Here is a 56,759-nt window from a genome sequence, read left to right as displayed (position 1 = left end):
TCCTGGCGGCCGGCGTGGCGTTGGTCACGACGGTTCCGGGGCGGGGCCGGCGGTGGTGACAGAATGTGGGCCATGGCTGATCCCCTGGTCCTCGGCATCGAGACGTCCTGCGACGAGACCGGTGTCGCCCTGGTGCGCGGAGACGATCTCCTGTTCGACGCCGTGGCGAGCTCCATGGACGAGCACGCCCGCTACGGCGGCATCATCCCGGAGGTGGCCAGCCGTGCCCACCTCGAGGCGATGACCCCCACGATCCGGCGGGCGCTCGGCGAGGCCGACGTCGACCTGTCGGAGATCGACGCCGTCGCGGTCACCGCCGGTCCGGGTCTGGTGGGCCCGCTGACGATCGGTGCCAGCGCGGCCAAGGCGCTCTCGATCGGTCTCGGCAAGCCGCTGTACGGCGTCAACCACGTCATCGGGCACGCGGCGGTGAACCAGCTCGTCGACGGGCCGTTCACCGAGCGGTCGATGGCGCTGGTCGTCTCCGGCGGCCACAGCTCGCTGCTGCTGGTCGACGACATCGCCACGGACGTCACCGAGCTCGGCTCCACCCTGGACGACGCGGCCGGGGAGGCCTTCGACAAGGTCGGGCGACTGCTCGGGCTGCCCTACCCGGGCGGTCCGCACATCGACCGGCTCGCGCGCGAGGGCGACCCGGAGGCGATCCGGTTCCCCCGCGGCCTGACGGCGCCGAAGGACCAGGCCAAGCACGCCTACGACTTCAGCTTCTCCGGCCTCAAGACGGCCGTCGCCCGCTGGGTCGAGGCCCGGCAGGACGCCGGCAAGGAGGTCCCCGTGGCCGACGTCGCGGCCTCCTTCGCCGCCGCCGTCGCGGACGTGCTCACCGCCAAGACCATCGCGGCCTGCCGTGCCCACGACGTCGGGACCCTCATCATCGGCGGCGGGTTCTCGGCCAACAGCCAGCTGCGCGACATGGCGGCCGAGCGCTGCGCCGCGGCCGGCATCGACCTGCGCATCCCGCCGATCCGCTACTGCACCGACAACGGGGCGATGATCGCCGCGCTGGGGTCCGCCGTGGTGCGGGCCGGGCTGCCGCCGTCGGACCTGGACATCGGGGTGGACTCCTCGATGCCGCTGACCACCATCACGGTCTAGCGGCGGGTCACCCCGCGGCGGACGGCGTCAGCGGGTGGCCGGCGTGCATCTCGGCCACGAGGGACCGCACGACGGCCTCCATCCCGGCCTGACCTCCGCCGTGGGCCGCTGCCACGGCGCGCTGGCGCTGGTAGGAGGCGCCGTGGCGGACGATGTCCCGGAGCCGGTCGAGCTCCGCGGCGCACCCGAGGCGTTCCGCCACGGGGGCGAGCTCCTCGAGCAGCCGGGGCAGCGCGTCGGTGAGGAGCTCCTCGTTCCCGTCGGCGTCCAGGATGATGATGGCGTCCATGCCGTAGCGGGCCGCCCGCCACTTGTTCTCGTGGACGTACCACCGGGGCATCGTCGGCAGCGGCCGGCCCTCGTCGAGCAGCGTCGAGAAGTGCTCGACCAGGCAGTGGACCAGGGCCGCGAGCGAGGCCAGCTCGGTCACGTTCGACGTGCCGTCGCAGACGCGGACCTCGACGGTGCCGAAGTGCGGGGCGGGCCGGATGTCCCACCGCACCTCGGTGAAGTCGTCGATGACGCCGGTCTTGAGCATGTCGGCCGTGTACCGCTCCAGCTCGCTCCACTCGGTGAACTGGTAGGGCAGCCCCGCCGTCGGCAGCTGCTGGAACAGCAGCGCACGCATCGAGGCGTAGCCGGTGTCGGCGGCGTCCCAGTACGGCGACGACGCCGACAGCGCCTGCAGGTGCGCGACGTGCACGAGCAGCGAGCGCAGGATCGGCAGCACCTTGGCCCGGTCCTCGACGCCGACGTGCATGTGCACGCCGTAGACCACCTGCTGGCGGCCCCACACCTGGGCACGGTCGACGACGGTGGCGTACCGCTCCTTGTCGGTCACCTGCTGCTGCGACCAGGGGGCGAAGGGGTGGGTGCCGGCGCCCATGAGCTCGGCCCGCATGGGGCGGATGACCTCCTGGACCCGGGTGAGCCCGTTCTCGAGGTCGGCGATCGCCCCGGGGACGGTGGCGCACACGTCCGAGACGATCTCCACGGTGTTGCGCAGGAACTCGGGCTTGACGTGCCGGGCTCGGGCGTCGGGGCCGAGCTCCGCCATCACGGCAGGGGCCACCTGGCGCAGGATGCCGGAGTCGGCGTCCACGAGCGCCAGCTCCCACTCGAGGCCGACGCTCGATCGCCGGGAGGGCTGGAACTCCAGGACCATGCCGCCATGCTTCCACGCGTGGTGGCGGTGCACCACGGGGCCGGGATCAGCCCCCCAGCGGTTCCACCACGAGGACGTGCTGACGCCCGGCGACGCGGGTCAGCACCAGCGTGGCCTCGGCGTCCCCCCGGAGGGAGAGCTGGGCCCGCAGCTGCTCGGGGGTCACGGCCGTGCCGCGCTTCTTCACGGTCAGCCGGCCGACGCCCCGTTCGCGCAGGTAGGCCTTGAGCCGTTTGAGGTTGAACGGCATGACGTCCAGCACCCGGTAGCCGGTGGCCAGCGGCGCGGTGCCCGGGGGAGGCGCCGCCGCCGGGGCGTCGGTGGTGACGTAGGCGATGGTCCGGTCCACCAGCCGGCCGTCGAGCTCGGCGGCGGCGTGCGCGACGAGCCCGGCGCGGACCACGGCCCCGTCCGGCTCGTACAGGTACGAGCCGACCGCCCCGACGTCGGGGGCGAGGTCGACGCCCTCGGCGCCGGGACGCACGAGCCGCGAGACGGTGCCGCCGTCCTCGGTGCGCAGGATCAGGGCGGAGCGTCCGGGTCCGTCGGGGGCGAGGGGCCCGAACCACAGGCCGGCCTCGACGACGTCGCCGTCCACGGAGACCCACTGGGTCTCGGCGTCCTCGGGCAGGCCCTGATGGCCGATGCCGGGGCCGACCTTGATGCCGACGGCGGGGACCTCGTCCCGCAGCCCCCACACGGCGTCCAGCGGCGGCGCCCAGGCCGACGGGTCGAAGACCCGCTTCCCGCCGCGCGTCCGGCGGGCCGGGTCGGCGTACACCCCGTCGACGCCCTCGGCGACCAGGTCCAGCGCCAGCCCGTCCCCGTGGCGGACCTCGGCCTCGGGAAAGGCCCGCAGGTTCACGGTCGCCAGCGCGGCGGTGACCTCGTCCACGTCGGTGGCCAGCACCTGCAGGCCCACGCCGGCGAAGGCCAGGGCGTCGGCGCCGAGACCGCAGGTCAGGTCGGCGACCTTGTGCACCTCCGCGGCCAGGTACCGGCGGGCGTGCACGGCGGCGACGGTCAGCCGGGTCGCCTGCTCCAGCCCGTCCGGCGTGAACAGCATCCCGTCGGCGAACGGGCCGAGCTTGGCGCGGGCGCGGGCGCGCAGCCGGGACTGCGTGAGGGCCGCGGCCGCGAGGTCCGGATCGACGCCCTCGGCGCGCATCCGCGTCGCCAGGGCCATGGCCTGCGACTCCTCGTACGGGGGGAGGTCGTTGAGCAGGGTCCAGCCCTCGGGGCTGAGAAGCTTGCTGAGCGAGGCCACGTCCATCCGTCCATGCTCTCAGGCCGTGCCGACGGGACCGCTTCTGGCACTCGACTTGTCAGAGTGCTAAGGGCTGCCTAGATTTGGTCCCAGCGCACGCGCTGTGCCGGCACCCGCGACGACGGACAGCGGCCGGGCGCGACCCAGTCAACGCTAGTCATCGCGAACAAGGAGGTCCGACGTGTCGGTCCCCATCAAGCCGCTCGAGGACCGGATCGTCGTCAAGGCCGTCGAGGCCGAGACCACGACCGCTTCCGGCCTGGTCATCCCGGACACCGCCAAGGAGAAGCCCCAGGAGGGCGAGGTCCTGGCCGTGGGCGACGGCCGCTTCAACGACAAGGGCGAGCGCGTCCCGGTCGACGTGAAGGTCGGCGACAAGGTCATCTACAGCAAGTTCGGCGGCACCGAGGTCAAGTACGCCGGGGAGGACTACCTGGTCCTGTCCTCGCGCGACATCCTCGCCGTCGTCGTCGGCTGACGCCGCGACGCCGGGCGGGAGCCCTGGCCTGACGGCCGGGTCCCCCTCCCCGCACGAGAGCCCCGCACCGATCCGGTGCGGGGCTCTCGTCGTCTGCTCGGACGGGGGCGCGGGCGAGGGGGTGCGACCGGCCGTCGACCGAGGTCGGCTCAGCTCGCCTTCTTGTGCTCGCGGTCGCGACCGCTGAGGATCGCCGACCGCTCGTCCTCGCTCAGGCCGCCCCACACGCCGTACGGCTCCCGGACCCGCAGCGACTGCTCGCGGCACTCCATCATCACCGGGCAGCTGCGGCAGATCGCCTTGGCGGCCTCCGCGCGTCGTCGGCGGGTGGATCCGCGCTCACCCTCGGGGTGGAAGAAGAGGGTGTCGTCCGCGTCACGGCACGACCCCTGGTACTGCCACTCCCACAACTCCATAACCGGTCCTGGCAACCGCGAGATCTCCGTCATGGCGAACAACCTACAAGTTGTGCAGAAGTTGTTCAAGTAGCAGGTCGACCCGATTGAAGTGGGGGTGGGTGAAAAGGGGTGACCAGGGCCTGAACCGCTTGCTATCGCTTCATGACCAGGTTCGATGATCGATTCGGACTCAAGGTGAGACGGGCCACCCGGCGCGGTGGCGGTCCCGGGAACCCCTGGGCAGAATCGACGCATGACCCGTTCGCGACCCGTCCAGGATGCCGGGGCTACGCGTCCGTCCGGCCCCGGGCTCGCGGTCGCGGCCGTCGCGCGGCGCCTCGGCGTGGCCCCCGCCACGCTGCGCACGTGGGACCGTCGTTACGGTCTCGGCCCCTCGGACCGCACGGCCGGCTCCCACCGCCGCTACACCCCCGAGGACGTCGCCCGGCTGCTCGTCATGCGACGGCTCACGCTCGAGGGCGTCGCCCCGGTCGACGCCGCCCAGGCCGCCCTCGAGGCGGACGTCGACGAGCTCGAGGAGGCCCGTCGGTCCGCTCCGCCGAGCCCACCCGAGGACGCGGGCGCCGACGAGGCCGAGGAGTCCGCGGACTCGGCAGACTCCGCCGCCCGAGCCGGGCGGGCCCACCTGCGGGCGTTGCCGGGTGGCGGCCAGGGGGGCCGCGGCGCCGGCGCGCAGCAGGGGCAGCAGGCGTCCGGCAGGGTCTCCGCCGTGGTGGACGCGGCGCTCGCCTACGACCAGGCGCGGTGCGACGACCTGGTGCGCATCCCGCCGCACGGCGACCCCGCCGCCTGGTGGGCGCAGCTGCTCGAACCGGCGTGGAGCCGCGTGGCCGAGCGGACCGTGCTCGCCGGGCCCGGCGCCGTCCCCGAGATCGTCCTCGCCACGGCCGCGCTGCAGGCGCTGCGGTCCTTCACCGACGCTTTCGAGCAGTCCGTGGTCCAGAACGGCGGGCCGCCGGCCAACCACCCCAGCCGCATGCGCAACATCGTGCTCATCTTCGCGGGTCCCGACGAGACGGTGCCGCTGTCCGCGCACGCCCTCGCCGCCGCGCTGACGGCCAAGGGCAAGACGGCGCGGATCGTCACCGGGCCGGCCAGTGCACGGCGGTCGCTGGAGCTGGTCACGATGGTGCGGCCCGCCGCGCTGGTCCTGGCCACCGGGCAGCGTCGACCGGACCTCGACGTCGTGCACGCCGTGCACGACGGGTTCCCCGAGCTGCCGATCTTCGTCGGGCTGCGACGGGACGACGCCGCCAGCGAGCTGCCGCTGGCCGCCCAGGTCCAGCGCGTGCGCTCCTTCACCGGCCTGCTGCACGAGGTCCTGGCGGTCATCGGGGCCTGACCGGGCCACCCGGCCGGGGCGTCGGCGGGAGGCGCCGCGGTGTGACGGAGACCGCGGCCGACCCCTCCGTGCGCGCCGTAGACTCGGGACATGACGGAGACGACCTCGCCCGCCCACGATCCGTTCGGCTTCCTGGGGCTGACCTATGACGACGTCCTCCTGCTGCCCGGCTACTCGGACCTGGCGCCCTCGGACATCGACACCACCTCGCGCCTGACGCGGGAGATCTCGCTACGGACCCCGCTCGTCTCCGCCGCGATGGACACGGTGACCGAGTCCCGGATGGCCATCGCGATGGCCCGGCAGGGCGGTCTGGGCGTGCTGCACCGCAACCTCTCGATCGAGGACCAGGCGTACCAGGTGGACCTGGTCAAGCGGACGCAGACGGGGATCATCTCGAACCCCGTGACGATCGGTCCGGACGCCACCCTGGAGCAGCTCGACCAGCGGGCGGGGGAGTACCGGGTCTCCGGGTTCCCCGTGCTGGACGAGGCCGGCCGTCTCGTCGGCATCGTCACGAACCGCGACCTGCGCTTCACCCCGGTGGCCGAGTGGGCGGAGACGACCGTCGCCGACGTCATGACCTGGCAGCCGTTGATCACCGGCGACGCCGGCATCTCCCGCGAGGACGCCACCGCCCTGCTGCGCAAGCACAAGCTCGAGCGGCTCCCGCTGGTCGACGACGACGGACGCCTCGCCGGCCTCATCACGGTCAAGGACTTCGTCAAGTCCGAGCAGTTCCCCAACGCCTCCAAGGACTCCCAGGGCCGGCTCCTCGTCGGTGCCGCCATCGGCTACTTCGGTGACGCGTGGCAGCGGGCCACGACGCTCATCGACGCCGGTGTCGACGTGCTCGTCGCCGACACGGCCCACGGCAACGTCCGCATGCTCATCGACATGGTGCGCGCGCTGAAGTCCGACCCGGCGACCCGCCACGTCCAGGTCATCGGCGGGAACGTGGCCACCCAGGACGGGGCCCAGGCGTTCGTCGACGCCGGCGCGGACGCCGTCAAGGTCGGCGTCGGCCCCGGGTCGATCTGCACCACCCGCGTGGTGACCGGCGTCGGCGTCCCGCAGATCACCGCGATCCACGAGGCGTCGCGGGCCGCGCGCCCGGCCGGGGTCCCGGTCATCGCCGACGGCGGCATGCGTCACTCGGGCGAGATCGGCAAGGCCCTCGTGGCCGGCGCCGAGACGGTCATGCTCGGGTCGATGCTCGCCGGCACGGAGGAGTCGCCCGGCGAGACCATCCTCATCAACGGCAAGCAGTTCAAGGCCTACCGGGGCATGGGCTCGATGGGCGCGATGTCCTCGCGCGGCAAGAAGTCCTACTCGAAGGACCGCTACTTCCAGGCGGAGGTCACGAGCGACGACATGATCGTGCCCGAGGGTGTCGAGGGCCAGGTGCCCTACAAGGGCACGCTCGGGACCGTGGCCCACCAGCTCGTCGGCGGGCTGCACCAGACGATGTTCTACGTCGGTGCGCGCACCGTGCCGGAGCTGCAGGAGAAGGGCAAGTTCGTGCGCATCACCTCGGCCTCGCTGGCGGAGTCCCACCCGCACGACATCAAGATGACCGTCGAGGCGCCGAACTACAAGGTCGGCTGACCTCGCCCGGCGGCGCGCCGCCGTCCGGTCAGCCGGCGGCGCGCGGTGTGGTGGGCCAGGACGTGGACGCGCCGGGTCCCGGCAGACCCTTGCGGTCGCGCCAGGCGTTGAAGCTCTCCGCCCACGTGCGGTGGGCGTCGCGCTGCGCCGCGTGCAGGGCGTCGAGCGCCACCGAACGCAGATCGGGGAACCGCAGCACCTGCGCGTCCAGCACGTCGAGGGTGGCCAGCACGTCCACGTCGGCGCTGTGCAGCTCGCCGTCGCCGACCACGCCGTAGAGCTCGCACAGGTCGCCCAGTCGACGCTTCCCCCGGCGGTACCGGTCCTGCCACCGGTCGATCACGAGCGGGTCCAGCACGGGGGCGACGGGCCGTCCGAGCCGCTCCGGCAGGGTCGGCAGGCCGTGGCGCGCCAGCTCGGCGTCGAGCAGCGTCAGGTCGAACGCGGCGTTGTAGGCCACGACCGGGACGTCCTCGCGCAGGTGCGTGGTGAGCAGCGCGGCGATCTCCTCGAGCGCCTCGGCCGGTGCGACGCCGTGCGCGCGGGCGTGCTCGGTCGTCACCCCGTGGATCGCCGCCGCCTCCTCGGGGATCCCGACCCCGGGGTCGATCAGCCACGTGCGGACCTCGGTCGTCAGCGGCGTGCGGAGCACGACGGCCGCCGTGACGACGCGGTCCTGGTGCACGTCGACGCCGGTCGTCTCGGTGTCGAACCCGAGCAGCGGCCCGACGGTCCAGCCGGCGTCGTCCATCTCGATCCCCTCTCGTGTCCTCACGTCGGTGACGATGCCACGGGCCACCGACACGGCGGCCGGTAGGCTGACCCGTGTGAGCAACGAGATCGAGATCGGACGTGGCAAGCGCGGGCGTCGCGCCTTCTCCTTCGACGACGTGGCGGTGGTCCCCTCGCGCCGGACGCGCGACCCGCGGGACGTCTCCACCGGGTGGCAGATCGACGCCTACCACTTCGACCTGCCGATCGTGGCGGCGCCGATGGACTCGGTGATGAGCCCGGCCACCGCGGTCGCGCTGGGCAACCTGGGCGGTCTGGGGGTGCTCGACCTCGAGGGCCTGTGGACCCGCTACGACGACCCGGCCCCGCTCCTGGCGGAGATCCGTGCGCTGCCCGCCGCGGAGGCGACGCGGCGCATGCAGGAGATCTACGCCGAGCCGATCAAGTCGGAGCTCATCACCCAGCGGCTCAAGGAGATCCGCGCCGCGGGGGTCACCGTGGCCGGGGCGCTGTCGCCGCAGCGGATCCAGGAGCACTACCAGACCGTGCTCGACGCCGGGGTGGACCTGTTCGTCATCCGGGGCACCACCGTCTCGGCCGAGCACGTCTCGACCAGCGCCGAGCCGCTCAACCTCAAGCGGTTCATCTACGAGCTCGACGTGCCCGTCGTGGTCGGTGGCGCGGCCAGCTACACCGCCGCCCTGCACCTGATGCGCACCGGGGCGGCCGGCGTGCTGGTCGGGTTCGGCGGCGGTGCCGCGCACACCACCCGCGTCGGCCTCGGCATCCACGCGCCCATGGCCACCGCGGTCTCGGACGTCGCAGCGGCCCGCCGCGACTACCTCGACGAGTCCGGCGGTCGGTACGTGCACGTGATCGCCGACGGCGGCGTGGGTCACTCGGGAGACATCGTCCGGGCCATCGCCTGCGGGGCCGACGCCGTGATGCTCGGTGCCGCGCTGGCACGCGCCTCCGAGGCGCCCGGCGAGGGGTGGCACTGGGGCCCCGAGGCCCACCACGCCCAGCTCCCGCGCGGCGAGCGGGTCGAGGTCGGCACCGCCGGGACGCTGGAGGAGATCCTCTTCGGCCCCGGGCACACCGCCGACGGCACGACGAACCTCGTCGGCGCGCTGCGCCGCGCGATGGCCACCACGGGCTACTCCGACCTCAAGGAGTTCCAGCGCGTCGAGGTCGTCGTCTCGCCGTACCAGCCGCGGTGAGCGGACCCGTGCCGGCCGGGCCACCGCCGTCGCGGGTGCGGGTCACGGAGATCGGTGACGACGACGTCGAGGGCGTCGTCGGCCTGTGGCGGGCCAGCGACCTGACCCGGCCCTGGAACGACCCGTACCGCGACATCGCCGACGCGCGGGCCCACCCCGCCGCGACGGTGCTCGTCGCGCGGGACGGGGACGTCGTCGTCGGCTCCGTGCTGGCCGGGTACGAGGGGCACCGCGGCTGGCTCTACGACGTGGCCGTGGATCCCGGCCGGCGGACCACGGGGCTCGGGTACGTCGACCAGGAGACGCGCGTGCTCGGGCGGACGCTCGACGACCCGCGCCGAGCGGGGTGAAGATCGCCGCCGACCTGCGGTGACACGGATGTCACCTGGTCCGCGTAGGCTGTCGCCCATGGCAACTGCGCACGAGGGCGACGGTGCTCTGGGGGACGTCATCGACCCGGAGCTGCCCGCCTCCACCTACGTCCTGGAGCCCGAGATCGTGGCCCCGCTGGTCCGGCGCGTCGTGACCTCCCACGGTGCGGGCACCCACCGCAGCGAGCTGCCGTTCACCGGTGCGCCGCTGGCGGCCGTCCCGCTGTCGAGCCCGCAGGACGTCGTCGGAGCGACCCGGGCGGCGCGGGCCGCTCAGCACGACTGGGCCGCCCTGCCGCTGCGCGAGCGCGCCCGCGTGCTCGACCGGCTCGGGGTGCTCGTGCTCGAGCGGCAGTCCGAGATCCTCGATCTGATCCAGATGGAGTCGGGCAAGTCGCGCCGCAACGCCTTCGAGGAGGTCGCCGACATCGCGCAGACCTGCCGGCACTTCGTGCGCCGTGCGGAGCGCTACCTCGCCGACCGGCGCGAGCCGGGGGCCCTGTCGGTCCTCACCGGGGTGCGCGTGCACCGCCGGCCGGTGGGCGTCGTGGGGATCATCGCCCCGTGGAACTTCCCGCTTACCCTGGCCCTGTCCGAGACCGTCCCCGCCCTGCTGGCGGGCAACGCCGTCGTGCTCAAGCCGGACCCGCAGACCACCCTGTCGGCGCTGTGGGCGTCCGAGCTCCTGGCCGAGGCGGGACTGCCGGACGACCTCTTCGCCGTGGTCGCGGGCGGCGCGGACATCGGGGCGGAGCTGGTGGACCACGTCGACCACGTCGCGTTCACCGGCTCCACCGAGACCGGGCGGAAGATCGCGGCCCGGGCGGGGGAGCGGCTGATCGGGGCGACCCTCGAGCTCGGTGGCAAGAACCCGCTGTACGTCGCGGCCGACGCCGACCTGGACCGTGCCGTGCCCGGCGTGCTGCGCGCCTGCTTCACGAACGCCGGCCAGCTGTGCATGTCGAGCGAGCGCCTCGTGCTGCACGAACGGATCGCCGAGAGGTTCCTCGAGCGGTTCGTGCCGGCGGTGCGGGCACTGACCCTGGGCACCGGCCTGGACTACACGGCCGACGTCGGCTCGCTCGTCTCGGCCGACCAGCTCGAGCGGGTGGCGGGGCACGTCGACGACGCCCTGGCCAAGGGCGCCCGGGCCCTGGTCGGTGCGGTCCACCGCAGCGACGTCGGCCCGTACTTCTACGCCCCGACGGTGCTCGACGACGTCCCGGACGACGCCGCGTGCCGGCACGAGGAGACGTTCGGCCCGGTCGTGGCCGTGACCCGGGTCGGTGGCGACGACGAGGCGGTGCGCGTCATGAACGACACGCACTTCGGCCTGCACGCCTCGATCTGGTCGACCGACGTCGCCCGTGCCCGGCGCCTCGCGGCCCGGGTCGAGACCGGCACGGTCGTCGTCAACGACGGCTACCTGCACGCCTGGGGCTCGGCCGCGGCGCCCATGGGCGGGATGAAGGCCTCCGGCCTGGGCCGGCGGCACGGCCGGGAGGCGATCGAGGCGGTGACCGAGACGCAGAGCGTCGTCGCGCAGCGCGGGCACGGTCTCGGGATCTCGGTGGATGCCCTGTACGAGCTCGGCGGGGACGTGCCCAGCCGGGTGCTCACGGGTGCGCTGCGGGCGATGCGGCGCCTCCGGATGCCCTGACGGACGCCCTGACCCGCCGTCTCACCCGGTGAGTGCGGCCAGCTCGGCGCGCAGGTTCTCCGCGGCCCGGGCGGCCCAGCGCCGGCGGCCGGCCTCCGTGCGGAACAACCCGCGTCCGGTGTGCAGGGCGAGCAGCCCCTCGAGCACCGCGGCGCGCCCGGCCCGGAAGGCGCCGTCGTCGACGTGGCCGTACTCCGCGCGCACCTGGGCCGTGTAGCGCGCGTAGCGCGCCGGTGTCCCGCCGAGGACCGCGAGGTCGGCGTCGCTGACGAGCGCACCGACGTGGTCGGTGGGAGCCGGGTCGTGGTCGACCGTCACCCGGACGAGCCGTGCGACCTCCTCCGCCTGCTCGTCACCCGTGGGTCCCGGCGTGCGGGACGCCTCGCGTTCGTCGCGGCACGGCGGCAGCAGGGTGCGCGCGAGCGCTGCCGACTCCTCCTCGTCGGCCGGGGTGGCGCCGTCGTGCACGGCGTCGTGGAACCACAGGGCGAGCGCCGCGAGGCGCCCGGCCCCGCCCGTGGTCCCCGCAGCCAGCAGCCCGTCGAGGGCGTCGAGGGTGTCGGCCAGGTGCAGCCGTGAGTGGTAGACGCGGTGCGGTTCGCCCCAGCGCTCGACGAGCTCCTCGCCGACGGCGGCGGTGGCCCCGGCCGGCGTCGCTCCCGGGTCCGTCCACAGCCGTGCCCACCGGGCCCGCAACGCAGCCGGTTTGGCGCGGGCCCGCTCCCACCCGGGGACACGCAGGCCGGAGGCGGCGAGCGCCGACGACAGCTCGCGTCCCATGACGGGCACGGCGCCGGCCGCGACCAGGTCGTTGTACCGGTCGGCGGGTACGTCGTAGTGGTCGAGGTCGAAGCCGCGGTCCGGGATGCCGGCGGCGCGGGCGAAGGTCCGCAGCTCGTGCAGGGACCGGTCCGAGACCAGGTGGGACCAGTGGCGGCCGTGCGCGGGCCAGAGCGGCGGGTCGACGAGGACCGTCACGACGCCTCCTCGTCCGGTCGGTCCGGCAGCGCCCGACGGACCTCGCCGACGATCGCGGACATCGCCGTTTCCGCGGCCGGGGCGTCACCCGAGGCGACCGCGCGAGCTACCGCCTCGTGCTGGTCGAGCGCCTCGGCAGCGGGCGAGGGGGGCATGAGCCCCAGGTGGGTGCGCCCGGCGAGCACCTCGGCGACCACGCCGGACAGGGCGGCGAACATCTCGTTGCCGCTGGCGCGCAGCAGCAGCTCGTGCATCCGGATGTCGAGCGCGAGGAAGTCCTCGAGGTCCCCCCGGACGCCGAGCACCCGCATGCGGGCGGCGAGGTCGACGAGCTCGGCCCGCACCTCGTCGGAGGCGTGCAGCGCCGCGCCGGCGGCGGCCAGCGGTTCCACGGCATGCCGGAGCTCGGTGAGCGTCCGCAGCTGGGCGTCGCGTCCCGGGCCGCCGAGCCGCCAGCGGATCACGCGGGCGTCGAGGACGTTCCAGTCCTCCATCGGCAGCACGACGATCCCGACCCGGCGGCGCGAGCGGACGAGTCCGAGACCCTCGAGCAGCCGCATCACCTCGCGGGCGACGGTCCGGGAGACGCCGTGCTCGCTGCCGATCGTCTCGAGCGTCAGGACGGCTCCGGCGGGGACGTCGCCGCTGGTGATGGACCGCCCGACCGCGTCGAGCACGTCGTTGTGCAGGGCGGTGGTCGGCATGGGGCGAGCCTACCGACGCCCACCCGGCTCGCAATTGGTGATATCAATGGGTTGCCAAAGGTGTTACCAATGAGGCATGCTCGGAGGACGCATCCCACCGACACGGAAGTCGACACGATGGACACCGACGTCACCACCCCGGTAGACCGGGCCGCACCCGACGCCGTCACGCACGTCGTCGTCATGGGCGTCGCGGGCTCGGGCAAGACCACGGTCGCTGCGCTCCTGGCCGAGCGCCTCGGCGTCACCTACGCGGAGGCCGACCAGTTCCACCCCCCGGCCAACATCGCCAAGATGACCGCAGGGACACCGCTCACCGACGACGACCGCGCCCCCTGGCTCGCCACGATCCGCGACTGGCTCAGCGCCGAGGCCGACGCCGGTCGTCCCGGCGTCGTCACCTGCTCCGCCCTGCGTCGCGCCTACCGCGACGTGCTGCGCGGCGCGCACGGTCGGGTGCGGTTCGTGCACCTGGACGGTCCGCCCGAGCTGCTCGCGGAGCGGATGGGCGGTCGGACGGGACACTTCATGCCCGCGACCCTCCTGCCGTCCCAGCTCGCCACGCTCGAACCGCTCGGCGCCGACGAGGACGGGACCACCGTCAGCGTCGCCGCGGAACCTGCCGACATCGTCGACACCGTCGTCGACCGGCTCCACCTCGGCTAACCGGCCGTCCCCGGCTCCCAGCTCCCCCCACCCCGCCACCCCGACGTCGACGAGGACACGATGACCCCTGACGACTGGACCCAGACCCTCACCGCCGGGCCGCTGCTCGGCATCGCCGCGGCCGCGGTCGGCCTGCTGCTCGTGCTCATCATCAAGATCAGGCTGCACGCGTTCGTCGCGCTCGTGCTGGTCAGCCTGCTCACCGCCGTCGCGGCGGGCCTGCCCGCCGGCGGCATCGTCGAGGTGCTGCTCGACGGCTTCGGCTCCACCCTGGCCGCCGTCGCCCTGCTCGTCGGTCTCGGCGCCATGCTCGGCCGACTGGTCGAGACCAGCGGTGGTGCCACCGTCCTGACCGACGTGCTCGTCGCCCGGTTCGGGGAACGGCGCGCACCGCTCGCCCTCGGGATCGCCTCGTTGATGTTCGGGTTCCCGATCTTCTTCGACGCCGGGCTCGTGGTCATGCTCCCCATCGTGTTCGCCGTCGCCCGGCGGCTGGGCGGCTCGGTGCTGCTCTACGGGCTGCCGGTGGCCGGTGCGTTCTCCGTCATGCACATCTACGTGCCGCCCCACCCCGGCCCCGTCGCCGCCTCGGAGTTCCTCGGCGCGAACGTCGGCGTCGTCCTCCTCGTCGGCCTGCTCGCCGCCCTCCCCACCTGGTACGTCACCGCCTACCTCTTCGGGCGGTTCGCCGGCCGTCGCCTCGAGCTGCCCGTCCCCGAGCTCCTCGGGCACGCCGATGCCGCCCAGATCGCCAACCCGCCGCGTTTCGGCACGGTCGTCGGGATCCTCCTGCTGCCGCTGCTGCTCATCTTCGCCAACACCGGGCTTGAGACGGCGGCGTCGGTCGGCTGGGTCGACGCCGGGTCCGGCGTGGTGGCCGTCGCGGGGCTGGTCGGGTCCACCCCCGTCGCCCTGCTGATCACGGTGCTCGTCGCCGCCTGGGCCCTCGGGCGTCGCCGGGGGATCGGCGGGACCGCCCTGGAGAAGACGCTCGACTCGGCGCTCGGCCCGGTCGCCTCGGTCATCCTCATCACCGGCGCCGGCGGGATGTTCGGAGGCGTGCTGCGGGCCACCGGCATCGGCGACGCCCTGGCCGACGTGCTCGGCGACCTCGGGCTGCCCGTGATCGTGGCCGGGTTCCTCATCGCCGCCGTGCTGCGAGTGGCCCAGGGGTCGGCGACGGTCGCGCTGACCACGGCCGCCGGCCTCATCGCACCGGCGGTCGCCGCGGGCGGCTACGGCGCGCTCGAGCTCGCCGCCGTCGTCGTCGCGGTCGCCGCCGGATCCGTGGTGCTCAGCCACGTGAACGACTCCGGCTTCTGGCTGGTGGGCCGGTTCTTCGGCATGGACGTGCGCACCACGCTGCGGACCTGGACCGTCATGGAGACGGGGATCGGCCTGATGGGCTTCGCGATCGCCTGGATCGTGTTCGCCGTCGCCTGAGCCGGAGGCGCAGGGTCGGGCGACCCGGACCGGGGCCCGCCGGCCCGGCGCTCAGCCGGCCGTGACCGCCGACGAGGGGTCCAGGCCGTCGACGGCCTCGACGCTCTGCCGCGCGATCGCCAGCTCCTCCATCGTCGGGACCACCATGACCAGCGTCCGGGCCCAGTCGGGGGAGATGATGCGCTCCCCGCCGCGAGCGGCGTTGCGGTCGTCGTCGACGGCGATCCCCAGCGCCTCCAGGTCCGCGCAGACCGCGGCCCGCACCGCGGCGTCGTTCTCGCCGACCCCCGCGGTGAACGCGATGACGTCCACGCGGCCCAGCAGCGCCGTGTAGGCGCCCACGTACTTGCGCAGCCGGTGGATGTACACGTCGAAGGCCAGGGCGGCGTCCTCGTCACCCTCGTCGACGAGCCGGTGCAGCTCGCGGAAGTCGTTGACGCCGGACAGTCCCAGCACGCCCGAGCGCTTGTTGAGCAGGGTGTCGAGCTCGTCGATGTCCATCCCCGCGTTGCGTGCCAGGTGGAACACCACCGCCGGGTCGATGTCGCCGGAGCGGGTGCCCATGACCAGGCCCTCCAGCGGTGTCAGGCCCATCGAGGTGTCGATCGGGACGCCCCCGCGCACGGCCGACGCCGACGCCCCGTTGCCCAGGTGGAGCACGATCGTGTTGAGGTCCTCGACCCGCCGGCCCAGCACCCGGGCCACCTTGCCGGCCACGTACTGGTGGCTCGTGCCGTGGAAGCCGTAGCGCCGCACGGCGTGCTCGCGCGCGACCTCACGGTCGATGGCGTAGGTGTAGGCCTCCGCGGGCAGCGCCTGGAAGAAGGCCGTGTCGAACACCGCCACGTGCGGCACGTCGCCGAGCAGGTCCCGCGCCACCCGGATGCCCTGGAGGTTCGCCGGGTTGTGCAGCGGGGCCAGCGGGACCAGGGCCTCGATGCGTTCGATGACGCCGTCGTCGACCACGGCCGGGCCGGAGAACTCCGCCCCGCCGTGCACCACGCGGTGCCCGACGGCGTGGATCCCCGCCTCGCTCAGCGCGGGCCCGGCCTCGTCGAACATGCCCAGCGCGAGCTTCAGCGCGTCGCCGTGGTCGGCGACCTCCAGCTCCCGGCGCGTGCGGTTCCCGCCGTAGGTGTGGGTGACGATCCCGCTCGGCTCGCCGATCCGCTCGACCGTCCCCGCCGCGATCGCCTCGCCGCCCACCGGGTTGACCAGCTGGTACTTCAACGAGGACGACCCCGAGTTCAGCACCAGCACCGAACCGTGCGCCCCGTAGGCGCTGTACGGGTTCGGTCGCTCCGAGGCGGGCAGGATGCTCATGCGGTCTCTCCGTTCGACGTCGACTGGGCCTGGATGGCGGTGATCGCGACCGTGTTCACGATGTCGGCCACGAGCGCCCCGCGCGAGAGGTCGTTGACCGGCTTGTTGAGCCCCTGCAGGACCGGGCCGATCGCCACGGCGCCGGCGGAGCGCTGCACGGCCTTGTAGGTGTTGTTGCCGGTGTTCAGGTCCGGGAAGATGAAGACGCTCGCCTTGCCGGCCACCGAGGAGTCCGGCAGCTTCGAGGCGGCCACGGAGGCGTCCACGGCGGCGTCGTACTGGATCGGGCCCTCCACGGACAGCTCGGGGTGCCGCTCCTGGACGAGCGCGGTCGCCGCGCGCACCTTGTCGACGTCCGCGCCGGACCCGGAGGTCCCGGTGGAGTAGGACAGCATGGCCACCCGCGGGTCGACGCCGAACTGCTCGGCCGTGGCGGCCGAGGAGGCCGCGATGTCGGCGAGCTGTTCGGCCGTCGGGTCGGGGTTCACGGCGCAGTCGCCGTAGGCGAGCACCCGGTCCGGCAGGCACATGAGGAACACCGAGGACACGACGGAGACGCCCGGCTGGGTCTTGATGATCTCGAACGACGGGCGGATCGTGTGCGCCGTCGTGTGCGCCGCGCCGGAGACCATGCCGTCGGCCAGGCCCAGGTGCACCATCATCGTGCCGAAGTAGGAGACGTCCGTGACGATCTCCCGCGCCCGCTCGACCGTCATGCCCTTGCGGGCGCGCAGGTGGGCGTACTCGGCGGCGAACGTCTCCACGTGCTCCGGGTCGGTCGGGGAGAGCACCTGCGCGTCGGTGATGTCCAGCCCCAGCTCGGCGGCACGCTTCCGGATCGCGGCCTCGTCGCCCAGGATCGTGAGGTCCGCGATGCCGCGGGCGAGCACGGTCGAGGCCGCGCGCAGGATCCGGTCGTCGTCGCCCTCGGGCAGGACGACGCGGCGGCGGTCGGCGCGGGCCCTCTCGATGAGCTCGTGCTCGAACATCAGCGGGGTGACCACGGGCGTCCGCTCGACGGCCAGCCGCGCCAGCAGCTCGTCGCCGTCGATGCTCTGCTCGAACATCGCGCGGGCCACGTCGTGCTTGCGCTGGGCGTCGGGGGACATCCGGCCCCGGGTGCGCGACGCCGTCCGCGCGACCTCGTAGGTGTCGTCCGCGGTCGCGATGATCGGCACGTGGGGCTGCAGCGCGGCGGCGAGCTGGCCGGTGCGTCCCGTCGGCCGGTGCCCCCCGGTGAGGATGATCCCCGCCAGCGACGGGAAGCGGTCGGCCGCCTGCACGGCCAGCAGGCCGAGCAGGATGTCCGTCCGGTCGCCCGGGGTGATGACCACGGTGCCGTCGGCGAGGCGGCCGAGCATGTGCTCGAAGGTCATGGCCCCGACGATGAGGTCGAGCGCCTCCCGGGACATCAGGTCCTGGTCGCCCAGCAGCAGCGTGCCGTCGACCGCCTCGGCGAGCTGCGCCACCGTCGGCGCTCCCAGGAAGGGTTCCTCGCCGATCACCCAGGCGGGCAGGTCCTCGCCCGGGAACCGGGCCACGGTCGCCGCGTCGGCGTCGCGCACCGCGCCCTCGGCCCGGTTGACGACGACGCCGACGGGCTGGGCGTGGTTGGCACGCAGCTCGGCCAGGCTGAGCCGGGTCAGGGTCGTGACCTCGTCGATCCCGCGGTCGCGCCCGGAGACGACGAGCAGCACGGGGGAGTCGAGGTTGGCGGCCACACGGGCGTTGAACGCCAGCTCGGTGGCGCCCGAGACGTCGGTGTAGTCGGTGCCGAGGATGACGACGGCGTCGCACTGCGCGGCCACCCGGTGGTACCGCTCGACGATCCGTGACAGCGCGGCCTCGGGGTCGGCGTGCACGTCGTCGTAGGTCACGCCGACGGTCTCCGCGTAGGTGAGGTCCACGCCGTCGTGCTCGAGCATCAGCTCCAGGACGTGGTCGCGCAGCGACGTGCCGCCGTCGGGCGACGGGCGCTCGGGGACGCGGGAGACGGCGCGGAAGACGCCGACGCGCTGCACCTGGCGGACCAGGAGGTCGAGCACCCCCAGCGCGACGGTGGACTTGCCGGTGTCCCCCTCGGGGGAGGCGATGTAGATGCTGCGAGTGCTCACTGCCTGCCTGCTTCTCTGTGCTGGGCGGTGGTCAACCCCATTCCACCGCATCGGGACGGACGGTGCACCGATTCCGGACGTCGGGTGCGTCACGCCCAGGACGGCGTGCGCGGCGGTGGGCACGGGCCCGCCGCCGCGCACGCGGTCACTCGTTGTCGCCGCCGGTGTCCTGCATGCCGGCAGCACCCTCGCCGACCACCCGGCGGGCCCCGGGCCACACCCAGTCGCGCACCTCGGGGATGTCCTCGCCGTGCTCACGGGTGTACTGGCGGGCGGCCAGGCGCTGGTCGACCATCCGCTGGCGCAGGCCCGCGACCTTCGAGCCCAGCCCCGGCACCCGGTCGATCACGTCGATCACCAGGTGGTACCGGTCGATGTCGTTGAGCATCGCCATGTCGAAGGGGGTGGTCGTGGTGCCCTCCTCCTTGTACCCGCGCACGTGGATGTTGCCGTGGTTGCGCCGGCGGTAGGTGAGCCGGTGGATGAGCCAGGGGTAGCCGTGGTAGTTGAAGACCACCGGCCGGTCGGGCGTGAACAGCCCGTCGAAGTCCTTGTCCGAGAGCCCGTGCGGGTGCTCGTGCTCGTCCTGGAGCCGCATGAGGTCGACCACGTTGACCACGCGCACCTTGAGGTCCGGCAGCTCGGTGCGCAGGATGTCCGCGGCGGCCAGCACCTCGAGCGTGGGCACGTCGCCGGCGCAGCCGAGCACGACGTCCGGGTCCTCGCCGTGCACCTCGGTGCCGGCCCACTCCCAGATGCCGAGCCCGCGGGTGCAGTGCGCGATCGCGTCGTCCATGGACAGGAACTGCGGGGCCGGCTGCTTGCCGGCCACGACGACGTTGACGTACTGGCGGCTGCGCAGGCAGTGGTCGTACGTGCTGAGCAGCGTGTTGGCGTCCGGCGGCAGGTACACCCGCACGATCTCCGCCTTCTTGTTGACCACGTGGTCGATGAAGCCCGGGTCCTGGTGGCTGAAGCCGTTGTGGTCCTGACGCCACACGTGGCTGGACAGCAGGTAGTTGAGGCTCGCGATCGGCCGCCGCCACGGGATGTGGTTGGTCACCTTGAGCCACTTGGCGTGCTGGTTGAACATCGAGTCGACGATGTGGATGAACGCCTCGTAGCTGGTGAACAGGCCGTGGCGGCCGGTGAGCAGGTATCCCTCCAGCCAGCCCTGGCACTGGTGCTCGGACAGCATCTCCATGACCCGGCCCGCGCGCGCCATGTGCTCGTCGACGTCCGGGCCGTAGAAGTCGGCGTTCCACTGCTTGTCCGTCGTCTCGTAGACCGCCTGCAGCCGGTTCGAGGCCGTCTCGTCGGGTCCGAAGATGCGGAAGTTGTCCGGGTTGCGGCGCACCACCTCGTTCAGCCACGAACCGAGCACGCGGGTCGACTCCGCCACGGCACCGCCCGGCTCGGGCACGTCGACGGCGAAGCGGCGGAAGTCGGGCATGCGCAGGTCCTTGAGCAGCCGCCCGCCGTTGGCGTACGGGGTCGCGCTCATCCGCAGGTCGCCGGTCGGGGCCTGGGCCGCGATCTCCTCGCGCAGCCGGCCCGCGTCGTCGAAGAGCTCCTCGGGGCGGTAGGACTGCAGCCAGTCGCGGAGCACGTCGAGGTGTTCGGTCGTGTCGCGGGCGCTGGACAGCGGGACCTGGTGGGACCGCCAGGAGTCCTCGGTCTTGTTGCCGTCGATCTCCGGCGGGCAGGTCCAGCCCTTGGGGGTGCGGAAGACGATCATCGGCCAGGCCGGTCGCTCGTCGTTCCCGGCGGCGGCGTCGGCCTTGATGCGGGCGATGTGGTCCATCACCTCGTCGAGGAGCTGGGCGAAGCGCCGGTGCACGGCCGCGTGGTCCTCGCCGTCGAAACCGCCCGTGAAGAAGTACGGGGTGTGCCCGTAGCCGACCATCAGGGCGCGCAGCTCGTCGTCGCTGATGCGGCTCAGCACCGTGGGGTTGGCGATCTTGTACCCGTTGAGGTGCAGGATCGGCAGGACGACACCGTCGGTGCGGGGGTTGACGAACTTGTTGGAGTGCCAGCTGGTCGCCAGCGGCCCGGTCTCGGCCTCGCCGTCGCCGACGACGGCGGCCACCAGCAGGTCGGGGTTGTCGAACGCCGCGCCGTAGGCGTGCGAGAGCGCGTAGCCGAGCTCGCCGCCCTCGTGGATCGATCCCGGGGTCTCCGGGGCGACGTGGCTGGGGATCCCGCCGGGGAACGAGAACTGCCGGAACAACCGGCGCATGCCCTCGGCGTCCTGGGTGATGTCGCTGTAGGTCTCGGTGTAGGTGCCCTCGAGGTAGGTGTTCGCCACCAGGCCGGGTCCGCCGTGGCCGGGGCCCGCCACGTAGACCGTCGACTGCTCGCGCTCGCGGATCGTCCGGTTGAGGTGCGCGTAGAGGAAGTTGAGACCCGGCGTGGTGCCCCAGTGCCCGAGGAGGCGGGGCTTGACGTCGTCGCGCGTCAGCTCCTCACGCAGCAGCGGGTTGCTCAGCAGGTAGATCTGGCCGACCGAGAGGTAGTTGGCCGCGCGCCACCACTGGTCGAGCCGGTCGACGTCGGTGTCCGACAGCTCGGTGACACCGGTGGCCGGCCAGGTCGTGGTGCTCGGGGTCGTCGTGCTCATCTGCCACTCCTCCGCTCGGGACGTCAGGGCCGTGCTCGTGACCTCATTCCACCGCACCCGGGGCCCGAGTGCAGGGGGAGGACTGGATGGCGGGCGTGCCTGGTTCCTGCTGCCCGCCGGTGTCCCGACCCTGTGGTCAGACCATATCGGATTCCCGTCGGTGGCGTCGACGCGGATACCGTGGGGCCGTGTCCGACGCCCCGCCCGCACGACGCTCGTTCTGGGCGGTCGCCCGCCAGCCGCGCATGCTCGTCGTCCTGCTGCTGCTCCTGCTCGCCGCCGCCGTGTGCGGACGCCTCGGCGTCTGGCAGATCGACCGTGCCTACGAGCGGGCGAACCTCGCCGCCCAGCAGGAGGCGGTCGAGCAGGAGGCCTCCGGACCGGCCGAGCTCGGCGAGCTGCTGGCGCCGCAGGAGGCGTTCCCCGGGGAGCTCGTCGGACGCGAGGCCCGGGTCACCGGGACCTACGAGCCGGACGGCCAGATGCTCGTCGCCGGCCGGTCCCTGGACGGCGTCGAGGGGTACCTCGTGCTCACGCCGCTGCGCGTGTCCGACGACGGGACCGGCGGGGCGTCGTGGGCCGAGCTGTCCGGGCCGCCTGTGCTGCCGGTGGTCCGCGGCTGGGTCGACTCGCCGGCCCCGGGGCCCGCGGCCCTCGAGGTGCCCGCCGGCGAGGTCGACGTGACGGGCTGGCTGCAGGCCTCCGAGTCCACCGCGCGCACCGGGACGGTCCCCGACAACCCGGACGGTCCGCCGCTGACGCAGGACATCGCCGCGTCGGCGCTCGCGAACACGTGGGACGGGCCGATCTACTCCGCGTACGCCGTGCTGACCTCGTCCGACCCGGCGCAGCCCGCAGCGGCGTCGGGCGGTCCGGCGCCCCTGCCCCGCCCCGTGCTCGACGGCGGGACCGACGTGAACCTGCAGAACTTCTTCTACGCCCTGCAGTGGTGGGTGTTCGGGCTGTTCGCCGTGGCCCTGTGGGTCCGGCTCGTGCGGGACGAGATGGCCGGCGGGCGTCGAGAACGACGACGGGACCGGCACCCCCGGGAGGGCGGACGACGGGACGACGACCCGGTCGGTACCGGGATCGCCGGGCTGCCGTCGTCCTGACCCCCCTGCCCGGGGCCGGACCCGTCAGGCACCGGAACTTCCCCGCCTATCCTGGTGAGGTGAGCACCGAGCAGAACACCCCGACGGCCACCACCGACCAGGCGGCGACCGCCATCCGCAAGGCACGCGGCGCCCTGACCCGCTACCGGGTGCTGGCGATCGTCACCGGCGTCATGCTGCTCGTGCTCTGCGTGGAGATGGTCTTCAAGTACCTGGTCCCGGTCCAGGCCGTCATCGACTACATGGGCTGGGTGCCGTTCGCCCACGGGTGGATCTACGTCGTCTACCTGGTCACGGTGCTCGACCTGTGGGCCAAGATGCGCTGGAGCTTCGGCCGGCTGACCACGATGGTGCTGGCGGGTGTGGTCCCGGTGATGTCGTTCGTGCTGGAGAAGCGGGTGCACGCCGACGCCGACGCCAAGCTCGTGGCGCTCGCCGACCGGTACGGGGTGTGACGGTGCACGCCGACGCCCCGGACCGGACGACCGACCGGCTGGCGCCCCTGGTCGACCCGGCACCCGGGCTGACCGACGCCGAGCTGGACCGCTACGCACGGCATCTCGCGCTGCCCGGGCTGGGCCTCGACGGGCAGCGGCGGCTCGCGGCCGCCCGGGTGCTCGTGGTCGGTGCCGGTGGGCTCGGCAGCCCGGCCCTGCTGTACCTGGCCGCCGCCGGTGTCGGGGTGATCGGGGTCGTCGACGACGACGTCGTGGACGTCACGAACCTCCAGCGCCAGGTGCTGCACGGCCAGGCGGACCTGGGCCGGCCCAAGACGACGTCGGCGGCCGCGGCGATCGCGGAGGTCAACCCGCACGTCGAGGTGGTCGAGCACCCGGTGCGCCTGGACCCCGGCAACGTCCTGGACGTGCTGGGCGGCTACGACGTCGTGCTCGACGGGGCCGACAACTTCCCGACCCGCTACCTCGTCTCGGACGCCGCCGAGATCCTCGGGCTGCCCGTGGTGTGGGGGTCGATCGACCGCTTCGACGGCCAGGTCAGCGTCTTCTGGGGCGCACCGCGGTACACGGCGGCCGACGGCGGGACCACGTCCCGCCGGGGCGTCACCTACCGCGACGTGTTCCCCGACCCGCCGCCGCCCGGCGTCGTCCCGGACTGCGCCACCGGCGGCGTGCTCGGCGCGATGTGCGGCACGGTCGGCTCCGCGATGGCCACCGAGGCCCTCAAGCTGATCACGGGGGTCGGCGACGTCCTGCACGGGCGGCTCGCCGTGCACGACGCCCTGGCCGCGGACTGGCGCTCGCTCACCGTCCGGCCCGACCCGGCGCGCGACCCCGTCACGGGGATGCTGCCGGGCGACGACGCGTACGCGGTCTTCTGCGGGCTGGCGCCGGCCGGGGACCCGGGCCCCGGGGCGACGGAGGTCACCGTCGCCGACGCCCGGGCACTGCTCGCGGCCGAGCGCCCCGCCGTCCTGGTGGACGTGCGCGAGGAGTGGGAGGCCCGGGCGCGCCCCGTGGCCGGCGCCCGGCTCGTGCCCAGCGGGACGTTCCTCGGCACCGCCGCGGGAGCCCCCGACGCGGCGGCACGGTCCGCACTCGAGGCGCTGCCCACCGACCGGCCGGTGCTGCTCGTGTGCGCGGCCGGGCCGCGGTCGACGAAGGTCGCCCGGGTGGCCCGGGCGGCGGGCCTCGACGCGCGGTCCGTCGTCGGCGGCGTCCCCGCGCTGCTCGGCTGAGCGACCCTCCTACTACAGGGCGAGGTCGAGCCGCCCCTCGGGCGGCGAGCTGGCGAGCGCACCCTCGCGCCGGGGGATGCGGCCGGCCCCGGCCGCGAGCCGCCCCGCCTCGGTGGCCAGCCGCATCGCCCGGGCCATGCGCACGGGGTCCTCGGCCCGCGTGACCGCGGTGGCGAGCAGCACCCCGGAGCAGCCGAGCTCCATCGCCAGCGCGGCGTCGGACGCCGTCCCGATCCCCGCGTCCAGGATCACCGGGACGCGGGCGGCCTCCGCGATCGCGGCGATGTTGCGCGGGTTGAGGATCCCGAGCCCGGAGCCGATCGGTGCGCCGAGCGGCATCACCGCCGCGCAGCCGACGTCCTCGAGGCGCCGGGCGAGGATCGGGTCGTCGTTCGTGTAGGGCAGCACGACGAACCCGTCGCGGACGAGCTCGTCGGCGGCCTCGACCAGGCCCACCGGGTCGGGCAGCAGCGTGACGTCGTCGGCGATCACCTCGAGCTTGACCCAGTCCGTGCCGCACGCCTCGCGGGCGAGCTGCGCGGTGAGCACCGCCTCGCGCACGGAGAAGCATCCGGCCGTGTTCGGCAGGGCGCGGATGCCGAGGCGTTCCAGCAGTCCCCAGATCCCCGCGTCCCGGGTCGCCTCGCCGCCGGCCCGCGGGGCCACGCGGCGCATCGCCACCGTGGTCAGCCCCGTGCCGGAGGCGACCAGGGCCTCCTCCAGGGTGAGCAGGTTGGCGGCGCCCCCGGTGCCCATCACCAGCGGGGAGGCGATCTCCGTCCCTGCGACGACGAGCGGGGCGGTCCCCTCGGTGGTCGGGTCGGTCGTGGTCATGGTTCCTCCTCAGCCGCCCTGGACGGCGGTGACGATCTCGACGCGGTCGCCGGTGCGCACCGCGGTGGACTCCCAGGCGCCGCGCGGCACGACGACGTCGTCCACGGCGACGGCCACGCCGCGGACCTCCCCGTCGGTGACGTGCCCGGGAGCCAGGCGTGCCACCAGCGCGGTGAGCGGCACCGTGCCGGTCGGCCCGAGGTCGTAGGGGGCGCCGTTCACCAGGGCCCGGGTGCGGGCGGGGGCGGTGTGTCGGTCGGTGCTGGTCATCGGGGTCCTCCGTCGGTGCGGCGGGTGTCGGGGTCGGGCGACGGGAACCGGCGCGGGTCCGACGCCCGGAGAGCGGCGAGCAGGGTCGGCGGGTCGGCGCGGGTGACGTCGACGTCGAACCACGAACCCGTCAGGCCCGCCACGACGATCTCGGCCGTGAGGGGGGCGAGCAGGATGCCGTTGCGGTGATGGCCCGTGGCCAGGTGGAGGCCGGGCACGTGGGTCGGACCGACCAGCGGCAGGTTGTCCGGCGTCGCCGGCCGGGCCCGGGGCGTGACCTCGACGAGCGCCGCCTCGTCGATCGCCGGCAGGAGCGCGCGGGCGTCCCGCAGCAGCGCGAACACCCCGCCGGCGGTGGCGCGGCGGTCGTCGGGGTTCTCCTCCGTCGTGGCCCCGACCACGATCTCGCAGTGCCCGGCCCACGGCCCCTCGGTCGCCGGTGACCGGCCCACGACGTAGACGGGCCGGCCCTGGACGAGGCCGCGCACGACGTGCCGCGGCGCCAGGTCCGGGTCGGTCTGGAGCCGCAGGGTCTGGCCCTTGACGGGGCGGACCGGGACCGTGACCTCGGGCAGGTCCGCCAGGAGCGGCGCGGACGCCCAGCCGGCGGCCACGACGGTCGAGCCGGCGCGGTGCACCCGGCCCGCGTCGTCGAGCGCGCCCACGACGCGTCCCTCGTGCCGCGCGAGCCGGACCGCGGCCCGCGGGACGACCGCGCCGTGCCCGTCGGCGATCGCCCGCTGCAGGGCGGCGTGCACGGCGCGGGGGTCGACGGCGTGGTCGCCCGGGACCCAGGCGGCACCGCTGAGGCGCGGTCCGAGCAGCGGTTCGTGCCGGCGCGCCTCGGCGATCGTCAGTGCCCGCGAGCTCACCGCGTGCCGGGCCTGCAGCGCGAGGAGCCGTCGCAGCAGCGCGGCGTCGGTGTCGTCGTAGGCGAGGGTGAGCGTGCCGGACTCTCGCAGCCCGACACCGGTGCCGGCGGCGGCCTCCAGGTCGGCGGCGAACGTCAACCAGCGGCCGGCGGCGGCCAGGTGCAGGGCCAGCGCGGCGTCCTCGGTGAACTCGGCCTCGGTGGCCGGGGCGAGCATGCCCGCCGCCGCCCGGGTCGCCCCGTCGCCCGCGTCGGGGTCCAGGACGGTGACGCTGAGCCCGGCCCCGAGCGCGCGCCACGCCACGGCGAGGCCGATGATGCCTCCGCCCACGACGAGGAGGTCACGCACGCCGTCCGGCGGCGTGGACAGGGGTCGGTCCACGGTGCTCCCTTCGCTGGCATGATCCAGATCAGGTTCGACGGTCGGCGCCCCGCGCCCTCTCAGCCTCCGCGAGGCTCCCGTGCTGCGCCCACCCTACTCCCGCCGGTCCCTAGACTCGGCCCCGATGGAGACCTCCGACCTGCGCGCACGCCTCGCCGACGCCCGCCTCTACCTGTGCACCGACGCCCGCGAGGAGCGCGGCGACCTGGAGGAGTTCCTGCACGCCGCGCTGCGCGGTGGCGTGGACGTCGTCCAGCTCCGCGACAAGACCCTCGACGTCGCCCGCGAGCTCGAGCTGCAGGCGCTGGTGGCGCGGGTCGCGTCCGAGCACGGGGCGCTGTGGGCGGTCAACGACCGGGCGGACGTCGCCGGCCTCACCGGTGCACCCGTGGTGCACATGGGGCAGGGGGACCTCCCGGTGCCGGCGGTGCGGACCCTGCTCGGCCCGGCCCCGGTCCTGGGCCGATCCACCCACTCGGCCGCGCAGGCGGCCGCGGCGGAGGCCGACGGGGACGTCGACTACTTCTGCGTGGGTCCCCTGTGGGCGACGCCCACCAAGCCGGGCCGGACCGCCGTCGGCCTCGACCTGCTGCGCGAGGTGGCCCGCACCGCGCCGACCACGCCCTGGTTCGCCATCGGGGGGATCGACGCCGACCGGCTCGACGCGGTCCTCGACGCCGGGGCGCGACGGGTCGTCGTCGTCCGCGCGATCACGGAGTCCGCGGACCCCGAGCGGGCCGCGCGGACCCTGCGGCAGCGGCTCGGGGCCCGAGGCCGGCGGGCACCCGGACCCGCGCGCGACGGCGGATAGGATGAGGCGGTGACGTCTCCCGCCACCGCTCCCGACAGCACGCCCCGACCCGTCCTCGTGGTCGACTTCGGCGCCCAGTACGCCCAGCTCATCGCCCGCCGCGTGCGCGAGGCGAACGTCTACTCCGAGATCGTCCCGCACACGTGGACGCCGGAGCAGATGCTCGCCCGCGACCCCGCGGCGATCATCCTCTCGGGCGGTCCGTCCTCCGTCTACGCCACCGGCGCGCCCTTCGTGGACGCCGCGCTCTTCGACGCCGGCGTACCCGTGCTGGGCATCTGCTATGGCTTCCAGGCGATGGCGCAGGCTCTGGGTGGCAAGGTCGCCCAGACCGGGACCCGCGAGTACGGCGGCACCGAGGTCGAGGTGTGCTCGGCCGGCGTGCTGCTGGCGGACACCCCGACGACCCAGACCACCTGGATGAGCCACGGCGACTCCGTGCACGCCGCACCGGAGGGGTTCGAGGTGCTGGCGACGTCGTCCGGGTCGCCGGTGGCGGCCTTCGAGGACCGCGGCCGTCGCCTGTACGGCGTCCAGTGGCACCCCGAGGTCAAGCACTCGGCGCACGGGCAGACGGTGCTGGAGCACTTCCTCTACGAGGGTGCCGGGCTGCGGCCCGACTGGACCGCGGACAACGTCATCGCCGACCAGGTCGCGGCGATCCGCGCCCAGGTCGGCGACGCGCGCGTGATCTGCGGGCTGTCCGGGGGCGTCGACTCCTCGGTGGCCGCCGCCCTGGTGCAGCGTGCCGTCGGGGACCAGCTGACCTGCGTGTTCGTCGACCACGGTCTGCTGCGTGAGGGTGAGGTGGAGCAGGTCGAGCGCGACTTCGTCGCCGCCACCGGCGTCAACCTCGTCGTGCGCGACGAGCGCAAGCGCTTCCTCGACGCGCTCGAGGGGCACAGCGACCCGGAGACGAAGCGCAAGATCATCGGCCGCGAGTTCATCCGCGTCTTCGAGGACGCCGCCCGCGACATCGTCGCCGAGGGGCACGAGCACGCCGTGCACGGCGAGGGTTCCGAGGTGAAGTTCCTGGTCCAGGGCACCCTGTACCCGGACGTCGTCGAGTCCGGCGGCGGCGAGGGCGCGGCCAACATCAAGAGCCACCACAACGTGGGCGGCCTGCCCGACGACCTGCAGTTCGAGCTGGTCGAGCCGCTGCGCACCCTGTTCAAGGACGAGGTGCGTGCCGTCGGCCGCGAGCTGGGGGTCCCGGAGCCGATCGTCGCCCGCCAGCCCTTCCCGGGCCCCGGACTGGGTATCCGGATCATCGGCGAGGTCACGGCCGAGCGGCTCGAGGTCCTGCGGCGCGCGGACGCCATCGCCCGCGAGGAGCTGACGAAGGCCGGTCTGGACGGCGAGATCTGGCAGTGCCCGGTGGTGCTGCTCGCCGACGTGCGGTCGGTGGGCGTGCAGGGCGACGGCCGCACCTACGGCCACCCGGTCGTGCTGCGACCGGTCTCCAGCGAGGACGCGATGACGGCGGACTGGACTCGGATGCCCTACGACGTGCTCTCGGTCATCTCCACCCGCATCACCAACGAGGTCAGCGAGGTGAACCGGGTCGTGCTCGACGTGACGAGCAAGCCCCCGGGCACCATCGAGTGGGAGTGACCGGGGAGCTCGCCGCGGCGCTGGCGACGGAGCCCGACGCCGTCACCACGACCCTCGGCGTCGTGCAGCGGGTGCTGGAGTACCTCGGCACGGTCGCGTTCGCGATCTCGGGGGCCTTCGCCGCCGGGCGCAAGCGCATGGACCTGGTCGGCGTCGTCGTCCTCGGCAGCGCCGTGGCCATCGGCGGCGGGACGCTGCGCGACCTGCTCATCGGCCGGACGCCGGTGTTCTGGGTGACCGAGCCGACGTTCCTGCTGGTCGGTGTGGTCGCGTCGCTCCTGGTGGTGCCGCTGGCGCGCACGCGCACCCTCGACCTGCTGCGCCGGCTGCAGATCATCGAGATCTCCGACGCGGCCGGCATGGCGCTGTTCGTCGTCATCGGCACGAACGTCGCGCTGTCGGCGGGGGCGAACGAGGTCTCGGCGGCCGTCGTCGGGGTGATGGCCGGGGTCGGCGGGGGCGTGATCCGCGACGTGCTGGCGAACGAGGTGCCGGAGGTGCTGAGCAACGCGCAGTTCTACGCCACGGCGGCGCTGCTCGGGGCGGCGGTCCAGCTCGGCCTGCGTCAGCTGGGGGCCGATCCGGCGGTCGTGTTCTGGGTGCCGCTGGTGCTCATCCTCACGGTGCGTCTGCTCGCCGTCCGGCTCGGCTGGGGCATGCCGACGTTCTCGGTCCCGGGTGAATGACGCCGGATTGCTGCTCTGACCTTCGGGTTCGTCGTGACGGGGCAGGTCGGGAGCGGTAAGTTGGCGGCCAGGGGCGTCAACTACCGGTCAACCACCGCAGAAGCGCTACGAGAGGCAGACTCATGTCCAGCTCTGTAACCGTCCAATCCGCCAAGGGTGTCCGCGGGATCGGCGTCTTCACCATCATCGCCGGCATCCTGATGATCATCGCCGGTGCCGTCGTCTGGTTCGTGGTCTCGTCCACGCTGTCCGACGAGCAGATCACGGTCTCCGACGACGCCAGCATGATGGCCGGCCAGGAGGTCGCCGGGCCCTTCACCGCCTACGCGCAGGCCGACGTCATCAACCAGCACGCGCTGGAGGCCTCGGAGGGCATGACTTACGCCGAGCTCGACCGCGAGGACCCGCGTCGTGACACGGTCATGAACGCCTCGTTCCTGCGGGCCTCGCTGTTCACCTCGGTGGTCTCGTTCGGCGTCTCCGCCCTGGTGATCGGCCTGGGCGTGATGTTCGTGCTCATCGGCTTCGCCCTCGTCCGGCTCGGGGGCCCGAAGGTCGCCGCGGCGGCCGCTCCGCCGGGCGGGCCCGCGCCGGCCAGGACCGCCTGAGTCGCAGCTCCCGGACCAGCACGGACGTCGGGGCGAGCACACCACTGCCGGTGTGCTCGCCCCGACGTGCGTGCGGGGTCAGCGACCGGTGCGTCGGCGCCGCCGGGCGGCCCCGACGACGGAGCCCACCACGAGGAGCAGGCCGGCGGTGCCGAGCACGAGGATGGCGGCCAGCTCGGCGTCGATGCTCGCCCCGGCGGTGCGGGCGAGCAGGCCGACCGCGACGGCCACCACGACGATGCCCCAGACGACGGTTCCGGTCCGCGGTCGGGCACGCCCCGGGGACGACACGTCCGGGTCGGGGCCGGGAGCCGTCGCGCTCGTGGCGGCGTCGGCGGTCGTGGACGTCGACTCCTGCGGGACGTCCCCGCGGGAGCCCGCGGTGTCCGCGGGGGAGCCCGCGGTGTCCCCGGCGGTGCTCGCGGCCTCCCGGGGGATCTCCACGGTCGGGTGGTCGGGAGAGGGCTCGGGCTCGGCGCCCGGTGTGCGGTACGGGTCGGTGCTCATCGGTCCTCCTGGATGACGATCTCTCCGGCGCGGGCATCGACGTCGAGCAGCAGCACGGGCCCTCCCGCCTCGCTGGCCTCGTCGCTGGTGTAGGTGGTGGGGCCGCCGCTGAACCCGTCGACGGTGCGGTACTCGCCGTCCACGTCCCAGACGAACCTCCCGGCGCTGACGTCGACGGAGGCCACCACGGCCGCGTCGGCGGGGATCTCCACGACCGTGCGCCCGGCGGTCATCTCGATCGGGACCTCGACGGGCGACCCCGGCTCGACGTCGGTGAGGTCGAGCTCGGTGAGGTCTACCCACGCCTCGCCGAACTGGACCCGCACGCCCTCCTCGGCGGCCGCCACGGACCGCGGTGTGACCATGCCGGAGCTGACGGTGGTGCCCGACGAGGTCGTGACACCGCGCCCGTCGTCCCAGGGCCACTCGTCCCACCAGGTGTGCCGGTCGGCGAACGGCCACGTCACCAGCGTCGCGACGAGGCCGAGCACGGCGAAGGCGGTCAGCCACCCGCCGCGGCGTCCGCGCAGGCCGGTGACCACGAGGGCGGCGCCGACGATCGCGACCGTGGTCCCGAGCCACAGACCCCACACGGGCATCGTCAGTCCGAGGACGATGTCGGCGGCCAGCAGCCCGGCACCGGCCAGCAGCGCGAGGCCGACCACGACGCCGATCGTCCCGCCACCCGCGGCGCGGACGGCCGGGGTGGTCGGCGCCGGCGTCCGGGGAGTCGGAGCGACGGGCGCGGCGGGCGGTGCCGAGGCGTAGCTCACCCGCGGCGCGGGTTCGAACGGGGCGGCCGACGGCCCCGGGGGGGCCTCGGCCGGTGCCGCCGGTGCCACCGGTGCCGCCGGCGCGGCGGGCGGCGCTGCCCCGCCCTGCTGCCGGGAGCGGACGAGCTTGACGATCAGCCAGACCACGGCCACCCAGAACCCGATCCAGAACAGGACCGCGATCCACTCGGGGAACCCGTCCCACCAGGGCCAGATCCCGCCGCCCCAGCCGATGCCCGCGACGATCGCCAGGCCGGCGCCGAGGACCGCCACGTCGAACCTCCCGCGGATCGCCTCCTGCAGGTGGATCCGGCCGTCGGACGCCTCGGGGAGCAGCAGCCAGGCGGCGCCGTACAGCACCAGGCCCGCACCGGTGACGAAGAAGCTGAGGATCAGCAGGCCCCGCACCAGCAGCGGGTCGAGGCCGAACCGGTGGGCGACGCCGGCGGCGACGCCGCCGACCCAGCGGTCCTCGGCACGGGTGACACCCGTGCGACGCAACGAGTCGAAGAAGCCGTCGCCGGCAGGACGTGGCGGTGGGGGCGGGGTCCCGGGACCGGTGTCGCCGGGGCCGGAGCCGCCGCTCGGTGGCGGGGTGTCGTTCGTGGTCATGTCCTCATCGTGCTCCGCGCGCGTGCCGGAAGGCATCGGGGTACGCCCTGAACCGACCCTGATTCCGACGGTCACGACCCCGGATCCGGGGCGCGGCGGCACCCTGACGTGCCACGATCAGGGGGTGACGTCCCCGATCCCCACCCGGCTGCCGCTGCGCCGGCCCCGCCAGGGCCGGTGGGTCGGCGGCGTGTGCGCCGGGCTCGCGGCGCACCTCGACGTGCCGGTCGGGCTGGTCCGGCTGGCCCTGGTCCTGCTGACCCTCGCCGGCGGCATGGGACTCGCGGTGTACGTCTTCTGGTGGGTCACGGTGCCGGCCGGCGACCCGCAGGACACGGCCGTCGCCGCGCGGCCCGCCGCCGCCGCCCGACTGGCCCCCCGGCTGCGCCGCGCGGGCACCGTGCAGGCGATGTCCCGCCGCGACGTGATGATCGGTGTCGGCCTGCTCGTCGGCGCCCTGGTCCTGGTCGCCGTGCGTGCCGGCTGGGACCTCCCCTCGGCATGGTTGCCGCTGCTCATCGTGGGCGGGGGCGCCGCCCTGGCCTGGAGCCAGCTGGACGCCGTGCAGCGCGCGCGGGCCGGGGAGGCCCCGGCCTCACGGTCCGGGATGCTGCTGCGCCTGGCGGGGGGCCTGGTCCTCGTGACCGCGGGCGTGCTGCTGCTGTTCGTCCAGGGCACCCCGCCGGGAGAGCTGCTCACGGTCACGCTCGCCTCCCTGGCGGTGCTCGTCGGCGTGGCGCTGGTGCTCGCCCCGTGGTGGCTCCGGCTGGTGCGGGAGCTGGGGGACGAGCGGGCGGCGCGCGCCCGCGAGGCCGAGCGGGCCGACATCGCCGCCCACCTGCACGACTCGGTGCTGCAGACGCTGTCCCTCATCCGGGCCCGCGCGACGGATCCCGAGGAGGTGGCCCGGATGGCCCGCGCGCAGGAGCGCGAGCTGCGCGAGTGGCTGTACGACGACCGACCCGCGGAGGGCACGTCGCTCGCGGCCGAGCTGCGCGCCCTGGTGGGCGAGGTCGAGGACGGCCGCGCGGCCGAGATCGAGACGGTCGCCGTCGGCGACTGCCCGCCGACCGAGGCGACCACCGCGCTGCTGCAGGCCACCCGCGAGGCGTTGGTCAACGCCGCCGTGCACGGTGCCGCGCCGGTCACCGTCTACCTCGAGGTGACCGGCACCGCGGTCGAGGTGTTCGTGCGGGACCGCGGCGACGGCTTCGACGTCGACGACGTCGCGCCGGACCGGTTCGGCGTGCGCGAGTCCATCCTGGGTCGGGTGCGGCGGCGTGGCGGCACCGCCGAGGTGACCAGCCGCCCCGGGTGGGGCACCGAGGTGCACCTGCTGGTGCCGCGGTCGGCCGACGTCCGCACCGCGCCGTCCGCCGACTCGGCGTCGTCCGCCCCCGAGACCGAAGGAGTCCGCCCGTGACCGACACCCCGGTGCCCGTCGTGCTCGTCGACGACCACCACATGTTCCGTACCGGCGTGCGGGCCAGCCTGGACGAACGGGTCAGGGTCGTCGGGGAGGCCGCCGACGTCGAGGAGGCGGTGGCCGTCGTGCACGAGCACCGGCCGCCGGTGGTGCTCCTCGACGTCCACCTGCCCGGCGGCGACGGCGGTGGCGGGGCCGAGGTGGTGCGTCGTTGCACCGACCTGCTCACCGGGACGCGGTTCCTGGCGCTGTCGGTGTCCGACGCCGCGGAGGACGTGGTGGCGGTGATCCGGGCGGGGGCGCGCGGCTACGTCACGAAGAACATCTCGGCGTCCGACCTGTCCGCCGCGGTCGTCCGGGTCGCCGGCGGGGACGCGGTGTTCTCCCCGCGGCTGGCCGGGTTCGTGCTCGACGCGTTCGGCACCTCGGCGGGCGACGTCGCGGTGGCCGACGACGAGCTCGACCGCCTCTCCCGGCGCGAGCAGCAGGTGATGCGGCTCATCGCCCGCGGCTACACCTACCGGGAGGTCGCCTCGGACCTGTTCATCTCGGTCAAGACCGTCGAGACCCACGTGTCGGCGGTGCTGCGCAAGCTGCAGCTCTCCAACCGCAACGAGCTGACCCGGTGGGCGGCCGCGCGGCGTCTGCTCTGACGGTCGTCGCGGTCGGCTCAGCGGGCGGCCCGGTAGCGGTCGACGACGATCTCGACGAGCTCCTCGGGGGCGGGGCCCTCGGGCAGCAGCAGCGGGGCGGAGGTCGTGTCGCCGCCGGCCCGCTCCGCCAGGGTCTGGAAGTAGCCGGGGGCGATGAGGTAGCTCGCCGTGGCCACCCGCGCCCCCGGGTGCTCCTCGCGCACGGCCGCGACGACGTCCCGCAGGGTCGGCGTGGCGTTGGCGAGGTAGCCGACACGGACCGGGTGCCCGGTGCGTGCGGCGAGCAGCTCGCCGGTGCGTTCGCAGTCGGCCACGGCCCGCGCGTCGGAGGACCCCGCCGCGGCCAGCACGACGACGTCGCCCGCGGCCAGCCCCGCGTCCGCCAGCCGACGCTCCAGGAGGTCCACCAGCCGGTCGTCCGGCCCGAGGGCCCCGGCGAGCGCGACCTGCTGCCCGGCGGCGACGGCGCCCTCGACGTCCTCGCGCAGGTCGACGTGCACGTGGAACCCGGCGGACAGCAGGAGCGGGACGAGCACGGTGGAGGTCTCGCGCAGCGCGGCCAGGCAGGTGGGCACGTCGGGCTCCTGGACGTCGACGAAGCCGGCCCGGACCGGCACCGTGCCGGCGAGCCGGTCCGTGACGGCGTCGACCAGCCCGGCGACGGCGGCCGCTCCGGTCGCGGAGGATGTGCCGTGGGAGATCGCGAGGAGAGTCGGGACGGTCATGACGGGCACGCTACGCGACGGATCGTGCGGTGCGGTGTCGGCCGTGTCACGCCGTGTCACGAGGGGCTCACACCCTCGGTCGCGGCGGTGTGAGCCGCCCAGGCGGGTGACAGCCGCACGACGTCACCGATCACCGTGACCGCGGGCGGCTGCACGTCGGCCGCGGCGGCCCGGGCGGCGATGTCGGCCAGGGTGCCCACCGTGGCGCGCTGACGGGGTCCGTACCCGTCCTCGACCACCGCGACGGGGGTGTCGGCCGGGCGGCCGGCGGCGACGAGCGCCGTGGCCGTCGCGGCGAGGCGGGTGACGCCCATCAGCAGCACCAGGGTGTGCTCCGGCCCGCCGGGCACGGCGTCGAGCGCCTCGTGCGCGGTGAGGACGCTGAACCCGGCCGCCACCCCACGGTGCGTGACGGGGATCCCGACGGCGGCCGGCACGGACACCGCCGACGTCACGCCGGGCACCACCTCGACGTCGAGACCCGCGGCCCGGCAGGCCGTCAGCTCCTCGCCGCCCCGGCCGAAGACGTACGGGTCCCCGCCCTTGAGCCGCACGACGTCGCGTCCGGCGCGCGCGTGCTCGACGAGGAGCTCGTTGATGCGCTCCTGCGGCACGGGATGGTTGCCGGCGGTCTTCCCCACGTCGATGACCTCGACGTCGTCCGCGAGCGCCGTCAGGACGTCCCGGGGGGCGAGACGGTCCACGACGACCACGTCGGCGCTCGCCAGGAGGCGTCGCCCTCGTCCGGTGAGCAGTCCGGGGTCGCCCGGCCCGCCGCCGACGAGAGCGACGCGTCCAGCGCGGCCGCCGTCGGACCCGTCGCCCCCGACCGCGCGGACGCGACGCAGGGGCAGCTCGCCGGAGGTCAGCGCCGCCGCGACGGCGTCGCGCAGCCGGGCCGCGCGCCGGGGGTCACGACCGGCGTGCACGGACACGACGACGTCCGCCGCGGAGGGGTCCGGCCCGGAGCCGTCCGACGCCCGGGCATCCGCCGCGGGCAGGGAGGTGGAGGCGGGGACCCAGGCCGTGGCGGCGTCCGCGTCGGCCGCCACGACGCAGAAGGTCTGCGTCCGCTCGGCCTCGGCGGCCACCGCGCGGTCGACGGCGGGCACGCCGGTGGCGGTGTGCACGAGCCAGGCGCCCTCGAGGTCGCCCGCGCGGTACGCGCGGTCGGTGTGCTCGATCGTGCCGGCGGCGGCCGCGTCGGCCAGCTCGTCGACCACGACCGGTGACACGACGCGCACGCGCGCGCCGGCGTCCAGCAGGCCGCGGGTACGACGCGCGGCGACCGGCCCGCCGCCGACCACGACGACGAGCCGGTCCCGCACGCGCAGGCCCAGGGGATAGATGTCGTTCACAGGGTGTTCCTCGTCGGTCTCAGATGTGCAGGCCGCACTCGGACTTGTCCGCCCCCGCCCAGCGGCCGGCCCGGGCGTCCTCGCCGGGAGCGACGCGCCGGGTGCACGGTTCGCAGCCGATCGACGGGTAGCCGTCCTGCAGCAGCGGGTTGACCGTCAGTCCGTGCCGCAGGGCGTAGCCCACCAGCTCGTCGTCGCTCCACGCCGCGATCGGGTTGATCTTGACCAGGTTGTTGGACGCGTCCCACGCGACGAGCTCGGCCCTGGCGCGGGATCCGGAGTCCGCCCGGCGCACACCCGTGGCCCAGGCCTCGTAGCCCGCGAGCACGCGGCGCATCGGCTCGACCTTGCGCATGCGGCAGCAGGCCTCCGGGTCGCGGGCGAACAGGTCGGGGCCGTAGGCGTCGTCCTGCTCCGTGACGCTGAGCAGCGGGCGCACGTCCACGACGGTGACGTCGAGGGAGTGCGCGACGGCGTCCCGCGTGCCGAGCGTCTCGGCGAAGTGGTAGCCGGTCTCGCCGAACAGCACGTCCACCCAGGGGAGCTGGGCGCTGACGAGGGCGGCCAGGACCGAGTCGGTCATGGACGAGGCCACGGCGAGGGAGTCGCCGAACTCCGCCACCGCCCAGGCGACGACCTCCTCGGCCGAGGCCTCGTCCGCCGACCCGGGCCCGGACCCGCCGAGCTCCCGGCGGCCGCGCTCCGCGATCTGCGACAGCTCGACATCGGAGCGCCGTCGGCGCTCGCGGCCGTCCACGCGGGCGTTGCGGCGGGCGCGCGACATCTCCCGCTCGGCGGACCGACGCCGTGCGGCTGCCGCGGCACCGGCCAGCGAGGACGTGCCGGATCGCGTCGCGGCGGTGGGGCCGACGCCGAGACCAACCTGGACCGCCGTCACTGCAGCACCGCCTCGTCGGCGCGATGGGCCCACTCGGCGAACGACTCGCCGTCGGTGCGGTCCGCCGCGTACCGGCGGACGACGCGTTCGACGTAGTCCGCGATCTCGGTGGCGGGGATCTTGAGCCCGCGCACCGTGCGCCCGAGCCCCCCGGCGTCGTGGCCCTGACCGGCGAGGCTGCCACCCAGGTGGACCTGGAAGCCCGGCATCTGCTCGCCGTCGACGGTGATGATCTGGCCCTTGAGCCCGATGTCCGCCGTCTGGATGCGGGCGCAGGAGTTGGGGCAGCCGTTGACGTTCAGCGAGATCGGGCGGTCCAGCTGCTCGGCCTGCTCGTCCAGCCGCTGCTCCAGCTCGGCGATGACCCGTGCCGCGGTGTCCTTGGTGTCCACGATGGCGAGCTTGCAGAACTCGATGCCCGTGCACGCGATCGTGTTGCGGCGGAACAGGGAGGGCCGCGCGGTCAGGCCCAGCGGTTCCAGACCGTCGACCAGCTCGTCGACGCGGTCGGCCGGCACCCCCAGCACGACGACCTTCTGGTGGGCGGTGAGCCGGGCGGAGCGGGCCCCCACCGACTCGAGCAGGTCGGCGAGGCCGGTCAGGGTCCCGCCGCCCACGCGGCCGACGACGGGTGCCGCCCCGACGTAGAAGTCCCCGTCCTTCTGCTCGTGGACCCCGACGTGGTCGCCGGGCCTGGTGGCGGGCGCCGGGGGAGGACCGTCGGGCAGGGCGTACCCGAGGTACTCGGTCTCGAGGACCTCGCGGAACTTCTCCGGACCCCAGTCCTTGAGCAGGAACTTCAGCCGGGCCTTGTTGCGCAGCCGGCGGTAGCCGTAGTCGCGGAAGATCCGGATCACGCCGTGCCAGACGTCGGGAGCCTGGTCCGCCGTGACGAACACGCCGAGGCGCTCGCCCAGGCGCGGGGCGGTGGACAGCCCCCCGCCGACCCACAGGTCGAAGCCGGCACCCCGCTCGGGGTGCTCCACCCCGACCAGCGAGATGTCGTTGATCTCGTGCACGACGTCGAGGCTGGGGTGGCCGGAGATGGCGGTCTTGAACTTGCGGGGCAGGTTCGCGAGCGCGGGGTCGCCGATGAAGCGGCGCTTGATCTCGTCGATGACCGGCGTGGCGTCGATGATCTCGTCGGACGCGATGCCGGCGACGGGGCTGCCGAGGAAGGCGCGGGGCGAGTCGCCGCAGGCGGTCGTGGTCTCGAGCCCGACGGTGTCGAGGCGGCGCCAGATCTCCGGCATGCTCTCGATCTCGATCCAGTGGTACTGGATGTTCTGCCGGTCGGTGACGTCCGCGGTGCCGCGGCCGAAGTCCTCGGAGATGCCGCCGAGGACGCGCAGGGCGTCCGGGGTCAGCTCCGCGCCGTCGGTCCGCACGCGCAGCATGAAGTAGCGGTCCTCGAGCTCGTGCGGCTCGAGCGTGGCGGTGCGGCCGCCGTCGATGCCGGGCTTGCGCTGGGTGTAGAGGCCCCACCAGCGGAACCGGCCGTGCAGGTCGTCGTCGGCGATGGAGTCGAAGCCCTCGTGGGCGTACGTCGACTCGATGCGCTCCCGCACCTCGAGCGGCGGCCCCTCCTGCTTGAACTCCTCGTTGTGGTTCAGCGGCGTGGTGCCGTCGATCTTCCACTGGCCGTTCGGCTTCGGTGTCCGGGCGGGGCGTGCCGGGCGGCCGGCGGCGTCCTGCGGCGTGGTGGTCTGCGTCGTCATCGGGGGAGAGTCCTCGGGTCCTCGGGGTGGGACGCGCGCGACGACGGGACTCAGCGGGGGTGGGTGAGGACCGACGGCGCGCGCCGGTGCTCAGGTCCGCGGTGCGGAGGTGCTGAGAGGGGCGCGATCAGCGACAGCAGCACTGACAGCTGCACATGCACAGGTGCAGCGGGCACGCCGACATGGCACGACGGTTCGTCGTGCGCGTCCGGGGCGTGGCCGTGGTCATGGCGACGAATGTAACCCGAGGTGGTCGGCCCGCGAAAGCAGCGGTCCGCATCATGGGACGTGCGCGCGGCACGTGAGGCGTCCCACGGCGGCGATGGTCCGAGCGCCACCGTCCCGTCGCTAGGCTGGCCCCCATGGAGTTCCTCTACAACATCTTCACGGTGCTGCACTTCGTCGGGTGGGCCATCGTCCTGGGTGGCTACCTCGCCTCGCTGCGCACCCCGGGCCTGTACCGCGGCGTGTTCCACGGCGCCGCGACCGCCCTGGTGGCAGGCATCCTCATGGTGGGCGTCGCCGAGGTCGGCGGTCTGTGGGAGGACGGCGGCCCCTCCATGGCGAAGATCGGCGTGAAGCTCGCGGTCGCCCTGGTCATCACGGTGCTCGCCTTCGTCGCCAAGCGGCAGGGCCGCAAGGGGGACAACGGCACGGGTGCCGTCACCCCCGGCCTCAAGCACACGATCGGCGCGCTGACGCTGGTCAACATCGTCGTCGCCGTCTTCTGGTGACCCACCTTCCTCCCGCCGCACCCTCCGGGGGCGGCGCGTGAGCGTGCTCGGCGAGGTGCTCGTCGGCCTCGCGATCGCCGTCGGGCTCGTCGGCATCGTCGTCCAGGTGCTGCCGGGCAACGCCCTGGTCGGCGGCGCCCTGCTGCTGTGGGCCTGGGCCACGGGCGGGACGACGGCGTGGGTGGTCTTCGCCGTCGCCGCCCTGCTGATCGTCGCGGCCGAGACGGGCAACTGGCTCGTGGCCGGCCGGCACATGCGGCGTGCCGAGGTGCCGTGGTTCACGCTCGCCGTCGGCGGCATCGCCGGCATCGTCGGGTTCTTCCTGGTGCCCGTGGTCGGGCTCTTCCTGTTCTTCACCCTCGCGGTGATGCTCGTCGAGCTCGTGCGGCGCCGCGACCGAGCGGCCGCCTGGCAGGCGACCGTCGCCGCGCTCCAGGCGACCGCGATCACCATCGGCATCCAGCTCCTCGGCGGGCTGCTGGCGACCGGCGTCTGGATCGTCGGGCTCGGCCTCACCTGAGCCGCGGGGACGCACGGGCGTGTGACGATGACGCCGTGGAGATCCTCACCCGTCGACTCGACGACCTCGGCCCCCGGACCGTCTTCGACCTGTGCCGGTTGCGGCAGGACGTCTTCGTCGTCGAGCAGGAGTGCGCCTACCCGGACCTCGACGACCGCGACCTCGAGCCCGCGACGCGGCACGTCCTGCTGCTCGACGCGGGGCGGCTCGTGGGGAGCGCCCGCGTGCTCGACGACGGCGGCGAGCAGCGCGTCGGACGCGTCGTCTGCCACCCGGACGTGCGCGGGACCGGTGCCTCCGCCGTGCTCATGCGGGCTGCGGTGGAGGCCGCCACGACCGCCTCGCCGGGCCAGGACGTCGTGCTCGGCGCCCAGTCCCCGCTGGTCGGCTGGTACGCCACCTTCGGGTTCGTGCCGGACGGCCCCGAGTACCTCGAGGACGGGATCCCGCACACGCCCATGCGGCGGGTCGGGGCGGGCGCCTCGGCGAGCTAGCGGGGTGCGACCAGCCGGCGTCAGCCGAGGTCGATGTTCAGCCGTGAGGGCGACGGCGAGGGCGACACGGCCGGGACGCTCTCGATCTCGACCGGCGTGACGGCCACGTCGACGGCGTAGGAGCCGTCGAGCTGCTCGTCCAGCGCGGTCCGCAGGTCGGCGAGCTCGGGCAGGTCGTCCGCTGCACCGGCCAGGTCGACCTGGACGGTGCCGTCGGAGACCGAGACGGAGGTCAGGGTGAGCCGCGAGGAGTCGGGCAACCAGTCGTCGACGACCCCCTGGGCCGTGCGCTGCTGGGACGACGTCTCGAGCAGGCCGTCCGTGGTCAGCAGCAGCGGCAGCAGGATCACCAGCGCCGCGGTGACGAACGGTGCCATCGTGAGCAGGATCTTGCGGCCGCCGCGCCGCAGCTGACGCGGGTCGGCCACCCCGGTGAGGACGAACACCACGGCCGCCGCCAGCACGATCGAGACGAAGTTGGTGCCGAACAGCAGCAGGGCCCCGCCCGCGTCACCCAGGCGGCCGTCGCTGAGCGCGACGCCGACCACGGACAGCGGCGGGACCAGCGCCACGGCGATGGCGACACCGCCGAGGGAGGCGGCGACCCGCCGGTCGACCGTGGCGAAGGCGCCCGCGGCCCCGGCGGCGATCGCGACGAGCATGTCGAGCAGGGTCGGTTCCACGCGAGAGGTGATCTGGCTGTTGGTGTCGAACGGCACCACGATCGGCACCCAGGCGGCGATGACGAAGGCGAGGAGGACCGCCACCGCCGTCCCGGCCAGGATGAGGGCCAGGGAGCGCACCGCCCGGAACGCCCAGCCGCTGACCAGGGCGGCCGCGAGCCCCAGGATGGGCGTCATGAGCGGGGCGACGAGCATCGCCCCGATGACCACCGCCGTCGAGTCCTGCAGGACGGCGAGCGTGGCGATGCACACGCTGAGCACGAGCATCGTCCACCAGGCGATCTGCTTGGCGGCCATCTCGGGACGTTCGAGGTAGAGCTGGTCGGCGATCTGCACCCGGCGCGTCGTCCCGACGTCCACGTGCTCGACCCAGGTCCAGATGATCTCGGTGAACGAGGGGTACAGCCCGTCGGGCGCCGGGAGCCGGCCGGCGGCGACGCGGTACCCGTAGGCGAGGGTGATCGAGCCCCCGAGGACGGCGACGACGCCGACCATCGCCGCGATCCAGTCGACGTACGCACCGGGGACGGCGAGGATCAGCACGGCCAGGGCGAGCCCGACGCCGCCGGCGGCGAAGCGCGGGGCCCGCTTGTCGCGGGACCTGCTGAACGCGGCCAGCAGCAGCGTGAGCAGGCTGCGGAAGAGCAGGTAGATCGCTCCGAGCAGGATGGTGGCGGCCAGCGCGGCGCGGGCCGACAGCAGGAAGACCAGCGCGAGCAGGACGGAGGCGAGACCGCGGACGGCGGACGTCATCCGGACCGTCGCGCGGACCTGCCGGCGTCGCACGGTCGTCCACAGGTCGTTCGCGCCCGAGACCAGCAGGCCGATGCCGACGACCGCCTCCGTCAGCTCGTGGGACAGGGCGGGCACCAGCACCAGCACCAGGCCGACGGCCAGCGCGATGGCCCCACCCACGGTCGAGGGGTTGACCAGGCGTCTCGGGTGGGCCAGCAGCTCCTGGAGGCTCAGGACGGGTGGAGCGCCGGCGGTCGTCCCGGTGCTCTCGGTGCTCTCGGTGCCGCCTCGTGCGGGGCTCTCCATGCGGAGACGATAGCGAGGGTCGGACCGCCCGGCGCGGCGTCGGGTGTCGGCCGCACCGCCTAGGCTGGGTGCGCCATGACTTCGCTCTTCGACAGCCTCTCGCTCCCCGGACTGGATCCGGCGCCCGCCGGCTACACCGCACGCCTGCCCACGACCGCACCGCGGTGGGACGACGGCGGCGCTCCGGACTGGGTGCCCGAGCCGCCGGCGGAGCCCGGGGCGGGTGCCGGCGCCGACACCGAGGCGGCCGAGGCGCTGCTGGAGGGCCTGAACGAGCCGCAGCGCGAGGCCGTCGTGCACGCCGGGGCGCCCCTGCTCATCGTCGCCGGTGCGGGCTCGGGCAAGACGCGCGTGCTGACCCATCGCATCGCGCACCTGCTGGCGACCCGGCGGGCGCGGCCGGGGGAGATCCTGGCGATCACCTTCACGAACAAGGCCGCGGCCGAGATGCGCGAGCGGGTCGAGCAGCTCGTGGGGCCGGCGGCCCGGCGGATGTGGGTGTCCACGTTCCACTCCGCCTGCGTGCGCATCCTGCGCCGCGAGGCCACGACCCTGGGGCTGCGCTCCAGCTTCTCCATCTACGACGCGGCCGACTCCCAGCGACTGATCACCCTGGTGTGCCGGGAGCTGGACCTCGACGTCAAGAAGTACCCGCCGCGCTCGCTGGCGCGGAAGATCAGCGACCTGAAGAACGAGCTGGTCGACCCGGACGCCTACGCGCAGCAGGCCGGTACCGACGCGACCGCGGAGGGATGGCGCGAGCGGGCGCTGGCCGGCGGCGGGATCGCCGACGCCTCGGTGCCCGCGTTCGACACGGTGCTCGCCGACGTCTACCGGCGCTACCAGGCGCGGCTGGCGCAGGCCAACGCGCTGGACTTCGACGACATCATCATGACGACGGTCAACCTGCTCCAGGCGTTCCCGAACGTCGCCGAGCACTACCGGCGCCGGTTCCGGCACGTGCTGGTCGACGAGTACCAGGACACCAACCACGCGCAGTACGTCCTGGTGCGCGAGCTCGTCGGCGGCACGCCGGGGGACGAGCCCGGACAGCAGGACGCGGTCCCGGCCGAGCTGACGGTGGTGGGTGACGCCGACCAGTCGATCTACGCCTTCCGCGGGGCCACGATCCGCAACATCGTCGAGTTCGAGCAGGACTACCCGGACGCGAGGACGATCCTGCTCGAGCAGAACTACCGCTCCACGCAGAGCATCCTGTCCGCCGCGAACGCCGTCATCGCGCGCAACACGGGCCGTCGTCCGAAGCGGTTGTGGACCGACGCCGGGGACGGGGCGAAGATCGTCGGCTACGTCGCCGACGACGAGCACCACGAGGCGCGGTTCGTCGCCGAGGAGATCGACCGGCTCGGGGACACCGCGGGCGTGCGTCCCGGCGACGTGGCGATCTTCTACCGCACGAACGCCCAGTCGCGGGCGCTGGAGGAGGTGCTGATCCGCGTCGGGCTGCCGTACAAGGTGGTCGGCGGGACCCGGTTCTACGAGCGCCGGGAGGTCAAGGACGCCGTCGCCTACCTGCGGGCGCTGGCCAACCCGGACGACGACGTCTCGGTGCGCCGGGTGCTCAACGTGCCCAAGCGGGGCCTCGGGGACAAGGCCGAGTCGCTCGTGGCCGGGTTCGCCGCGGCGGAGCGCATCTCCTTCGGCGCCGCCCTGCAGCGCGTCGACGAGATCCCCGCCGTCACCACCCGCACGCTGAAGCCGCTGCGGGCGTTCGCCACGATGATGGCCGACCTGCGGGCGATGGTCGAGGACGACGCCACCCCGGCGGAGGTCCTCGGCGCGGTCCTGGACCGGACGGGGTACCTCGCCGAGCTGCGGGCCAGCGACGACCCGCAGGACGCCACCCGTGTCGAGAACCTCGCCGAGCTGCACGCCGTCGCCGCCGAGTTCACCGAGATGGACCCCGAGGGCGACCTGGCGGATTTCCTCGAGCGGGTCTCGCTCGTGGCCGACGCCGACCAGATCCCTGACGAGGACGTCGCCGACGGGGGCGCCGAGCACGCGCACGACGAGGAGCCGGTCGAGGACCCGGGCGTGGTCACCCTGATGACGCTGCACACGGCCAAGGGCCTGGAGTTCCCCGTGGTGTTCCTCACCGGCATGGAGGACGGGACCTTCCCGCACATGCGCTCGCTGCACGACGACGCCGAGCTGGCCGAGGAGCGGCGGCTCGCCTACGTGGGCATCACCCGGGCGCGCGAACGGCTCTACCTGTCGCGGGCGGGCACCCGGTCGGCCTTCGGGATGGCCAACGAGTTCCCGCCCAGCCGGTTCCTCGACGAGATCCCGGCCGAGCTCGTCGACTGGCGGCGGGCGGAGTCGGCCACGCAGACGTTGCGGCGCGGCGGCTCGACCTGGGGCGGCGGCGCCTACGGCGCCGGCCGCGCACCGGCACGCGCCGGGTCCGGCGTCGGGTCGCGGGCGGTGGCGGGGAGAGCGCCGTCGAGCGGTCCGCCGCGGCCGATCGGCCGGACGGGCGGCGGGTCCGGCGGGCCGCGGTTCGGGTCGGCGACACCGCGGCAGGACACCGACATCCCGTCGCTGTCGGTGGGGGACAAGGTCACCCACGACGCGTACGGGGCGGGCACGGTGGTCGGCCTGGAGGGGACCGGTCAGAACGCCGTGGCGAAGATCGACTTCGGTGCCGACGGCACCAAGCGGCTGCTGCTGCGGTTCAGCCCCGTCACCAAGCTGTAGGCGCGAAACGTCCGAGATGCCTGCCGCGGCGGGCGAGGGCGTCCCCCGGGGCCTGTGGAATCGATCACGTCGAGGGGGCAGAATGCGCTGTGGGTGCCGTGGCCGGACGGCGGCGCACTACTCTGGAGCGCAGATGTCTTGACGTCGAGACATCGCTCAGGCCGGCCTCTGCCGACCCAGGGGCACAACCGATGGAAGGACGCAGCAGGGTGGACCTGTTCGAATACCAGGCTCGCGACATCTTCGAGAAGCACGGCGTGCCCGTGCTCGGCGGCGTCGTCGCGACGACGCCGGAAGAGGCTCGTGCGGGCGCAGAGAAGCTCGGCGGCGGCACTGTCGTCGTCAAGGCCCAGGTCAAGATCGGCGGCCGTGGCAAGGCCGGCGGTGTGAAGCTGGCGCACTCCCCCGAGGAGGCCGCCCAGAAGGCCGAGGAGATCCTCGGCATGGACATCAAGGGCCACACGGTCCACCGCGTCATGATCGCCGCCGGTGCGCAGATCGCCGAGGAGTACTACTTCTCGGTGCTCCTGGACCGCGCCCACCGGAACTACCTCGCCATGTGCTCCGTCGAGGGCGGCGTGGAGATCGAGGAGCTCGCCGTCGAGCGGCCCGAGGCGCTGGCCCGTGTCGCGGTCGACCCGGCCGTGGGCATCGACGCCGCCAAGGCGGCCGAGATCGTCGAGGCCGCCGGCTTCGACGCCGACGTCAAGGACAAGGTCGCCGCGGCGATCCAGCAGCTGTGGACCGTGTTCTCCGAGGAGGACGCGACCCTCGTCGAGGTGAACCCGCTGGTCAAGACCGAGCAGGGCGACATCATCGCCCTGGACGGCAAGGTCACGCTCGACGCCAACGCCGACTTCCGGCACCCGGACCACGCCGAGCTCGAGGACTCCGCCACCACGGACCCCCTGGAGGCGAAGGCGAAGGAGCACGACCTCAACTACGTCAAGCTCGACGGCGAGGTCGGCATCATCGGCAACGGCGCGGGTCTGGTCATGTCGACCCTCGACGTCGTCGCCTACGCCGGTGAGGCGCACGGCGGCGTCAAGCCCGCGAACTTCCTCGACATCGGCGGCGGCGCCAACGCGCAGGTCATGGCGGCCGGCCTCGACGTCATCCTGCACGACGAGCAGGTCAAGTCCGTGTTCGTGAACGTCTTCGGCGGCATCACCGCCTGCGACGAGGTCGCCAAGGGCATCGTCGGCGCGCTGGAGATCCTCGGCGACGAGGCGTCCAAGCCGCTGGTCGTCCGTCTCGACGGCAACAACGTCGAGAAGGGGCGCGCGATCCTCACCGAGGCGAACCACCCCCTCGTGACCCTTGCCGAGACCATGGACGGCGGCGCTGAGACGGCAGCAGCCAAGGCCGCCGCGACCGCCTGAGACGCCGGAAAGCGAAGATTCACTGACATGTCGATCTACCTGAACTCCGACTCCAAGATCATCGTCCAGGGCATCACCGGCGGCATGGGTGCCAAGCACACCGCCCTGATGCTCTCCTCCGGCGCCAACATCGTCGGCGGCGTCAACGCCCGCAAGGCCGGCCAGACGGTCGAGCACACCGACCACGAGGGCAACCCGGTCACGCTGCCGGTCTTCGGCTCGGTCAAGGAGGCCATGGCCGAGACCGGCGCCGACGTCTCGGTCGTCTTCGTGCCGCCGGCGTTCACCAAGGACGCCTGCGTGGAGGCCATCGACGCCGGCATCGGCCTCCTCGTGGTCATCACGGAGGGCGTGCCCGTCCAGGACACCGCCGAGGTCTTCGCCTACCTCGACGGCAAGGACACCCGGATGATCGGTCCGAACTGCCCCGGCATCATCACCCCGGGCGAGTCGCTGGCCGGCATCACCCCGCACACCATCACCGGCTCCGGCCCGATCGGTCTGGTCTCGAAGTCCGGCACGCTGACGTACCAGATGATGTACGAGCTGCGTGACCTGGGCTTCTCCACCGCGATCGGCATCGGCGGCGACCCGGTCATCGGGACGACGCACATCGACGCGCTCGAGGCGTTCGAGAACGACCCGGCCACCGAGGCGATCGTGATGATCGGCGAGATCGGCGGCGACGCCGAGGAGCGGGCCGCGGCCTACATCGCCGAGCACGTGACGAAGCCGGTCGTGGGCTACGTCGCGGGCTTCACCGCCCCGGAGGGCAAGACGATGGGCCACGCCGGCGCGATCGTCTCCGGCTCCTCTGGCACCGCCCAGGCGAAGAAGGAGGCCCTCGAGGCCGTCGGCGTCAAGGTCGGCAAGACGCCGTCCGAGACCGCCCGTCTCATGCGCGAGCTGCTGCAGAGCCGCTGAGCGTCCCGCGCGCCCGACGACGCCCGCCCCGCCCGCACCTGCCGGGCCGGGCGGGCGTCGTCGTCCTCGGCGTGGCAGGGGCCTGCGCCCGTCGGCCCCGGGTGACGATGGGCCGATGAGCACCACCGCCAGCCGCCGGAACGCCCCCGTCGTCGAGCCGGAGCCGCCCCGCACCTTCCGGGACCGGTTCACCCTGGCCTCCTCGGGGGTGTGGGCTGCGCTGCAGGCCGCCGGGCTGTCCTACGCGGCCGTCGCGCTGCTGGCGGTGGCGGCGGTGCTGGACTCCCCGAGCGCGTCCGGGTCCGACGGCGGCCTGGGGGCCGGCGGGACGGCGGCGACCGGCCTGTGGCTGCTGGGGCACGGGGTGCCCCTCGCGGCGGCCGGTGCGACGGTGACCGTCGTGCCGCTCGGGCTGACCGCCCTGGCGCTGTTCGTCACGCACGTCACCGCCAAGCGGTCGGCCGTGCCGACGCTGGCCGCGTGGCTCGGGGGCACGATCACCTACACGCTGGCCCTCGTGGCGGCGACGGTCGTGCTGGCGGCCGGTGCCTCCCCGTCGCCGGCGGTCGGTGAGGTCGCGGTCCAGGTCGGCGCCGCCGTCCTGGGCGGTGTCGTGCTGGGCGGGGGCGGGTTCGCCCTCGGCATGTTCTCCGCGCCGGACGGCCCGCTGCTCGCCGGTCTGACACCGCGGCTGGACCCCGTCCTGCCGGACACGGCGCGGCTCGGGCTGCGGGCGGGACTGGTGGGGCTCGGCCTGCTGACCGCGCTCGGTGGGGTGCTGACGACGGTCTGGGTCGTCCTCGGGCGAGGGACCGCCGCCGAGGTCGCGGCGGGTCTGGGCGGGAGCTGGTTCGCCGTCGTCGTGCTGCTGCTCACCCAGGCGGCCCTGGTCCCGAACCTGGTGCTCTGGTCGACGGCGTGGCTCGCGGGCCCGGGGTTCGCGGTCGGTGCGGACAGCACCTTCTCGGCGGCGGCGACCGAGGCGGGCCCGCTGCCGGGGCTGCCGCTGCTCGGTGTGCTGCCGGGCCCGGCCTGGTCGACACCGGTCGCGCAGTGGACGCCGGTGCTGGTCGTCGGTTGCGGCGCGGCGGCGGGGTGGTTCGCCTGGCGCCGGCTCGAGCCGAGCCTCGTCCGGGTGCCCGACCTGGCCTGGATCGCCGGCGGGGTGGCCGTCGCCGCCGGCGCGGTGACCGTCGTGCTCCAGCAGGTCGCCGGCGGGTCCGCCGGCGCGGAGCGGTTCGCGGTCGTGGGCGCCGACGCCTGGGTGACGGGCGGGGTCGTCGCGGCCGAGATCGGCGGCGGGGCGGTGCTGGTGCTGCTCGGGGCCGTCGCGCGCCGGTGGCTGGCCGCCCGGAGATCGCAGGCCGCGCCGGACGACGGGAACACCCCGCCGGGGACGTAGGGTGGGCGCGTGCAGACACCGTCCGGCCATCCTGTACCCCCCACGTCCGGCGCGCGCCTCGTCGTGCTCGCCTCGGGCGGTGGGTCGAACCTCGCGGCGCTGCTGGCCGCGCACGAGGACGAGGCGTACGGCGCCCGGGTGGTCGGGGTCGTCTCCGACCGGCCCGACGCCGGGGCCCTGGACCTGGCCCGGGACGCCGGGGTGACGTCGGTGGCGGTCTCGCCGGCCGACTTCGCCGACCGCGCCGCCTGGGACCAGGGGATCACGGAGGCCGTGGAGGTCTTCCGCCCCGACTGGGTCGTGCTGGCCGGTTTCATGCGGATCCTCTCCCCGGACTTCCTGGCCCGCTTCCCGGGCCGGGTCGTCAACACGCACCCGGCGCTGCTGCCGGCGTTCCCCGGAGCGCACGGCGTGCGCGACGCGCTCGCCTACGGCGTGAAGATGACCGGCTGCACGGTGCACGTGGTCGATGACGGCGTGGACACCGGGCCGATCATCGCCCAGGCGGCCGTGCCCGTCCTGGACGACGACGAGGAGTCGGCGCTGCACGAGCGGATCAAGGTCGCCGAGCGGTCGCTGCTCGTGGAGACGGTCGGACGCGTGGCCCGGGAGGGGCTGCGCGTCGAGGGCCGCCGCGCCGCCATCGGCTGATCAGCCCTCGTCGCGAGGACCAAGCGCCAGGAGGACCTGGTAGGCGTCGCGGGGGGCGTCCGGGTCCTGCCGTGCTCGGGAGAACGCGCGGTCGGCCCACTTCTCGTGGAACGCGACGAGCTCGTCCCGGAACGCACGGGCCTCGTCAGGGGTCAGCGACACGTTGTTGATCACGAGCGCACGGCGCTTGGTGCCCTCGTCGGCAGGCCCGCCGTCGTTCGCCGTCGTGAAGAGCCGCTCGACCCAGGCCAGCGCGGGTCGCAGGATCTCCGTGGCGGTGCCGGCGGTCCCCGGCTCGACCCGGAAGTTCTCGGCGACGGGCCGCCAGACGCGGTCGCGCCCGTCGCGCGCCAGTTCCGGCGCCTCCACGACCATCCCGGCCTTCGCGAGCGTGCGCAGGTGGAAGCTGACCGAGTTGGCCGGGGCGTCGACGGACCGCGCGAGGTCGGCCGCCCGGGCGTGCCCCGCCACGACGAGGTCCATGAGGATGCGCTGACGCAGCGGGTGGGCGATCGCCTTCAGCGCCTCCGGGGTCTGCACCAGGAACGTGTCCTCCATGCCACGGAGTTTATCAACGACTATTGCGCAAGGCCTATTGCGCAACAAAGGGTGCGCACGTACTGTTGCGCAGGTGACCGTCCTCGCCGACCCGACCTCGGGACACCCGCCGCGCAGCCTGCTGCGCAACCGCTCCTACCTGCTCGTGATGTCCGGCCTCACGGCCCAGGCCTTCGGGGCGGGCATGGCGGCGTTCGCCGTGCCGCTGCTGGCCTACGCCGTGACCGGCTCCGTCTGGCAGGCAGGGGTGATCTCCGCCGTCGGGCACGCCGGAGCCCTGCTGGCCACCCTGCCCGCGGGCGTCGTCGCGGACCGGGTGGACCGCCGTCGCCTCGTCGTCGTGGCGGCGATGGTGGCGGCCCTGGCGTGGGCGAGCGGCGCCGTCGCGGTGCTGGCCGGGGCGCTCGGGGCGTGGCACCTGATGGCGCTGCTGCTCGTCTCCTCCGTCGCCGGGTCCTTCGTCGACCCGGCGGTGGCCGGTGCCTTCCGCTCCGTCGTGCCGCAGGACCAGCTCGCGACCGCCTATGCCGCGGCCCAGGGCAGGGACGCGGCGGCCGGCCTCGCCGCCGGCCCGATCGGCGGGCTGCTCTACGGCATCGCGCACGCCGTGCCCCTGGTCGCCGGGGCCCTCGGGCACCTGATGACGGCGATCTGCACCTGGCTGGTGCGGGAGCCGCTGCACGCCGACCTCGCCGAGGCGCGAGGCACCCGACCCCTCGCCGCGTTGCGCGAGGGGCTGCGGTACGTGTGGTCGGTCCCGCTGTTCCGGATCTGCCTGGGGCTGTTCGCCGTCATCAACGTGGCCATCAACGCGCTGCTGGTGGCGATCACGCTCGACCTGACCGCCGCCGGCACGCCGGCCGCGCAGATCGGCCTGCTGTCCGGCACCGCCGGGGCGTCGATGCTGGTCGGTGCGCTCCTCGCGCCGGCCGTGGTCGCGAGGGTGCGTGTGGGCGTGGTCACGCCGCTCGCGCTGGCGATGGTGGCCGTGTCCGCCGTCGTCATGGCCGCGACCCAGGACTTCGTGGTCCTCGTCGTGGCGCTCGGCCTCGGCGTGCTCGGGGTGCCGGCGGCGAACGCCGGCCTGGCCGGGTACGTCGCCGCGATCACCCCGCCGCAGATGCAGGGCCGGCTCTCCTCGGTCCTGGAGCTGTCCGGGGTCGTCGCGCTGCCGTCGGCGCCCCTGGTCGGTGCGGGGCTGCTGGCCTCGGCCGGGTTGCCGGCGACGCTCGTCGTCCTCGCCGGGGTGCTCGGCGTCGCGGTGGTGGGCGTGTGGTGCGCCCGGCCCGTGCGTCGGATCGGGCTGCCCGCGAGCTGGGCCGACGACGCGATCGAGCCCTGATCCACTCCCCGCAACGCATCCCGCGCCCGCTCTTCGCTGTGGGCATGAGATCTGCAGCTCTGCGACCTCGGGGAGCTGCAGATCTCATGCCCACAACGGGGCGGGGAGGCGGTCAGGCGGCGGACCAGCCGCCGTCCGAGGCCAGGACCTGGCCGTTGATGTTGGTCGAGTCGGCGGAGAGCAGGAACGAGATCGAGGCCGCGAGCTGTTCCGGCACCGCGATGTCGGCCATGAGCCCCATCGCGGACTGGACCCGCCCCATGCCGAACTCGTCCACGTCCTGCGGGCTCATGCCGGTGGCGACCCCGCCGGGCGCCACCGCGTTCACCCGCACGCCCGTGCCGGTGTACATGAAGGCGGCGTTCTTGGTCAGGCCGACGACCGCGTGCTTGGAGGCCGTGTACGCGGCCCCGGACGCCGACCCGCGCAGGCCGGCCTCGGAGGAGACGTTGACGATCCGCCCCTCGGCGGCGGCGAGCATCCCCGGGACGACGGCGCGCATCAGCTTCATCGTGCCCGTGACGTTGACGGCGAAGACCCGGTCCCAGGTGGCGTCGTCCACGGTGTGCACGGCGGCGAACCGGTCCATGATGCCGGCGACGTTCGCCAGGCCGTGGACGCTTCCCCCGGCGGCCTCCAGGATCCGGGCGACCCCGGCGTCGTCGGTGATGTCGGCGGTCACGGGGACGATCTCGGCACCGTCCGGAAGCCGGCCGGAGCCTCCGAGCTCCGCCCGCAGCTCCTCCAGACCCGCGGCCGTCATGTCGACCGCGACCACGCGGCCTCCCTCGCGGGCGACGCGGGAGGCGGTGGCCCGGCCGATGCCGGACGCCGCGCCGGTGACGACGACCGTCTGACCGGTGAAGCGTCCGGGGGTGATCTCCTCGACGAACTCCGCGGGCTCCGGGGTCTCGGCACGGGTGTCCCCGGTCGCGGCGCCGGATCCGGGGGAGGTCGCCGGTGCGGTCGTGCCGCCGGCCGCCTTGGCGGCGCGGACCTGCTCGACGAGCTGATCGGCGGCCTCGCGGGAGAACTTGCCGCGGGAGACCTTGATGAGCTTCTCGAAGCTCATGCGCTTCACGGGGGCCAGGGCCTTGGTGGTCTGTCCCTGGGCGGCCAGCATCTCGGTGAGGGCGGCGTTGCCCTCGGGGTCGGCGAGCCACTCGCGCACGGTGTGCTGGAGCGTGAGGTCGGCCATGGTGATCACTCCCGGTCCTGACCGGACAATCGTGTCCGGTTCGCTGTGTCTAAAGTAGCACCCGTGAGCACGTCGGTGAGCAGCAACGGTCGGCGGTCCAACCCCGGGCCTCGGGCCGCGGCACGCAACCGGGCGGCGCTGCTGGCCGCGGCCCGCGAGATCTTCGCCGAGCACGGTGCCGACGCACCGCTGAACTCGGTGGCGCGCCGCGCCGGTGTCGGGCAGGGCAGCCTGTACCGCCACTTCCCGGACAGGCTCGCCCTGGTGCTGGCCCTGTTCGAGGAGCAGGTGACGACCGTCGAGGAGCTGGCCCAGGACCCGGACGTCTCGCTGCTGGACCTGCTGGGGGTGATCACGCGGCACGCGATCGACTCGGTGGTCAGCATCGACCTGGCGGCCGCCGACCCCGAGGCTCGGCCCGACCCCCGGCTCCTGGACCTGACCGCCCGGATCGGGGAGGTGGTCCGGGGGCGTCTGGACGACGCGGTGGCCCGCGGCCAGCTCCGGGCCGGCACGACCGTGGAGGACGTGCTGCTGGGCATCGAGATGGTCGCCTCGGCGCTGACCCGGCGGCCCGCCCGCGAACGCGACGCCTACGCCGTGCGCGCCTGGCGGCTGCTGGGCGTCGACGTCGTCCCCGCGCCGCGCTGAGTCCCGGTCCCGCACCGGGCTGGTGGCCGCGGGCGAGGACCCGCCGGTAGGATCGGCCCCGGTCGTGACTGGCGAGGGTGGAGCCACCACCGGGGAGCGGCCGACTCGGCCCGCCCGTCCGCCGTGCGGGTGCGAACCACGCCGTGCGCGCCGCCCGCCTGGGTGCCAGGGTTTCCGCGAAGGTCCGACCCCGAGGAGACCATGATGTCCGGTGCCCACCCCGCACCCTCGACCCCCGACGTCCAGCTCGCCGACGACGCCCGCCGCCCGATCCGTCGGGCGCTGCTGAGCGTCTACGACAAGACCGGCCTCGCCGAGCTCGCCACCGCTCTGCACGGCGCCGGCGTCGAGCTGGTGTCCACCGGCTCGACCGCGGCGCGGATCGCCGACGCGGGAGTGCCCGTCACCCGCGTCGAGGAGCTCACCGGGTTCCCCGAGTGCCTCGAGGGTCGCGTCAAGACCCTGCACCCGCGGGTGCACGCCGGCATCCTCGCCGACACCCGCAAGCAGGACCACATGGACCAGCTCCGCGACCTCGAGATCGAGCCCTTCGACCTCGTCGTGGTGAACCTCTACCCGTTCGCCGAGACCGTCGCGTCGGGGGCCGCTCCCGACGCCGTCGTCGAGCAGATCGACATCGGCGGCCCCTCGATGGTCCGCGCCGCCGCGAAGAACCACCCGAGCGTCGCGGTCGTCGTCGACCCGGCCCGGTACGACGACGTCACCGCCGCCGCGCAGGCGGGCGGGTTCACGTTCGCCGAGCGCAAGCGCCTCGCCGCCGCGGCCTTCGCGCACACCGCGACCTACGACGTCGCCGTCTCGGCCTGGTTCGCCAGCGCCTACGCCCCCGACGAGGCCGCGACCACGTCCGGCATGCCCGACGTCGTCGGTGCGACCTACGAGCGCTCCGACGTGCTGCGCTACGGCGAGAACCCGCACCAGGGTGCCGCGCTGTACACCCGCACCGACGGTGCGACGGGTCTGGCCCAGGCCACCCAGCTGCACGGCAAGGCGATGAGCTACAACAACTACGTCGACGCCGACGCCGCGTGGCGGGCCGCCCACGACCACGCCGACCCGGCCGTGGCGATCATCAAGCACGCCAACCCCTGCGGCATCGCCGTCGGGGCCGACATCGCCCAGGCGCACGCCCGCGCCCACGCCACCGACCCGGTGTCCGCGTTCGGCGGCGTCATCGCGGCCAACCGGACGGTCACGAAGGCCGCCGCCGAGCAGATCGCCCCGGTCTTCACCGAGGTCGTCGTGGCGCCGGGCTTCGAGCCCGAGGCGCTCGAGGTGCTGCAGGCCAAGAAGAACATCCGCCTGCTCGTGGTCGAGGGCGCCCCGGAGGCACCTGCCGAGACGCGGCCGATCTCCGGCGGCCTGCTCGTCCAGGCGGTCGACCGGTTCCAGGCCGCCGGCGACGACCCGGCGTCCTGGACGCTGGCCGCCGGAGAGCCCGCCGACGAGGCGACGCTGGCCGACCTCGCCTTCGCGTGGCGTGCCGTGCGTGCCGCGAAGTCCAACGCGATCCTGCTCGCCGCCGACGGTGCCGCCGTCGGGATCGGCATGGGGCAGGTCAACCGGGTGGACTCCTGCCGGCTGTCGGTGGAGCGGGCCAACTCCCTCGCCGAGGGTGCCGAGCGCGCCCGCGGCGCCGTCGCGGCGAGCGACGCCTTCTTCCCGTTCGCCGACGGGCTGCAGGTGCTGCTCGACGCCGGCGTGCGCGCCGTCGTCCAGCCCGGTGGGTCGATCCGGGACGAGGAGGTCGTCGAGGCGGCGAAGGCCGCGGGCGTCACGATGTACCTGACGGGGACGCGGCACTTCGCCCACTGACCCCTCGCCGCATCGAGCGTGCTGGAACGGTCCCTCATCACCGCTGATGAGGGACCGTTCCGGCACGCACGACGGCCGCAGGGGGTCGTGAGGGGGGCCTCGGGGGTCAGGTCACGACGGCGGTGCGCAGCTTGACGGCCGGGTCGGCGGCCCGCTCCAGGTCGAGGCGCAGGGGTCCGGGGCGGTTCATCGCCCGGCGGACCGCACCGACCTCCTTCGGGGAGTCGACCAGCAGCACCGCCCGGACGGCGGCGTCGTGCGTCGACGCACCGGCCTCCGGGTGCGGGTCCGTCCAGAACGCCGCCCAGGGGCCGTCGCCCGGGGTGCCGCGCCACGCCGCCGGCGCGCCCTCGGGCAGGCCGAACAGCGCCAGGTCGTGCCCGAGCTGGCGGGAGAACACGTAGGGCGCGTGCGGCGGCTCGACGGGCAGCCCCAGCATCGCCCGGGCCGTGGCGTCCGGGTCGTGCAACGCGGCCGACCAGTGACCGCCGGGGACCACACCCAGCTCCGGGTGCGGGCGCGAGGCCACGTCGCCCACGGCCCACACGCCGTCGACGCCCGGCACCGCACCCCCGGCGTCGACGAGCAGCCCGCCGGTCGGGTCGAAGACCGTCTCGGGGAAGGTCTCGCGCAGCCAGACCGTCGCGGGGCGCGCGCCGACCGCGACGAGCACGACGTCGGCGGGGACCTCCTCGCCGGAGGCGAGGGTGACGCCGTCACGGCGGACGGCGGCGGCCCGCGACCCGACGCGCAGGCGGACGCCCGCCGCGGCGTACCACGGCGCCAGGTGGTCGCCGACCTCCCTGCCGAGCTGGCGCGCCAGCGGCGCCTCGTCCGCCTCGACGACCGTGACGTCCACGCCGGCGCCGGCGGCCACCCCGGCGATCTCCGCGCCGATCCAGCCCGCGCCGACGATCACCAGCCGGCAGCCGGGGCGCAGGTCGCGGCGGAGCCGGTCGGCGTCGGCGGCGGTGTGCAGCACGTCGGCCTCCCAACCGGGCGGCAGCACGGGCCGGGACCCGCAGGCCAGCACGACGGCGTCGGGGGCGAGGGTCTCGCCCGACCGCGTGGTGACCGTCGGGCCCGGCCCGACGGCGGTGGCCGGGTCGGCGAGCCGCACCTCGTCGGTGAGCTCGTCGAGGTCGACCCCGAGGTCGTCGCGCAGCCACAGCGGGTCGGTGCGGGACAGCAGCTCCTTCGACAGCGGCGGCCGGTCGTACGGCGGCAGCCCCTCCTCCCCGAGAACGGTCAGGCGCCCGTCGAAGCCGTGGGTGCGCAGGGCCGTGGCCGTCTGGGCGCCGGCCAGACCGGCTCCGACGACGACGACGGAGCGCGGTGGCCGGGAGGCCGCGGCGGGGGAGTCGTGGGTGGATGGCACCCGACCAACCTATCCGGGCTGCGACGGCGTCCTCGCGTCGAGGGCGACGCTTGTGCCTGGTCGGCCAGGTAGTCTCGAGGCCGTGGTTCCCGACACCCCGCACCCCGCGCGGCCGCCCTGGCACGCCCTCGACGCCGGTCCTCGGCAGCATCGTGACGCGCGCAGCCCGGTGCCGGCGATCCTGGTGGTGCTCGCCGGGATCCTGCTGGCCGTCCTGCTCGGGCTGCTCGTCGGTGCCCGCGTGGGCTCCCTGACGATCGCCGGCACCCTGGCGGTGGCCGGCACCTGGCGGGCCGTCGCGCCGGGCGGGCCCGCGGGGCTGGCGATCCGCAGCCGCGGCTTCGACGTCTTCCTGTGCTGGTCCGCCGCGACCGTCGTCGCCGTGCTGGCCCTCACCGCGCCGGGCGTCTAGCACCCCCGGCACGACGAACGCCGGGTGGTGGTCCCGCGGGACCACCACCCGGCGT

At 74.2% G+C, this 56,759-nt stretch carries 52 protein-coding genes and 1 riboswitch; of the genes, 30 read left to right on the top strand and 22 right to left on the bottom strand.

The features are described from left to right. Positions 1-72: 72 nt before the first annotated feature. On the top strand, positions 73-1,116 hold the full coding sequence (gene tsaD / locus HLI28_RS04760) for a tRNA (adenosine(37)-N6)-threonylcarbamoyltransferase complex transferase subunit TsaD (protein WP_171246367.1): 1,044 nt from the start codon (positions 73-75) through the stop codon (positions 1,114-1,116). Between the two features lie 7 nt (positions 1,117-1,123). On the opposite strand, the gene HLI28_RS04755 is transcribed toward tsaD, so the two are convergent. Further along, a complete protein-coding gene (locus HLI28_RS04755) occupies positions 1,124-2,281 on the bottom strand; it encodes a glutamate--cysteine ligase (protein WP_171246366.1) in 1,158 nt (385 codons plus the stop codon). 46 nt (positions 2,282-2,327) lie between these two features. Next, positions 2,328-3,554, bottom strand: a complete 1,227-nt coding sequence (locus tag HLI28_RS04750; protein WP_171246365.1) for a class I SAM-dependent methyltransferase — start codon at positions 3,552-3,554, stop codon at positions 2,328-2,330. Between the two features lie 175 nt (positions 3,555-3,729). On the opposite strand from HLI28_RS04750, the gene groES reads away from it, so the two are divergent. Beyond that, positions 3,730-4,026 carry a co-chaperone GroES gene (groES, locus tag HLI28_RS04745; protein WP_171246364.1) on the top strand — a complete coding sequence of 99 codons (297 nt, stop codon included), beginning with the start codon at positions 3,730-3,732 and terminating at the stop codon, positions 4,024-4,026. Between the two features lie 149 nt (positions 4,027-4,175). On the opposite strand, the gene HLI28_RS04740 is transcribed toward groES, so the two are convergent. Then, the gene (locus HLI28_RS04740) at positions 4,176-4,475 is read right to left on the bottom strand and encodes a WhiB family transcriptional regulator (protein ID WP_171246363.1); all 300 of its coding nucleotides are present in this window, start codon (positions 4,473-4,475) and stop codon (positions 4,176-4,178) included. Positions 4,476-4,677: 202 nt separating this feature from the next. Here HLI28_RS04740 and HLI28_RS04735 point away from each other — a divergent pair, with 202 nt between their 5' ends. Together HLI28_RS04735 and guaB are read left to right on the top strand one after the other, a co-directional pair. Continuing rightward, positions 4,678-5,787, top strand: coding sequence for a MerR family transcriptional regulator (locus HLI28_RS04735; RefSeq protein WP_171246362.1), 1,110 nt, complete (start codon positions 4,678-4,680; stop codon positions 5,785-5,787). A 90-nt stretch (positions 5,788-5,877) separates the two neighbouring features. Further along, on the top strand, positions 5,878-7,395 hold the full coding sequence (gene guaB / locus HLI28_RS04730; protein ID WP_171246361.1) for an IMP dehydrogenase: 1,518 nt from the start codon (positions 5,878-5,880) through the stop codon (positions 7,393-7,395). A 28-nt stretch (positions 7,396-7,423) separates the two neighbouring features. Here the strand turns inward: guaB and HLI28_RS04725 are convergent, their stop codons facing one another. Beyond that, complete coding sequence (locus HLI28_RS04725) at positions 7,424-8,146, bottom strand: exonuclease domain-containing protein (protein ID WP_171246438.1); 723 nt, start codon at positions 8,144-8,146, stop codon at positions 7,424-7,426. A 76-nt stretch (positions 8,147-8,222) separates the two neighbouring features. Between HLI28_RS04725 and HLI28_RS04720 the strand changes: the two genes are divergently transcribed. From HLI28_RS04720 to HLI28_RS04710, 3 genes are read left to right on the top strand one after another with little or no spacing between them, the layout of a single operon-like run. Continuing rightward, positions 8,223-9,347, top strand: coding sequence for a GuaB3 family IMP dehydrogenase-related protein (locus tag HLI28_RS04720; protein WP_171246360.1), 1,125 nt, complete (start codon positions 8,223-8,225; stop codon positions 9,345-9,347). After that, positions 9,344-9,697: a GNAT family N-acetyltransferase gene (locus HLI28_RS04715; protein ID WP_171246359.1), complete on the top strand. Its 354-nt coding sequence runs from the start codon at positions 9,344-9,346 to the stop codon at positions 9,695-9,697. The genes HLI28_RS04720 and HLI28_RS04715 overlap by 4 nt, the downstream gene beginning before the upstream one ends. Before the next feature lie 58 nt (positions 9,698-9,755). Further along, positions 9,756-11,378 carry a succinic semialdehyde dehydrogenase gene (locus HLI28_RS04710; RefSeq protein WP_171246358.1) on the top strand — a complete coding sequence of 541 codons (1,623 nt, stop codon included), beginning with the start codon at positions 9,756-9,758 and terminating at the stop codon, positions 11,376-11,378. Between the two features lie 21 nt (positions 11,379-11,399). Here HLI28_RS04710 and HLI28_RS04705 read toward each other — a convergent pair whose 3' ends face one another. Then, positions 11,400-12,356, bottom strand: coding sequence for a DUF4031 domain-containing protein (locus HLI28_RS04705; RefSeq protein ID WP_171246357.1), 957 nt, complete (start codon positions 12,354-12,356; stop codon positions 11,400-11,402). After that, on the bottom strand, positions 12,353-13,060 hold the full coding sequence (locus HLI28_RS04700) for a FadR/GntR family transcriptional regulator (RefSeq protein WP_171246356.1): 708 nt from the start codon (positions 13,058-13,060) through the stop codon (positions 12,353-12,355). The genes HLI28_RS04705 and HLI28_RS04700 overlap by 4 nt, the downstream gene beginning before the upstream one ends. Before the next feature lie 117 nt (positions 13,061-13,177). Here HLI28_RS04700 and HLI28_RS04695 point away from each other — a divergent pair, with 117 nt between their 5' ends. Next, positions 13,178-13,726 carry a gluconokinase gene (locus tag HLI28_RS04695; RefSeq protein ID WP_171246355.1) on the top strand — a complete coding sequence of 183 codons (549 nt, stop codon included), beginning with the start codon at positions 13,178-13,180 and terminating at the stop codon, positions 13,724-13,726. Positions 13,727-13,786: 60 nt separating this feature from the next. After that, positions 13,787-15,169, top strand: a complete 1,383-nt coding sequence (locus tag HLI28_RS04690) for a GntP family permease (RefSeq protein ID WP_171246354.1) — start codon at positions 13,787-13,789, stop codon at positions 15,167-15,169. A gap of 51 nt (positions 15,170-15,220) precedes the next feature. On the opposite strand, the gene HLI28_RS04685 is transcribed toward HLI28_RS04690, so the two are convergent. From HLI28_RS04685 to HLI28_RS04675, 3 genes are all read right to left on the bottom strand, one after another. Continuing rightward, entirely contained in the window at positions 15,221-16,492 is a 1,272-nt protein-coding gene (locus tag HLI28_RS04685; protein ID WP_171246353.1) for an acetate/propionate family kinase, read from the bottom strand. After that, positions 16,489-18,657 (bottom strand): phosphate acetyltransferase, encoded by a 2,169-nt coding sequence (gene pta, locus HLI28_RS04680; protein ID WP_171246352.1) that lies wholly within the window; start codon positions 18,655-18,657, stop codon positions 16,489-16,491. Before pta ends, HLI28_RS04685 begins: the two co-directional genes overlap by 4 nt. A gap of 94 nt (positions 18,658-18,751) precedes the next feature. Continuing rightward, positions 18,752-21,226 carry a phosphoketolase family protein gene (locus HLI28_RS04675; RefSeq protein WP_171246351.1) on the bottom strand — a complete coding sequence of 825 codons (2,475 nt, stop codon included), beginning with the start codon at positions 21,224-21,226 and terminating at the stop codon, positions 18,752-18,754. Positions 21,227-21,414: 188 nt separating this feature from the next. On the opposite strand from HLI28_RS04675, the gene HLI28_RS04670 reads away from it, so the two are divergent. The 3 genes from HLI28_RS04670 to HLI28_RS04660 are packed head-to-tail and all read left to right on the top strand — an operon-like array spanning position 21,415 to position 24,034. Further along, positions 21,415-22,338 carry an SURF1 family protein gene (locus HLI28_RS04670; protein ID WP_343035664.1) on the top strand — a complete coding sequence of 308 codons (924 nt, stop codon included), beginning with the start codon at positions 21,415-21,417 and terminating at the stop codon, positions 22,336-22,338. A gap of 59 nt (positions 22,339-22,397) precedes the next feature. Continuing rightward, complete coding sequence (locus HLI28_RS04665; RefSeq protein ID WP_171246350.1) at positions 22,398-22,793, top strand: DUF3817 domain-containing protein; 396 nt, start codon at positions 22,398-22,400, stop codon at positions 22,791-22,793. A gap of 2 nt (positions 22,794-22,795) precedes the next feature. After that, positions 22,796-24,034: a ThiF family adenylyltransferase gene (locus HLI28_RS04660; RefSeq protein ID WP_343035663.1), complete on the top strand. Its 1,239-nt coding sequence runs from the start codon at positions 22,796-22,798 to the stop codon at positions 24,032-24,034. Between the two features lie 12 nt (positions 24,035-24,046). On the opposite strand, the gene HLI28_RS04655 is transcribed toward HLI28_RS04660, so the two are convergent. The 3 genes from HLI28_RS04655 to thiO all read right to left on the bottom strand — a co-directional run bounded on the left by HLI28_RS04655 (position 24,047) and on the right by thiO (position 26,391). After that, positions 24,047-24,868, bottom strand: a complete 822-nt coding sequence (locus HLI28_RS04655) for a thiazole synthase (protein ID WP_171246349.1) — start codon at positions 24,866-24,868, stop codon at positions 24,047-24,049. A gap of 9 nt (positions 24,869-24,877) precedes the next feature. Then, positions 24,878-25,138, bottom strand: coding sequence for a sulfur carrier protein ThiS (thiS, locus tag HLI28_RS04650; RefSeq protein ID WP_171246348.1), 261 nt, complete (start codon positions 25,136-25,138; stop codon positions 24,878-24,880). Further along, complete coding sequence (thiO, locus tag HLI28_RS04645) at positions 25,135-26,391, bottom strand: glycine oxidase ThiO (protein WP_343035662.1); 1,257 nt, start codon at positions 26,389-26,391, stop codon at positions 25,135-25,137. The genes thiS and thiO overlap by 4 nt, the downstream gene beginning before the upstream one ends. Continuing rightward, positions 26,380-26,482: riboswitch (TPP riboswitch) on the bottom strand. (Overlaps the previous gene by 12 nt.) A 33-nt stretch (positions 26,483-26,515) precedes the next feature. On the opposite strand from thiO, the gene thiE reads away from it, so the two are divergent. From thiE to HLI28_RS04625, 4 genes are all read left to right on the top strand, one after another. After that, positions 26,516-27,202, top strand: coding sequence for a thiamine phosphate synthase (thiE, locus tag HLI28_RS04640; protein ID WP_171246347.1), 687 nt, complete (start codon positions 26,516-26,518; stop codon positions 27,200-27,202). A 9-nt stretch (positions 27,203-27,211) separates the two neighbouring features. After that, complete coding sequence (guaA, locus tag HLI28_RS04635) at positions 27,212-28,816, top strand: glutamine-hydrolyzing GMP synthase (protein ID WP_171246346.1); 1,605 nt, start codon at positions 27,212-27,214, stop codon at positions 28,814-28,816. After that, a complete protein-coding gene (locus HLI28_RS04630; RefSeq protein ID WP_171246345.1) occupies positions 28,813-29,502 on the top strand; it encodes a TRIC cation channel family protein in 690 nt (229 codons plus the stop codon). Before guaA ends, HLI28_RS04630 begins: the two co-directional genes overlap by 4 nt. Before the next feature lie 122 nt (positions 29,503-29,624). Further along, a complete protein-coding gene (locus tag HLI28_RS04625; protein WP_171246344.1) occupies positions 29,625-30,110 on the top strand; it encodes an aromatic ring-opening dioxygenase LigA in 486 nt (161 codons plus the stop codon). A gap of 78 nt (positions 30,111-30,188) precedes the next feature. On the opposite strand, the gene HLI28_RS04620 is transcribed toward HLI28_RS04625, so the two are convergent. Together HLI28_RS04620 and HLI28_RS15740 are read right to left on the bottom strand one after the other, a co-directional pair. Beyond that, positions 30,189-30,617, bottom strand: coding sequence for a hypothetical protein (locus tag HLI28_RS04620; protein WP_171246343.1), 429 nt, complete (start codon positions 30,615-30,617; stop codon positions 30,189-30,191). Then, entirely contained in the window at positions 30,614-32,002 is a 1,389-nt protein-coding gene (locus HLI28_RS15740) for a PspC domain-containing protein (protein WP_171246342.1), read from the bottom strand. Before HLI28_RS15740 ends, HLI28_RS04620 begins: the two co-directional genes overlap by 4 nt. 124 nt (positions 32,003-32,126) lie before the next feature. Between HLI28_RS15740 and HLI28_RS04610 the strand changes: the two genes are divergently transcribed. Next, the gene (locus HLI28_RS04610) at positions 32,127-33,425 is read left to right on the top strand and encodes an ATP-binding protein (RefSeq protein ID WP_343035661.1); all 1,299 of its coding nucleotides are present in this window, start codon (positions 32,127-32,129) and stop codon (positions 33,423-33,425) included. A 41-nt stretch (positions 33,426-33,466) separates the two neighbouring features. After that, a complete protein-coding gene (locus tag HLI28_RS04605) occupies positions 33,467-34,081 on the top strand; it encodes a LuxR C-terminal-related transcriptional regulator (RefSeq protein ID WP_216077385.1) in 615 nt (204 codons plus the stop codon). Between the two features lie 17 nt (positions 34,082-34,098). Here HLI28_RS04605 and HLI28_RS04600 read toward each other — a convergent pair whose 3' ends face one another. From HLI28_RS04600 to HLI28_RS04585, 4 genes are read right to left on the bottom strand one after another with little or no spacing between them, the layout of a single operon-like run. Then, entirely contained in the window at positions 34,099-34,806 is a 708-nt protein-coding gene (locus HLI28_RS04600; RefSeq protein ID WP_171246340.1) for a sirohydrochlorin chelatase, read from the bottom strand. 56 nt (positions 34,807-34,862) lie between these two features. Beyond that, on the bottom strand, positions 34,863-36,164 hold the full coding sequence (cobA, locus tag HLI28_RS04595) for a uroporphyrinogen-III C-methyltransferase (protein ID WP_171246339.1): 1,302 nt from the start codon (positions 36,162-36,164) through the stop codon (positions 34,863-34,865). A gap of 19 nt (positions 36,165-36,183) precedes the next feature. Further along, positions 36,184-37,062: a phosphoadenylyl-sulfate reductase gene (locus HLI28_RS04590; protein WP_305064703.1), complete on the bottom strand. Its 879-nt coding sequence runs from the start codon at positions 37,060-37,062 to the stop codon at positions 36,184-36,186. After that, positions 37,059-38,780, bottom strand: a complete 1,722-nt coding sequence (locus tag HLI28_RS04585) for a nitrite/sulfite reductase (RefSeq protein ID WP_171246338.1) — start codon at positions 38,778-38,780, stop codon at positions 37,059-37,061. The genes HLI28_RS04590 and HLI28_RS04585 overlap by 4 nt, the downstream gene beginning before the upstream one ends. Positions 38,781-39,142: 362 nt before the next feature. Here HLI28_RS04585 and HLI28_RS04580 point away from each other — a divergent pair, with 362 nt between their 5' ends. The 3 genes from HLI28_RS04580 to HLI28_RS04570 are packed head-to-tail and all read left to right on the top strand — an operon-like array spanning position 39,143 to position 40,528. Then, the gene (locus HLI28_RS04580) at positions 39,143-39,514 is read left to right on the top strand and encodes a hypothetical protein (RefSeq protein ID WP_171246337.1); all 372 of its coding nucleotides are present in this window, start codon (positions 39,143-39,145) and stop codon (positions 39,512-39,514) included. Between the two features lie 37 nt (positions 39,515-39,551). Continuing rightward, positions 39,552-40,034: a DUF456 family protein gene (locus HLI28_RS04575; protein ID WP_171246336.1), complete on the top strand. Its 483-nt coding sequence runs from the start codon at positions 39,552-39,554 to the stop codon at positions 40,032-40,034. Positions 40,035-40,069: 35 nt separating this feature from the next. Next, positions 40,070-40,528, top strand: a complete 459-nt coding sequence (locus HLI28_RS04570; RefSeq protein ID WP_171246335.1) for a GNAT family N-acetyltransferase — start codon at positions 40,070-40,072, stop codon at positions 40,526-40,528. Between the two features lie 20 nt (positions 40,529-40,548). Here HLI28_RS04570 and HLI28_RS04565 read toward each other — a convergent pair whose 3' ends face one another. Continuing rightward, positions 40,549-42,252 carry a DUF389 domain-containing protein gene (locus HLI28_RS04565; protein ID WP_171246334.1) on the bottom strand — a complete coding sequence of 568 codons (1,704 nt, stop codon included), beginning with the start codon at positions 42,250-42,252 and terminating at the stop codon, positions 40,549-40,551. Positions 42,253-42,327: 75 nt separating this feature from the next. Between HLI28_RS04565 and pcrA the strand changes: the two genes are divergently transcribed. The 5 genes from pcrA (at position 42,328) to purN (ending at position 49,329) form a co-directional block, all read left to right on the top strand. Continuing rightward, entirely contained in the window at positions 42,328-44,970 is a 2,643-nt protein-coding gene (gene pcrA, locus HLI28_RS04560; RefSeq protein ID WP_171246333.1) for a DNA helicase PcrA, read from the top strand. A 209-nt stretch (positions 44,971-45,179) separates the two neighbouring features. Then, positions 45,180-46,352, top strand: coding sequence for an ADP-forming succinate--CoA ligase subunit beta (sucC, locus tag HLI28_RS04555; protein WP_171246332.1), 1,173 nt, complete (start codon positions 45,180-45,182; stop codon positions 46,350-46,352). 27 nt (positions 46,353-46,379) lie between these two features. Then, a complete protein-coding gene (gene sucD / locus HLI28_RS04550; RefSeq protein WP_171246331.1) occupies positions 46,380-47,276 on the top strand; it encodes a succinate--CoA ligase subunit alpha in 897 nt (298 codons plus the stop codon). A 115-nt stretch (positions 47,277-47,391) separates the two neighbouring features. After that, positions 47,392-48,678, top strand: a complete 1,287-nt coding sequence (locus HLI28_RS04545) for a cell division protein PerM (protein WP_216077375.1) — start codon at positions 47,392-47,394, stop codon at positions 48,676-48,678. A gap of 9 nt (positions 48,679-48,687) precedes the next feature. Beyond that, a complete protein-coding gene (gene purN, locus HLI28_RS04540; RefSeq protein ID WP_171246330.1) occupies positions 48,688-49,329 on the top strand; it encodes a phosphoribosylglycinamide formyltransferase in 642 nt (213 codons plus the stop codon). On the opposite strand, the gene HLI28_RS04535 is transcribed toward purN, so the two are convergent. Continuing rightward, positions 49,330-49,887, bottom strand: coding sequence for an ArsR/SmtB family transcription factor (locus tag HLI28_RS04535; protein WP_171246329.1), 558 nt, complete (start codon positions 49,885-49,887; stop codon positions 49,330-49,332). Between the two features lie 73 nt (positions 49,888-49,960). Here HLI28_RS04535 and HLI28_RS04530 point away from each other — a divergent pair, with 73 nt between their 5' ends. Then, the gene (locus HLI28_RS04530) at positions 49,961-51,229 is read left to right on the top strand and encodes an MFS transporter (protein ID WP_171246328.1); all 1,269 of its coding nucleotides are present in this window, start codon (positions 49,961-49,963) and stop codon (positions 51,227-51,229) included. A gap of 112 nt (positions 51,230-51,341) precedes the next feature. Here HLI28_RS04530 and HLI28_RS04525 read toward each other — a convergent pair whose 3' ends face one another. Further along, a complete protein-coding gene (locus tag HLI28_RS04525; RefSeq protein WP_171246432.1) occupies positions 51,342-52,427 on the bottom strand; it encodes an SDR family NAD(P)-dependent oxidoreductase in 1,086 nt (361 codons plus the stop codon). 63 nt (positions 52,428-52,490) lie between these two features. Here HLI28_RS04525 and HLI28_RS04520 point away from each other — a divergent pair, with 63 nt between their 5' ends. Beyond that, positions 52,491-53,078, top strand: a complete 588-nt coding sequence (locus HLI28_RS04520; protein ID WP_171246327.1) for a TetR family transcriptional regulator — start codon at positions 52,491-52,493, stop codon at positions 53,076-53,078. Positions 53,079-53,282: 204 nt separating this feature from the next. Next, the gene (purH, locus tag HLI28_RS04515; RefSeq protein WP_171246326.1) at positions 53,283-54,914 is read left to right on the top strand and encodes a bifunctional phosphoribosylaminoimidazolecarboxamide formyltransferase/IMP cyclohydrolase; all 1,632 of its coding nucleotides are present in this window, start codon (positions 53,283-53,285) and stop codon (positions 54,912-54,914) included. Positions 54,915-55,020: 106 nt separating this feature from the next. On the opposite strand, the gene HLI28_RS04510 is transcribed toward purH, so the two are convergent. After that, positions 55,021-56,292 carry an FAD-dependent oxidoreductase gene (locus HLI28_RS04510; RefSeq protein WP_171246325.1) on the bottom strand — a complete coding sequence of 424 codons (1,272 nt, stop codon included), beginning with the start codon at positions 56,290-56,292 and terminating at the stop codon, positions 55,021-55,023. Positions 56,293-56,374: 82 nt separating this feature from the next. On the opposite strand from HLI28_RS04510, the gene HLI28_RS04505 reads away from it, so the two are divergent. After that, positions 56,375-56,704 (top strand): DUF3017 domain-containing protein, encoded by a 330-nt coding sequence (locus tag HLI28_RS04505; protein WP_171246324.1) that lies wholly within the window; start codon positions 56,375-56,377, stop codon positions 56,702-56,704. The last annotated feature ends 55 nt before the right edge of the window (positions 56,705-56,759 follow it).

The organism is Isoptericola sediminis, assembly GCF_013085345.1.
GTDB classification, from domain to species: domain Bacteria; phylum Actinomycetota; class Actinomycetes; order Actinomycetales; family Cellulomonadaceae; genus Isoptericola; species Isoptericola sediminis.
This window is presented reverse-complemented; position numbering and strand designations above follow the sequence as displayed.

Coding starts and splice junctions, on each gene's coding strand:
- tsaD (WP_171246367.1), top strand. CDS start 73: ATGGCTGATCCCCTGGTCCTCGGCATCGAGACGTCCTGCGACGAGACC.
- HLI28_RS04755 (WP_171246366.1), bottom strand. CDS start 2,281: ATGGTCCTGGAGTTCCAGCCCTCCCGGCGATCGAGCGTCGGCCTCGAG.
- HLI28_RS04750 (WP_171246365.1), bottom strand. CDS start 3,554: ATGGACGTGGCCTCGCTCAGCAAGCTTCTCAGCCCCGAGGGCTGGACC.
- HLI28_RS04740 (WP_171246363.1), bottom strand. CDS start 4,475: ATGACGGAGATCTCGCGGTTGCCAGGACCGGTTATGGAGTTGTGGGAG.
- HLI28_RS04735 (WP_171246362.1), top strand. CDS start 4,678: ATGACCCGTTCGCGACCCGTCCAGGATGCCGGGGCTACGCGTCCGTCC.
- guaB (WP_171246361.1), top strand. CDS start 5,878: ATGACGGAGACGACCTCGCCCGCCCACGATCCGTTCGGCTTCCTGGGG.
- HLI28_RS04725 (WP_171246438.1), bottom strand. CDS start 8,146: ATGGACGACGCCGGCTGGACCGTCGGGCCGCTGCTCGGGTTCGACACC.
- HLI28_RS04710 (WP_171246358.1), top strand. CDS start 9,756: ATGGCAACTGCGCACGAGGGCGACGGTGCTCTGGGGGACGTCATCGAC.
- HLI28_RS04700 (WP_171246356.1), bottom strand. CDS start 13,060: ATGCCGACCACCGCCCTGCACAACGACGTGCTCGACGCGGTCGGGCGG.
- HLI28_RS04695 (WP_171246355.1), top strand. CDS start 13,178: ATGGACACCGACGTCACCACCCCGGTAGACCGGGCCGCACCCGACGCC.
- HLI28_RS04690 (WP_171246354.1), top strand. CDS start 13,787: ATGACCCCTGACGACTGGACCCAGACCCTCACCGCCGGGCCGCTGCTC.
- HLI28_RS04685 (WP_171246353.1), bottom strand. CDS start 16,492: ATGAGCATCCTGCCCGCCTCGGAGCGACCGAACCCGTACAGCGCCTAC.
- pta (WP_171246352.1), bottom strand. CDS start 18,657: ATGCGGTGGAATGGGGTTGACCACCGCCCAGCACAGAGAAGCAGGCAG.
- HLI28_RS04675 (WP_171246351.1), bottom strand. CDS start 21,226: ATGAGCACGACGACCCCGAGCACCACGACCTGGCCGGCCACCGGTGTC.
- HLI28_RS04655 (WP_171246349.1), bottom strand. CDS start 24,868: ATGACCACGACCGACCCGACCACCGAGGGGACCGCCCCGCTCGTCGTC.
- thiS (WP_171246348.1), bottom strand. CDS start 25,138: ATGACCAGCACCGACCGACACACCGCCCCCGCCCGCACCCGGGCCCTG.
- thiE (WP_171246347.1), top strand. CDS start 26,516: ATGGAGACCTCCGACCTGCGCGCACGCCTCGCCGACGCCCGCCTCTAC.
- HLI28_RS04625 (WP_171246344.1), top strand. CDS start 29,625: ATGTCCAGCTCTGTAACCGTCCAATCCGCCAAGGGTGTCCGCGGGATC.
- HLI28_RS04620 (WP_171246343.1), bottom strand. CDS start 30,617: ATGAGCACCGACCCGTACCGCACACCGGGCGCCGAGCCCGAGCCCTCT.
- HLI28_RS15740 (WP_171246342.1), bottom strand. CDS start 32,002: ATGACCACGAACGACACCCCGCCACCGAGCGGCGGCTCCGGCCCCGGC.
- HLI28_RS04605 (WP_216077385.1), top strand. CDS start 33,467: ATGTTCCGTACCGGCGTGCGGGCCAGCCTGGACGAACGGGTCAGGGTC.
- HLI28_RS04600 (WP_171246340.1), bottom strand. CDS start 34,806: ATGACCGTCCCGACTCTCCTCGCGATCTCCCACGGCACATCCTCCGCG.
- HLI28_RS04585 (WP_171246338.1), bottom strand. CDS start 38,780: ATGACGACGCAGACCACCACGCCGCAGGACGCCGCCGGCCGCCCGGCA.
- HLI28_RS04580 (WP_171246337.1), top strand. CDS start 39,143: ATGGAGTTCCTCTACAACATCTTCACGGTGCTGCACTTCGTCGGGTGG.
- HLI28_RS04565 (WP_171246334.1), bottom strand. CDS start 42,252: ATGGAGAGCCCCGCACGAGGCGGCACCGAGAGCACCGAGAGCACCGGG.
- pcrA (WP_171246333.1), top strand. CDS start 42,328: ATGACTTCGCTCTTCGACAGCCTCTCGCTCCCCGGACTGGATCCGGCG.
- sucD (WP_171246331.1), top strand. CDS start 46,380: ATGTCGATCTACCTGAACTCCGACTCCAAGATCATCGTCCAGGGCATC.
- HLI28_RS04545 (WP_216077375.1), top strand. CDS start 47,392: ATGAGCACCACCGCCAGCCGCCGGAACGCCCCCGTCGTCGAGCCGGAG.
- HLI28_RS04535 (WP_171246329.1), bottom strand. CDS start 49,887: ATGGAGGACACGTTCCTGGTGCAGACCCCGGAGGCGCTGAAGGCGATC.
- HLI28_RS04525 (WP_171246432.1), bottom strand. CDS start 52,427: ATGGCCGACCTCACGCTCCAGCACACCGTGCGCGAGTGGCTCGCCGAC.
- purH (WP_171246326.1), top strand. CDS start 53,283: ATGTCCGGTGCCCACCCCGCACCCTCGACCCCCGACGTCCAGCTCGCC.